Source organism: Desulforhopalus sp. (assembly GCA_030247675.1).
Taxonomy (GTDB): Bacteria; Desulfobacterota; Desulfobulbia; order Desulfobulbales; family Desulfocapsaceae; genus Desulforhopalus_A.
The window spans coordinates 1,095,759-1,153,429 of record JAOTRX010000002.1 but is presented as its reverse complement, the minus strand read 5'-3'; the positions used below and the strand labels follow the sequence as shown (position 1 = coordinate 1,153,429).

The 57,671-nt window shown below is 55.1% G+C and carries 40 protein-coding genes (2 of these 40 cut by a window edge); 1 reads left to right on the top strand and 39 read right to left on the bottom strand.

Features of this window, described 5'->3' with window-relative positions; all coding sequences use genetic code 11:
- The 8 genes from OEL83_05035 to OEL83_05000 form a co-directional block, all read right to left on the bottom strand.
- Positions 1-195: the 5' portion of a hypothetical protein gene (locus tag OEL83_05035; GenBank protein MDK9706395.1), read on the bottom strand. Its footprint begins 1,023 nt before the window's first position; only the first 195 of its 1,218 coding nucleotides appear in the window; its start codon is at positions 193-195; the stop codon falls past the left edge of the window.
- A gap of 101 nt (positions 196-296) precedes the next feature.
- On the bottom strand, positions 297-1,106 hold the full coding sequence (locus OEL83_05030) for a hypothetical protein (protein MDK9706394.1): 810 nt from the start codon (positions 1,104-1,106) through the stop codon (positions 297-299).
- Complete coding sequence (locus OEL83_05025; GenBank protein ID MDK9706393.1) at positions 1,106-2,704, bottom strand: AAA family ATPase; 1,599 nt, start codon at positions 2,702-2,704, stop codon at positions 1,106-1,108. The genes OEL83_05030 and OEL83_05025 overlap by 1 nt, the downstream gene beginning before the upstream one ends.
- 19 nt (positions 2,705-2,723) lie before the next feature.
- Positions 2,724-4,367, bottom strand: coding sequence for a restriction endonuclease subunit S (locus OEL83_05020; GenBank protein MDK9706392.1), 1,644 nt, complete (start codon positions 4,365-4,367; stop codon positions 2,724-2,726).
- Positions 4,367-5,971, bottom strand: a complete 1,605-nt coding sequence (locus OEL83_05015; protein MDK9706391.1) for a type I restriction-modification system subunit M — start codon at positions 5,969-5,971, stop codon at positions 4,367-4,369. The genes OEL83_05020 and OEL83_05015 overlap by 1 nt, the downstream gene beginning before the upstream one ends.
- A 22-nt stretch (positions 5,972-5,993) precedes the next feature.
- Positions 5,994-7,073: a Fic family protein gene (locus tag OEL83_05010; protein MDK9706390.1), complete on the bottom strand. Its 1,080-nt coding sequence runs from the start codon at positions 7,071-7,073 to the stop codon at positions 5,994-5,996.
- A gap of 112 nt (positions 7,074-7,185) precedes the next feature.
- Positions 7,186-10,707, bottom strand: a complete 3,522-nt coding sequence (gene hsdR, locus OEL83_05005; GenBank protein ID MDK9706389.1) for a type I restriction-modification system endonuclease — start codon at positions 10,705-10,707, stop codon at positions 7,186-7,188.
- On the bottom strand, positions 10,704-10,937 hold the full coding sequence (locus OEL83_05000; protein ID MDK9706388.1) for a hypothetical protein: 234 nt from the start codon (positions 10,935-10,937) through the stop codon (positions 10,704-10,706). The genes hsdR and OEL83_05000 overlap by 4 nt, the downstream gene beginning before the upstream one ends.
- Before the next feature lie 291 nt (positions 10,938-11,228).
- On the opposite strand from OEL83_05000, the gene OEL83_04995 reads away from it, so the two are divergent.
- The gene (locus OEL83_04995) at positions 11,229-15,662 is read left to right on the top strand and encodes a DUF3883 domain-containing protein (GenBank protein ID MDK9706387.1); all 4,434 of its coding nucleotides are present in this window, start codon (positions 11,229-11,231) and stop codon (positions 15,660-15,662) included.
- 975 nt (positions 15,663-16,637) lie between these two features.
- On the opposite strand, the gene OEL83_04990 is transcribed toward OEL83_04995, so the two are convergent.
- The 31 genes from OEL83_04990 to OEL83_04840 all read right to left on the bottom strand — a co-directional run.
- Complete coding sequence (locus tag OEL83_04990) at positions 16,638-17,216, bottom strand: hypothetical protein (protein MDK9706386.1); 579 nt, start codon at positions 17,214-17,216, stop codon at positions 16,638-16,640.
- Positions 17,213-19,831: a RepB family DNA primase gene (locus tag OEL83_04985; protein ID MDK9706385.1), complete on the bottom strand. Its 2,619-nt coding sequence runs from the start codon at positions 19,829-19,831 to the stop codon at positions 17,213-17,215. Before OEL83_04985 ends, OEL83_04990 begins: the two co-directional genes overlap by 4 nt.
- 448 nt (positions 19,832-20,279) lie before the next feature.
- Positions 20,280-21,152, bottom strand: coding sequence for a hypothetical protein (locus OEL83_04980; protein ID MDK9706384.1), 873 nt, complete (start codon positions 21,150-21,152; stop codon positions 20,280-20,282).
- Positions 21,136-22,338 (bottom strand): tyrosine-type recombinase/integrase, encoded by a 1,203-nt coding sequence (locus OEL83_04975; protein MDK9706383.1) that lies wholly within the window; start codon positions 22,336-22,338, stop codon positions 21,136-21,138. The genes OEL83_04980 and OEL83_04975 overlap by 17 nt, the downstream gene beginning before the upstream one ends.
- 435 nt (positions 22,339-22,773) lie before the next feature.
- Positions 22,774-23,733 (bottom strand): hypothetical protein, encoded by a 960-nt coding sequence (locus OEL83_04970; protein MDK9706382.1) that lies wholly within the window; start codon positions 23,731-23,733, stop codon positions 22,774-22,776.
- A complete protein-coding gene (locus tag OEL83_04965) occupies positions 23,730-24,707 on the bottom strand; it encodes an ADP-ribosylglycohydrolase family protein (protein MDK9706381.1) in 978 nt (325 codons plus the stop codon). The genes OEL83_04970 and OEL83_04965 overlap by 4 nt, the downstream gene beginning before the upstream one ends.
- Positions 24,691-27,837 carry a DEAD/DEAH box helicase gene (locus OEL83_04960; GenBank protein MDK9706380.1) on the bottom strand — a complete coding sequence of 1,049 codons (3,147 nt, stop codon included), beginning with the start codon at positions 27,835-27,837 and terminating at the stop codon, positions 24,691-24,693. Before OEL83_04960 ends, OEL83_04965 begins: the two co-directional genes overlap by 17 nt.
- Positions 27,827-28,675, bottom strand: a complete 849-nt coding sequence (locus tag OEL83_04955; GenBank protein ID MDK9706379.1) for a DUF1837 domain-containing protein — start codon at positions 28,673-28,675, stop codon at positions 27,827-27,829. The genes OEL83_04960 and OEL83_04955 overlap by 11 nt, the downstream gene beginning before the upstream one ends.
- A gap of 18 nt (positions 28,676-28,693) precedes the next feature.
- Positions 28,694-29,449 (bottom strand): hypothetical protein, encoded by a 756-nt coding sequence (locus OEL83_04950; GenBank protein ID MDK9706378.1) that lies wholly within the window; start codon positions 29,447-29,449, stop codon positions 28,694-28,696.
- Complete coding sequence (gene pglZ / locus OEL83_04945; GenBank protein ID MDK9706377.1) at positions 29,449-31,443, bottom strand: BREX-3 system phosphatase PglZ; 1,995 nt, start codon at positions 31,441-31,443, stop codon at positions 29,449-29,451. The genes OEL83_04950 and pglZ overlap by 1 nt, the downstream gene beginning before the upstream one ends.
- Positions 31,440-34,337 (bottom strand): DEAD/DEAH box helicase, encoded by a 2,898-nt coding sequence (locus OEL83_04940; GenBank protein MDK9706376.1) that lies wholly within the window; start codon positions 34,335-34,337, stop codon positions 31,440-31,442. The genes pglZ and OEL83_04940 overlap by 4 nt, the downstream gene beginning before the upstream one ends.
- A gap of 7 nt (positions 34,338-34,344) precedes the next feature.
- Positions 34,345-36,969, bottom strand: a complete 2,625-nt coding sequence (locus OEL83_04935; protein ID MDK9706375.1) for a S8 family peptidase — start codon at positions 36,967-36,969, stop codon at positions 34,345-34,347.
- Positions 36,962-37,969 carry an ATP-binding protein gene (locus OEL83_04930; GenBank protein ID MDK9706374.1) on the bottom strand — a complete coding sequence of 336 codons (1,008 nt, stop codon included), beginning with the start codon at positions 37,967-37,969 and terminating at the stop codon, positions 36,962-36,964. The genes OEL83_04935 and OEL83_04930 overlap by 8 nt, the downstream gene beginning before the upstream one ends.
- Entirely contained in the window at positions 37,969-40,806 is a 2,838-nt protein-coding gene (locus OEL83_04925) for a site-specific DNA-methyltransferase (protein MDK9706373.1), read from the bottom strand. The genes OEL83_04930 and OEL83_04925 overlap by 1 nt, the downstream gene beginning before the upstream one ends.
- A complete protein-coding gene (locus OEL83_04920) occupies positions 40,803-41,192 on the bottom strand; it encodes a four helix bundle protein (GenBank protein ID MDK9706372.1) in 390 nt (129 codons plus the stop codon). Before OEL83_04920 ends, OEL83_04925 begins: the two co-directional genes overlap by 4 nt.
- 4 nt (positions 41,193-41,196) lie before the next feature.
- Positions 41,197-44,946, bottom strand: coding sequence for a DUF6079 family protein (locus tag OEL83_04915; GenBank protein MDK9706371.1), 3,750 nt, complete (start codon positions 44,944-44,946; stop codon positions 41,197-41,199).
- Positions 44,943-45,458, bottom strand: coding sequence for a BREX-3 system P-loop-containing protein BrxF (gene brxF / locus OEL83_04910; protein ID MDK9706370.1), 516 nt, complete (start codon positions 45,456-45,458; stop codon positions 44,943-44,945). The genes OEL83_04915 and brxF overlap by 4 nt, the downstream gene beginning before the upstream one ends.
- Before the next feature lie 9 nt (positions 45,459-45,467).
- On the bottom strand, positions 45,468-45,671 hold the full coding sequence (locus OEL83_04905) for a helix-turn-helix domain-containing protein (protein MDK9706369.1): 204 nt from the start codon (positions 45,669-45,671) through the stop codon (positions 45,468-45,470).
- A 119-nt stretch (positions 45,672-45,790) separates the two neighbouring features.
- On the bottom strand, positions 45,791-46,348 hold the full coding sequence (locus OEL83_04900; GenBank protein ID MDK9706368.1) for a gamma-glutamylcyclotransferase: 558 nt from the start codon (positions 46,346-46,348) through the stop codon (positions 45,791-45,793).
- Positions 46,345-47,142: a glucosamine 6-phosphate synthetase gene (locus OEL83_04895; protein ID MDK9706367.1), complete on the bottom strand. Its 798-nt coding sequence runs from the start codon at positions 47,140-47,142 to the stop codon at positions 46,345-46,347. The genes OEL83_04900 and OEL83_04895 overlap by 4 nt, the downstream gene beginning before the upstream one ends.
- Positions 47,127-47,648: a DUF5049 domain-containing protein gene (locus OEL83_04890; protein MDK9706366.1), complete on the bottom strand. Its 522-nt coding sequence runs from the start codon at positions 47,646-47,648 to the stop codon at positions 47,127-47,129. The genes OEL83_04895 and OEL83_04890 overlap by 16 nt, the downstream gene beginning before the upstream one ends.
- An 11-nt stretch (positions 47,649-47,659) precedes the next feature.
- Positions 47,660-48,616, bottom strand: coding sequence for an amidoligase family protein (locus OEL83_04885; protein MDK9706365.1), 957 nt, complete (start codon positions 48,614-48,616; stop codon positions 47,660-47,662).
- 249 nt (positions 48,617-48,865) lie between these two features.
- Positions 48,866-49,123, bottom strand: coding sequence for a VrlD (locus OEL83_04880; GenBank protein MDK9706364.1), 258 nt, complete (start codon positions 49,121-49,123; stop codon positions 48,866-48,868).
- 12 nt (positions 49,124-49,135) lie between these two features.
- Complete coding sequence (locus OEL83_04875) at positions 49,136-52,684, bottom strand: DUF4815 domain-containing protein (GenBank protein MDK9706363.1); 3,549 nt, start codon at positions 52,682-52,684, stop codon at positions 49,136-49,138.
- 15 nt (positions 52,685-52,699) lie between these two features.
- Positions 52,700-53,233: a hypothetical protein gene (locus OEL83_04870; protein MDK9706362.1), complete on the bottom strand. Its 534-nt coding sequence runs from the start codon at positions 53,231-53,233 to the stop codon at positions 52,700-52,702.
- Between the two features lie 12 nt (positions 53,234-53,245).
- Positions 53,246-53,707, bottom strand: a complete 462-nt coding sequence (locus tag OEL83_04865) for a hypothetical protein (GenBank protein ID MDK9706361.1) — start codon at positions 53,705-53,707, stop codon at positions 53,246-53,248.
- Positions 53,694-53,825, bottom strand: coding sequence for a hypothetical protein (locus tag OEL83_04860; GenBank protein MDK9706360.1), 132 nt, complete (start codon positions 53,823-53,825; stop codon positions 53,694-53,696). Before OEL83_04860 ends, OEL83_04865 begins: the two co-directional genes overlap by 14 nt.
- Before the next feature lie 4 nt (positions 53,826-53,829).
- On the bottom strand, positions 53,830-54,819 hold the full coding sequence (locus OEL83_04855; protein ID MDK9706359.1) for a hypothetical protein: 990 nt from the start codon (positions 54,817-54,819) through the stop codon (positions 53,830-53,832).
- A gap of 10 nt (positions 54,820-54,829) precedes the next feature.
- Positions 54,830-55,423, bottom strand: coding sequence for a hypothetical protein (locus tag OEL83_04850; protein MDK9706358.1), 594 nt, complete (start codon positions 55,421-55,423; stop codon positions 54,830-54,832).
- A 10-nt stretch (positions 55,424-55,433) separates the two neighbouring features.
- Positions 55,434-57,008, bottom strand: coding sequence for a phage tail protein (locus OEL83_04845; GenBank protein MDK9706357.1), 1,575 nt, complete (start codon positions 57,006-57,008; stop codon positions 55,434-55,436).
- Positions 57,008-57,671: the 3' portion of a baseplate J/gp47 family protein gene (locus OEL83_04840; GenBank protein MDK9706356.1), read on the bottom strand. 746 nt of this gene lie beyond the right edge of the window; 664 of the gene's 1,410 nt are visible here — the last part of the coding sequence; the start codon falls outside the window, past its right edge; it ends in the stop codon at positions 57,008-57,010. The genes OEL83_04845 and OEL83_04840 overlap by 1 nt, the downstream gene beginning before the upstream one ends.

The window sequence follows — 57,671 nt, the reverse complement described above, 5'->3', positions numbered from 1 at the left end:
AATGGGCTCGATGATGCTGAAAGAAAGCAGTTGATCGATCACCGTCATCGGGCCAGGATCACCCTCGGAGGCAATGCCTTCAATCAGGTTCCGTAAATCGGCCTCAGTAAAACCCTCGCGGCGGTAGAAGAGATCCAACAGGAGCGGGTAATATCGGGCAGCGAAACGAAAAAAACTCTGGGGATTGGCAGCCATGGGTACCTTACTCCTGCAAGCCTCTATTACGAACCAAGAAAACGAAAATAGCGGTCCTCAATGCTCTGTTTCCCGGTATGGCCGGAAGCCCCCAGTGGCAATCAATCCAAGCTTAAAATTTCTTTTACTTCAGGAAGTTCTCTGTGCGCGCGCAAATAAATGACTGAGGCACGAGAAAGTTTTTCGGTATCCCTGACCATTCTTCGCAATTCCATTTTTGCGTTCTGTACATCATCATTATTTCTGATTTTCTTGACCTGTTTTTCAACTTCAAGTCGAATCTTGTTTCTGGCTCGAACTATACGAGTTTCTTGCAGATGAAATATATCAATTGAATTCTCGACTTTTCGGGTTTGCTCTACATTAGCTTCGGGCTTAGGTATGGGCCTACCGTCATTATCAAACCACAAAAGCTTCTCGTCGTCTGGATTAAACGGATCGAGAAAGCTTGGGCGTTCAAGACGAAGCTTTTCTTCATCTGCTGGTGTAACGGCCCGTAATTCTGGATTTTCCAATGGGAACCGGCACGCCTTACCACCTTGAGTTTCCTCAAAATTTCTGCGGCTATTGCAGAAGGTACAAGCGCAGCGATAGTTTTCCCAATCGAAAGCAAGCCACCAATAGCCGTCGTGTTCAGGTGCTTCTTCTACCTTGTTCTTAGGGCGGAAGTGATCAACAGGCATGTCAGCACGAATATCTTCAGCTTCGCAATACCAGCATTTCTTTTTAAGTGCTTCCGGTAAAAGTTTATAAAAATCCCGCCAAACGTCAGATGATGCAATTCTCTTCAATATCGCTTTTCTGGCTTCTTGATCGGGTGCGGCAATGAGTTCAGCTTTGGCTTGGGCCGCCGTTTCACGCCAGGCCTGCGTTAAGCACTGTTCAATATCGTCTTTACAAATCCAGCGCATCAAATACCCTCCTTTTGCATTTGGTGGTATTTTTTGCGTAGGAAATCGAAATAATCCGGATCATCGGTAGCAAGATTAAAACCGAGTTTGTCCAACTCGCTATTCAGTCTTGTTAGATATTCCTCGTCATCCTCAGGCGGAAATCCTTCTTCACGGACAATCTTATCTTTTGATAGCACTTCTTTCGCGGCAAGTCCATTGCGTGCCGAGAGTTTTTGGTTGGTATCATCGTCAAGCGTTGTTTTGAGCCCGAACATGTCACTGCGCAGAATAAGATTAATGCCCATCCCTCGGGGGTTTTCTTCCGGTTCATGCGCATGAACATGGTGTTTCTCATCCGGCCACATAACCTGTACCTGTTGTTTTTGCAGTTCGGCTATGGCGAGTGGGTGGTGGGTGACCATCAGCAAATGGCTGGTTTCGTGGTTGGGAACAAAGTCACGCAGGAATTTAAGGTATTTTACCGCCCATGCCGGGTTGAGGTGGGTGTCAGGTTCATCCAGCAGAAACAGTGAATCTTTGCCGCCGGTGAATTTAAGCAAGCCGAGAACGGTCAGGAGTTGCTGTTCACCTTCGCTTAGTTCGCGGAAAGTAAGCGGGTCATTGCTACTAACCACTTTTACGCGGATGCTAACTTCCGAAATAATTTCTGAAAGCAGGGTACTTTCCAGCATTTTAAAGAGCTCATCAGCACTGAGACCCCTGGCGAAATCGCGCAGAGCTTCTAAATTGGGCAAAAACAGATGGAAGAATTCGTTCCGCACGTTGCTGCCGGTCAGCGAGGTATCTTCCTGGCGGGTGACCTTGACTGGTGACAAGGTGTGTTTGATTAACTCATCCAAAAAACGACGCACCACACCACGCGCACCCCAGAACAGCTCGCCTTTTTGTTTAGCCCAGCCCGGTTGGCGCATTACAAAATGAATGCTGTCTAAGCCTTCTATGCCTAAGTGCTCGCGCAAAAACGCTTTTTCCATGCTGTCTTGTTCAGACAAAAAGAACGCCAGGAGCACAAACTGGCTATGATGAGGCTTTGCATAAAATAGCGGGCGGATATCACCTTTAAGGTCCAGCTCGTCTTTCAATAATCGGCGGTAAAAATCAGCGCGGTGCTTTTTGAAGTAGTTCTCCAATCGGTCGCTTGGGCCGGAATAGTAGGCAAAAACATATTTGGGCAAATAAGGCGCATTACCTGCTTTATCACGTTTTATCTTGGAAAAGGGGACAGGATTTCCAATGGGCTTTTCACCCGACAAATTCGTAGGCTGTGGTTGTAATAAATCCAGTACGCTCACTTGGTACTGCTTCGCTAGATTGCCTCTCTCTGGATCGGCATCAATGGTGATTTCAAGCCAGGAACCACTTGACTGGTTGGGCTTGGGTTTTTGGCCAAGGCGATAAATCAGATGGTAGGAAAAGGGCGGCGCTTCGCCTAAGTCCAAATTGCGGAATATGGCCACCAAGGCTTCCAGCACATTAGATTTTCCCGAACCGTTGCAGCCTATTACTACCGTCATCAGGTGGTCTTCATCAAAATCGACGGACACGTTTGCCAGGTTTTTAAAACGCGAGCGAATATGGAGTTTGTCGACCTTCATTAGCCTTCCTTAGTTACTGTTATACGGCATCGGCCACGGCAAACCAATCCTGGCCATCGTCGCTGCGTTCCAGTTTCACAATATTTTTGTCCAGCATAAGAGCATCACGAATATCCAAAAAGAACTGTTCTAACTGGTCGGTGCTGCTGTCGCTGGGATAACCGGCTGCGGCTAATAATTGTTGGCCACTCAACGGTTCTCCCGCTTGTTTTAACGCTTCAATCACTTTAATTATTTGCTCACTCATGTTTCTACCTGTCTTTTTTATTGTGCCGGTGCGTTTGGGTTTAGGCCGCTTATTCAATGTCTCTCGCTTAGCTTTAATCTTTGCCAGTAACGCCTCGGCGCTGTTGTCGCCACTGATTAAACCCGGGTTGGCGGCACGCCAATCGGCGGTGAGTTCCCCGCGAAAGGCTTTGGCGGGGATGGATTGGGCAAGACTATTCACTCGCGCTAAGGCGGCCTTGGTTTTTTGTTCGATGCAGTCGGTAAATGAGAAGAGTTCTTTGATGCGGCGAACGATTTCTGCTTGCTCTTCTGTTGGTGGCAATGCGAACGGTATATCATTTAGAATTGTCAAACTTAAAAATGGTTGAGCTCCCCCTCGGGTTTGCTCATTAAAAATCCTTTGCTTTTGCGCATCAAAAAAATATTTCAGGTATTCAGCAGCTACAAAACTTGGCTTCTTAATTATTGCTATATTCTTAAAACTGAACTCAAAATCAACATCGATTAGCACATTGTTTCCTGTTCCAGCACCAATGTTAACCACAAGTAAGTCGCCCACTTCTGGTAAACATTTTAGAAACAATTCTCTATGCTCCTTTTCAGAAATATATCTTTTCGCCGAAAAATCTAAATGACCACCTGTTAAATCCATTGCCATTAGGTATGGGTAACCCTGTGGCAAAACGCTTGGTGTATTGTGTGCTCCATCTGTGATTTTTAAAGCTATGTGACCAAGTCGAGTCCATTGCCAACTGCTAGGAATAGCAAAAGGTTCGTTTTCAATTTGTTTTTGTTTGTTGTGTTTTGTTTCGCGAATACCTTTAAGCCTTCTTTCTTCTTTAGCTAGAACAGAATAGTTTACTGAAATTGGTCTATATATTTCCCTCCACTTTTTCGTCAAATTGCCACTCACAGCGGCGGCGAGGACGGATTGGCGGAAGCGTTTGAGTATCTCTGGGATGCGTTCGAGGTGGGATTTGGTGCTTTCCACCTGTGCCAGCAAGGTGTCGAGTTTATCGGCGATAACTTTTTGTTCGGCTAGGGAGGGGAGTATTACTTCCTGTTTGTATGCATCATCTCTGTTTAATCCTGGAATTGCAGTAGATCTGTTTAATTCTGTCAACGGTAAGCTTTTAACTTGATAGAACCAGTATTTAATGGGTTGGCCGTAAAGCTCATCAACAAAGTACGTTGTGTCAATTGGGAAAAAAGGTTTTTCCGAAAGCTGAACTTCCCCATAAGAACCTTTCCGCCCAATAATCAACCCTCCCTTTTCAACAAGAGGCTTGGAATGCGCACCGACTATGCCATTCGACCCGTATACTGGGTATCCGTCACCGTCTCTAGTTTTGGCCGGAAGAGATTTGCCATATTTGAGCTCAATTATTGATCCTAATTGCGTCTTTAGCCACCCCTCAGGAATCCCTTCACTCATTACTCCGCCCCCTCAAGCGTCGCCAACAATCCATCCAACTCCGCCAAGGCCGCTTCCAGTTCTTCCTTTGCGTCCCTTGCTAATACCTCCGGCTCCGGCAGACCGGCGGCATTGATGCTGTCTTTGTCTTGGAGCCAGCTGATATCGAGCGAATCCCCTTTGGTTTGAGCAATCCATTCACGACTGAAGCAACGCCAGCGGCTACGAGCGAGATTGTCATCGACACCTTGATTTTCTTCAGCAGCGTTTTTGTCCACCTCAATTTCTTCGGCATTAAAGCTGTATTCGCCTTCGGCTCTATAGCTGGTGCCGTCTGGCTTGTTACCGAATACTCTTTCAAACGGTTCCAGATGGCTTTCGGTAAAGGGGGTGCGTTTGCCGAAGCTGGGCATATTGGTGCGCAGGTCATAGAACCAGACTTTTTCAGTGCAGTTCTCTTCCTGATACTTATCGGTCACGCTGCCCTTTGTGAAAAAGAGCACATTGGTCTTTACCCCCTGAGCGTAAAAGATGCCGGTAGGCAGGCGCAATATGGTGTGCAGGTTGCACTTGTTCATCAGGTCGCAGCGCACGTCGGTGCCGACACCGGCTTCAAACAGCACGTTATCGGGCAGGACTACAGCGGCGCGGCCACCGGGTTTGAGATTACGATAGATATGCTGCAGAAAGGCTAGCTGTTTGTTGTTGGTTTTGTAGGTGAGGTCGTCACGGGTGTTGCTGGCCTCGCCCCCCTTACCGGTGCCGAAGGGTGGATTGGCGAGGATGATATCGGCGGGTTTCAAGGCTTTGCCCACTTTACCCAGAGCATTGCCCAGATACACTACACCTTCGTTGTCCCCTTCCATGCCGTGGAGTAGGCAGTTCATCAAGGCAAGGCGACGCGTGTTGGGCACCAATTCGATGCCGACAAAGGCCTTGTTTTTCTGAAAGGCGGCGTCTTTGGCAGATAAATCGAGATAGTCATCGCTCTGCCTGCGCATATACTGGTCGGCTGCGACCAGAAAGCCGGCGGTACCGGCAGCAGGGTCCTGAATCACTTCACCGATCTTAGGCTTGATGCAGCGCACCATGCTGTTGATCAATGCTCGTGGGGTAAAGTACTGCCCGGCGCCAGATTTGGTCTCAGAGGCATTTTTCTCCAGCAAGCCTTCGTACAGATCGCCGAGGCCATCTTTGGCGGCGCTGAACCAGTCCTTGATCTCGTCAAAACGATTTATGATCTGTTCCAGATGGCGGGGCTCGCGCAGGCGAGTTTGCGCATCGGCATAAATGGCGCTGATCAGCGGGTCGTTGTGGACCTGAACCTCTGTTGTTTGTCCTGGATTTTTAGGGTCAGCCACAAGCCGCTTACCGGTAGAAAGGGCCAGCAAGATGGCTTTGTAAGCGTTGAGCAGGTTGATGCCGGATTTACTGTTTAAATCGGTCCAGCGACAGCCTACGGGCAGCGGGTGTTTTTTCAAGGTGCCTGCTTCGGTGTTTTCATGCACCATCTTGATAAAAAGCAGCAGCACCAATTCAGTGACATAATCTGAATAGTTGATTCCGTCGTCACGCAGGACGTCGCAGAGGTTCCAGAGTTTTTGGACAATGCCGTTATTGGTCATGGTGTTCTCTATGCTATCCCAGTTAGCCATGTGCCACAAGAAGCACACACAATGGCTCGTTAATGTAATAATTTGCCCGGCCGATTTTCTGCTTTTGCAAAAAGCCGCGTTCGACCAGCTGTTCTAAATATTTCGTGGCGGTAATGCGTGTAACCCCCAGGTCTTCGACCAGAAATTCTATTTTGGTATAAGGATGGTTAAAGAGGTTATTGAGCAAGTCCTGACGATAGATTTTAGGTAATTGCTCGCGCATGCGGTGTTTGACATCGCTCATCAGGACCTTCATCTGCGTGATCAACGAGATGGTGTTTTGGGAGGTATCGATAATGCCGTCGAGCATATACAACAGCCAGGGTTCCCAGTCATTGCTATCCCTTACCTGCTGCAACTGCGCGTAATAATCGATCTTGTGTCGAATAATAAAGCGGCTTAGGTACAAAACCGGCAGGTTGAGCAAATCTTTGGCCACCAGATACAGAATATTGAGGATACGTCCAGTCCGGCCGTTACCGTCGTAAAAGGGGTGAATGCTTTCAAACTGGTGATGAATGAGTGCCATTTTGACTAAGGGGTCAGCATCGCATAGGCTGTCGTCATTGATGTACTGCACCAGATTTTCCATCAGAGTGATGATGTCATCCGGATGCTGGGGCGGCGTGTAGACCACTTCACCGGTACGGGTATTTTTTAGGTCGGTGCCCGGCAGGCGGCGCAAGCCTGCACTGTTATGTTCTAAATACTGTTGCACTGTGAGAATATCACTCAAACGGATCAACTTTGTATGTCGCACCGTGGCAAACGCCTGCTTTAAGGCAAAGGCATAGTCTTGCACTTCTTTGGTGGCAGGGTTGGTGACCGCCTCTTCAAACAGGTTGGCCTTATACAGCTCATCATGGGTTGTGACAATGTTCTCTACCTCTGAGCTATCTTTGGCTTCCTGGAGTGACAGGGTGTTAATCAATATCGCTTCATTGGGAATGCTGGCCGCAACTCCCTTTAGCTCTGCCAGGTAACGGTGCGCTTCGGCAGATTTTTTCAAGACCGCGCGCGTTTCCCATTGTTCAATGTTGGCCAGTGGCAGCATTGGAAGTGAACCAAGCATATAAATATTTGCCCTTTTCTATGTATGTGAGATGTTATATGTATAAAAAAATAAAAAAACTATACATAAGATATTTCCCATGTATAGGGAATGTATTTTTTTATGCATGCCATCAGGCACTTTTCCGCAACCAGATGGTCTCACTGAGTTCATCAAGAACCGTATCCAGCTGATTGCCCAACACTTTATCCAGCTGTTTGGCGCCGCCTTGTTCGGCGAAGCGGCTGTTGACAAACTTGCGGTCGATAATCACTTCATGAACCAGTTGTTTCGCCAGTCGCTCCAGCCATTTGCGCTGGGCCGGTTGCCAGTTGTGGTCTTGGTAAATGCGCTGCATGGCCTGGGCAACCCGCTGTGCAAAGGGAACCAAGGGTTCGCCCAGGGCGGCCCGGCGAATGTGGCCGATGATGCTGGCGGCAATGTCCTGATTGGTTTGATTGCGCACGGCGCTTTGCAGTTTGGCCTCGCTGTAGCCTGCGCCATCCAGTAGCATCCTGACTTCCTTGAGTTGTTCGCGGCTGAGATCGCGTGGTTTAGTGACCACCACAACCAGCGCCGCACTTTGGTTGAGTTGTTCTTTGATGAATCGGTTAAAACTGTCGAGATAATCCTCCGGCTTCTGATGCACGCCATAGCTTTGCGTTCGTTCACGAAGTTCGTCGTGATGCTGGGAGATCAGCGGCTGATATTCGCTACCAAGTAATTGATTCACTTCGCCCAGTTGATTGAGCAGCCCGCTATGCTGTGTTAAAAAAGTGGAGGCCTGTTTAGGACCAAGGGAGCGCAGGTGTGTATGCAGGTTTTTCGGCTCCACTCCCCAACTCTCATGCAGCTCATTCAACTTTTGCTTGAGCGCGGGTTTGTTTTCGGCCTTTTTCCCGGCTTTGCGCAGAATCCGCATCACCTTCTGGCTGAGCTGGCTCAGCACCACATCGGCATGGCTTTGGCCGGGGGTGTCACCGGGCGCATTCAAGGCACGTTCCAGGTGCCCGGGGGCAGTGAGTTCGGCCGCCAGTTGTTCGATGGTGATGTTGGGGTCTTTCACCAGCGGCTTCATGGTGTTGACATCGCTGAGCGCGGCATAGATATCCACCGGGTCGTAAATGCGGAACACGGTCTTGCCGATCTCGTCGCAGCGGCGGGTGGCGCGGCCGATCATCTGTTCGTACAAAATGCGCGATTTGACCCTGCGCATAAACACTAGGTTACAGATTTTCGGCACATCGATACCAGTGGTGAGCAGATCGACGGTGATGGCGATGCTGGGGTAGCGTTCGTTTTTATACTGGCGGATCAATTGTTCGACTTTGTCACTCTGGCCGGTGATCTTGGCTACGGCGGCCTGGTTGTATTCACCGTTGTAGAGATCTTGAAAGGCGTCGTCGAGCAGGCGCTTGACCATATCGGCGTGTAGGTCGGTTGCGCAGAAGATCATGGTCTTTTCGTCGCCATAAGGGTCAAGTTCCTGCACCAGTTGACGACAGATGACGCGGTTGAAGTTTTCGTTGATCACCCGGCGGTTAAAGGCATCTACCTCGAAATTGAGCTCATCGTCCAGTTCGGCGCTTACCACTTCACCGGTCTGGGTGTTGATGGCGCTGACTTTTTCACCCTTGGTGAAGTGAATGCCGTTCTGGCTGAGAAGAGTTTCATAGCGAATGGGTGGTTCGTGGTCGATGAGCCAGTCCTCGGCCACGGCCTCGCGGTAGGAGTAGATGTAGACCGGCTTGCCGAAAATCTCGCTGGTATGCTTTGCTGGAGTGGCAGTCATGCCGATTTTAACGGCATCAAAATAATCCAGTACCCGACGGTAACTGGAAAGGTACTGGCTGGCATCGCGGGTTGCGAGTTCCCCTTCGGTCATCTCCTGATCCAGCGTGTAACCGCGGTGGGCCTCATCGACAATAATGCAATCGAACTGATCCACCGGCGGTGGGGTGTCGCTCATAAAGATGCGCTTGACCATAGCCTGCACTGTAGACACCTGGACGCGGGTTTCAGCCTCGGCGGTCATGTCTCCCAGTGCCGCCACGTTGTAGATTTTGGACAGAGTATGGTTCTGCTCCAGCGGCGCTTCGTTAAAAGTATCGATCGCCTGCTGGCCCAGTGCGGTGCGATCCACCAGGAACAGAATACGCTTGAACCGTTCCACCTTGAGAAATCGGTACATCAGCCCAATGATGGTGTGGGTTTTACCCGTGCCCGTGGCCATGGCCAGTAACGCCGTGCGACTCTCTTTAGCCAAGATGTTTTCAACGGCAATAATTGCTTTCTGCTGATAATCGCGCAGTTTTAAATACCCGAACGGTTCGGATTTAAGTTTATCCAGCGCGGCTTGTTTACTCCGTTTTAACTGATCAAGTAAGCCTTCCGGAGTGTGAAAGCTAGGAAGTACCCGCTTGGTATTGGCGGGATGACGCACATCACGAAACCAGGTGCCTGATTGTTCGGCCAGTTGCGGTACATATGGACGGCCATTGCAGGAATAAACAAAAGGCACTTTGTAATACCCGTCTTTTTCATCGGGCCAGGCATTGGTCCGGCCTGCCAGATCCCATGTTCCTTGCAGTGGCGGGGTGACGGTTAGTCCGCGGCTGTATCGCTCTGCCTGCGGGATCTTACCGGCCACATTGGTGTTTTCTTTTTTTGCTTCGACAACCGCAATGGGGGTGAGTCCGGTAAAGAGGATATAGTCGGCGCGGCCCTTTTCACCACTGTACTCGGTCGGCCATTCGGCAATGGCAATATTTTTGCCCTTTTCCGGGCGGGTACCATTTTTAAAAGTGAGCGCTTCGCTATCGGCCTGCCAGCCCGCTTCGATCAGCTGCAGATCGATCAGAATACGGGTGAGAGCTTCGTCCAACACAATATGCTGTGTGGCTGCCTTCGTATTGTGGTTCAATTGCTGGCGGTGTGCTTTTTGGGCCTGGTCATCCTGTGTGGCAAGCTGAGCCTGCAGGGTTGTGATCCTGGTTTCGTAATCCTGCTGCTGTTTGCTCAGTGCCGTTTCGTGCGCGGCGGCTTGCTGGGACAGAGCTCGGGCTTCCGAGTCCATGGTCAGCGCCAGTACCTGGTACTCATCTTTCTCTTGAGCAATTAGCTCGTTGAGCTGCTGGCTGGAATCCAGATCAATATTGGCTTTTTGAAGATCGTTCCTGAGTTTGGCGATTTCTGCCTGCAAGTTGCGCAGTTGCTCACTGGGATCAGGCGGTGGCAAAAAAGGCCCGGTCTTAAAGCTGGTGCCCGCTTTGCCAAAAGATTGATGAAACCAGATGGCAAGCTTGCGAGCTACCAGCAGGCCGCTGACGGCTTCCTTGTGTCGGGTTTTAAATAGGTGAATGGCCTTGTTGCCTTCAATTCGAAGGGTATGGAACAGTTCGCGCACCACAGGCTCTAACTTGAGTTCGCGACTGATTTTGTACAACAGGTCGGCCTGCGAGGTCTGCTCGTCAAAATCCACCCCGGCCAACACCGCAATATGCTGCGCCAGTGCTTCGCCCAGTTGGCGCAACTTGATTAGCGTGGTATTGGGGTCGCCGGCAAAGGCTCGCTCAGCTGCTGTTGCCAACTCGACAAACAGCGAATCATGCTCTGCGAGAAAGCCAAAATTCGTAGATGGGGAATGTGATGTCATGGATTCGAGGCTCCATGTTCCGGCTCATTTGCGGCAATATCTACCAGTCGCTCCAGCAGGTCGCCCAACTCACAAAGAAACAGCGCGCTGAGCGCGTCTCTCGCTTCCAGATCCACCTTTTCTTTATGCATTAGAGTGACGGTATGCGACTCAGGCCGGGTTTCGCGAATCACGTCGCATATGCTCATTTTGTTCTTGCCTATAAGCAGGGCCAGGTGGCAGCAGATCATCTTGTCTCTCCGTTGTTGGGGACCACCCCAATTGCATACCCCTTTTTAAAGACAATACCCTACCACGACTTCTATTTATGGCAAATCATTTTAGTTAATGGATTCTGGAGGAGTTTTTCAAGACTTGAAAATAACGAATATGCTCATAATCACAGTTACAAAATCGTGCAGGAAGAATAAGGTGAGTCCAAAAATTGTTATCAGCCGAGACTGATTCAGTATCCACATTTGGCTTCGACTGAATCGCCCCGGAACCTCTAATCACCATTTTGATAACTTACCTATCATCATATGACAGTTCTCAATAAATCTTGGCACATCACAGAGCATCTCGACTCCGAAAGAGGTGAGGAGGCCGCGCGTCTAATCTGGGAAGACGAGCCGGCGGCTAAAACGATCATTGATCCGCGTACGCATGCTTTTGCGCGTGCCATGATCAATGCCTCTGTCGGGATACTGAAATCATCAAAGGGTCTTATTAAGAAGATGATGCGCAGAGCTGCGGCGGGCGCAGAGGATCTGGCGGTTGCGCAGTTTCAAGGGATCATCGAGATTATCCAGAATGCGGATGACGTACGTGCCACCGAAGTACGCTTCTCCTTAAGGAATATACCGGATGGGCGGCAGTTGCTCATCGTGCATAACGGAGAGCCGGTGACGTGCCACAATGTGCTTGGGATGGCGCTTCCCTATCTAACAACCAAGACTGAGCGCACAGATCAGCGCGGGCGCTTCGGCATCGGATTGAAGACTCTTAACCGCATTGCGGATTCAATTGCTATTCATTCTGCGCCTTATCATTTCTCTGGAGATTTGTTGAACTTTGACTGGATCCAGGCAGAAGCCGCCATGCCCGGATTCTATGATCCCGTGCAAGACACTATGCTAGTTGTACATTTGAACAAAGCGTTCGAGGAAGATGCCCTCCATGCATGGTTCGAAACATGGCACCATGACAACCTATTGTTCCTGGCATCCGTTAGCCGCTTTCGATGGTGCGAGCCGGACGGGAAAACGCGCAGTGAACGCGCTTTGTCTTTTTCGTCGTGGATAGATGCCGAATACACACGACATAATCCTGCAATTATCAATCTGAAATCCCGGCGTGTGGATGGACCTAGCGTCCGCTGGACGATTTGGCAGGCGACGTTCGAAGTGCCATCTCACCTGCATCCGGCACATAAGGCGCGGAGCGAGACAACGGACATCTCAGTCGCATTCGCCGATGGGCAGACGCCGCCAGGTCTCTTCATCGGCTTTCGTACACAGGTGTCAATATCGCTGCCTTTTTCGTTAGACGCACAATTCGATCCAAGCACTTCTCGCGAAGCTCTCATTGAGAATCCCTGGAATGATTGGCTGATCGACCGTTCCTCCGAGGTGGTTGCCAATATTGCCGCTGGCTTACTAGCCTTGGATCCGAAAACTGCGTGGTCGCTGGTGCCACTTAAGGACGATTGTGTTGGTGAGAAAAACGATCCTTGGTTAACCGGACATTTTTCAAATGCTTTTCAAAAAGTGCGTAATTGGTTAGGTGAGTCGGCTGTACTGGCTTTGCCTGGAGCGAAGCCAACACTAAAAGAAGTTGTGTACGAGGATGAGACGCTAAGTGGCCTTTTGAATGATGCGGACATCGAGGGAATGGTGAAGGATAGGTACGCGCTCCATGATGATGCGCGTGACAACAACGGGCGCTGGCGCAAAGTGATGGATGCGCTGGGTGTCTCAACAGTAGTAGGCACGGGAGAACTTCTAGAGTCGCTTGGAAACGGGATGTTCCTCGACAAGCCTGTTAAATGGTGGGGAGAGGCAGGATCGCGTTTAGTTGCCCACCATCCAGCTAATGAGTTGTTTAATAAAGCGTTCCTTCTATCTGATCGCAACATGGCGGTGGCTTGCGAGGCAGCGAACGCTACCGATAGGCCTCTTGTGTATGATGCTGCGCCGTCTGCGTTTGCGGCGCGTTGGAGTCTCTTGGAACGATTGCACTCCGCCTATGGAGAAAGCGATTCTGGCAAGAAAGTCATTGCATGGCTGACGTCCAACGCAGCCTTTAAAATCCATCTCGATGCAGTAACTGAGCTTGCGGCTTTCGCCGAGTATTTCAAAGGTAAAAAATTTGAAATCACCGACGAAGAGTTGCGTGAAATGCGGGATCGATTTGATGATGTACCAGATTCGGAAGCCGGTCGGTTAGGGCCGAAGGTAGGCGCAGTGCTGCTACTCGACGGTTATTTGTACCATTCTGGAAAGCCTTTACGACAGAAGGTGACGCTCTCGGAAAGCTACCTTTGCAAGACGATCGATGGTGAGAATGCAACCTGGTCGGATGCGGCTGGAGTGACTCCCAATATTCCGTGGATTGATGCGAAGTACAAGGCTGTTTTAAAGACAAACGTAGGGCGTTGGGCGAAACGCAAGCGTGTTGATGGTTCGGTGTCGCGCGGTCCCCATCGTTTTCTGACCCTCTTGGGGGCTGAGACAGCGCCTCGCATAATGCACTCGGAAGAACGTGTCCGTGGAGGCAGTCCTACGCGCATGACAGAGCTTCGGCAGCGAAATGCAGAGCAGGTTGAATATGATTTGCTCTCACCGGACTTAAGCCATGTCCTAAGAAGCCTTCAGAAAATTAGCAAACGCGATACGAAAAAACGTAGTCCAGCACTTCTACGGACTCTTTCACGGAACTGGGAGCGAATTTATGCTGGTCTAATGAGTGTCCCGGCGCAGCACGTCGCTATCAAATATATATACAAGCGTGGCGACGTAACTGCGGCTTGGCTCAATGATCTGCGAGATACGAAGTGGATTGCCGTCGGGCGCGGCGAGTTGGTGGAACCGCGCTTTGCAGTTCTGCGGACGCCAGAGACACAGACCATCTATCAAACCTTTGCCTGCGATGTTTTGCGCAAGGATGTTCATGACGGTCTCGTGGCCGCTTTGCATCTGATCACCGACGTGCGCATCGGCGATCTGTTGACGCGACTTGAAGAGCTGCGTGACTGCAACAAAGTTATGGATAGTGCGCAGATTTTTCAGATCTATAGGGCAATTGCTAAGCATTGCCCAAAGGGCGCCACTTTCAGTACGCGCATCGGCGAGATAACAGTTCAGGAACTACGGCTCAGGTTTCTGGATGGCGACGGCCTAATCTATATTGGTGATCGCAATTGGAGGAGACCGGATCAGGTTATGAGAGGCATGGATATATTCCATGGCCGGCGAAAGTTTGTGCCGAGTGGTACGCTCTGCGACAATCTTTGGGTTGTGCTTGATGTGGCCGAGCCAAACATTGACGATTGCATTCAGTTCTGTCGTGATTTGGCGCAAGAGCCATACGGGGCAAATGTCGAAGCGGCCCTGATGGATGTCTATCGCTATATGGAGGGTCTCGTTGATGCAGCGGAGCGCAAGCATCGGAAGAAACTTCGCAACCTGCCTCTTTATTGTAATGGGGAGTGGACTTCCGCACGCCCTGTATTCTGTGTCGAGAATACTGAGTTGCGTGACGAACTGGTGGGGAATGTGTCATCGTTAAGATGCTGGAAGCCACCTTGTGAGGTGCATGATTTTCCAAATCTGATAGGAATGTTGGCGATCGAGATACTCAACCCTGATCTTACGGTCAAGAAGGTCGGAGAAGAAGCGTTCGAGCGGGGCGAACAAATGCGTCTGCGTTTTTGTCATGCCGTTGACCATCTGTCCGCGGAACTTGCTCGTAGCGCGCCCGCCATGCGCGACATGATTTCTGTGGGTTGGGATCAACTCAAGGCCATACCGCTGTTTGTTTATGAAAATAAGATTCCAGTGCGGGCGAATTCGACGGTTTTGCCGCCGGGTGGGGTGTTGCTGTCAGTGAAGGCACTCGTGCGAAAAAGTCCACCCTCGTTCTATTTCCACGAAGATACTATCGGAAGCCGCGACTACGGTGGCAGGGTTCTCGCTTCGTTTTTCCCCCCAGGGGTTCGGCGTCGCATCGACTGTGAATGGGCGTTAGCGTGGCAAAAAAGCTGCGAAACGGCTGCTGAAGAGATACGGCTTGCGAGCGATGAGAAGCGCGCAGAAGCAATGCAGGAAACAGCGACTGCGATCAATGCTGGCCCAAAGAGCAAAATTAATATAACGCCGCCAAAGAGTCGAAATTCAGCGATTAAGATGCGGACGCTGAAAGAATCGGCAGGACCGGTCGTTGGCGCTACAGTGCAACAGGGCAAGACGCAACTAAAAATCCTGACGAAACCAAATGGCGGGAAAAGAGGTTTGAAATCCAGTCCACCGGAGATAGGCAATACAAATGAGTCGGCAAATCCAGTTTCAGCGACGGCTTACACGAATGCCGACCTGGAACAGCGTGGCTGGGAAATTCTCGTGCAAGCGCTGAACACTTCACCGGATCAGCAATTGCTAGATTTTCGGAACCGTCATGGCGTTGGAGCGGATGGTGTCTTTGATTGGGAGCGTTTTGTGGAAATGAAAGCGACTGCGCGTGGTCCGCAAACCCAGGTTGAGCTATCCAATAACGAATTTGAGCGGGCGAAGCAGCGCGGCAGTGATTTTATACTCGCGCTTGTCTCGGGCCTTGAAAACGGTTACATGTACGAGGTGCGCTTAATCTTCGACCCAGCCAACTGCGCCAATGTACGCCCTACTAACGGCGTGAAATTGGTTGCTCTGCAGGATGCACCCGCAGTAATCATTCATTTTGAGGAATCTGACGAGCACTAATGGCAGAAATCCTGCCGATGGTTACCCACTTTTTCAACGAAACGACAAAGAAGCCTTTGGGATTGAGTCCCCTTCATCGCTTCATTGCTAGCGACGGCGGTCACTCAATCTCCGTTTGAGTATGTTAACAGAAACGCCGAAAGGCTCAAATTCCCGTTGAACCAGCACAAAAGGTATAAAGGGCCTGACGGATTTCCTTCTGTTCTTTTGATCACATTTTGCGAAACAGACTATCGTTTGCTCTCAAGCCCCAAACTCTGAAGCATCAAAGCGAAAGCCGCCTGGCTCAGATTATGATGCTCGGAATGAAGCCGCCAATAGGTCTTCCAACGCATCCCCTTTGGCTTGTGGCCAGTGTGATTTAAGATGCCCGCTTGCCACTTCAATCGTTTCCGAATCTTTCCGGCCTTGCCAGCCTTTCGGTCAATCATATTCTCTCTTTGACTCTGATAGACCAAACGATGGCAACACCGGCAGGCAAAGATGGATCCACCATACAGGATAGCCACCCTGCGGCCACAGCCAGCAACCGGACATCGGAACCAGGCTCGCTTGCCGCCATAATTGCAATCCATCCAGTCAATCAACACAAAATATTCCTTGTCCTGTCTCTCCTGACCGGCACTCTGGTATCGGTAAGTCAGGATGATTCGGTCCAATTCAACTCGCACCCCGATTGAAGCTATTATTCCCCTGCGGTATGACCACTGACAGCAAAAGGATAGGCCTGGTGTCAACAACCCTTCCCGCTGAAAACACCGAACATCCAATTGCCGATATTCATCTGTTGTATCCCTGGCGCCAATGTAATGGTGCCGACCGCTACCCTGCCCACCCATTTTTTCTCTCCGATTTTACCGAAATTAATAAGCTATTTGGGGTGTCATATTAAACCTTCATGACCAATAATTCTTTCAGAGGCCTGGGGGATATTGGCTTTCAGGCAATTCCCCTCAACTTGTCTTGATAACATTTTTATCCCCGCTGATCCTTCGATAACAGCTTCACAGGCCACGCCGTTTGCTGCGCCAGTTCGCCATGACAATTTGGGAAGGTAAAAACGATTTCCCCATGGCGTCCAATGCCAGGAATTTTTTCCGGTTGATCAAAAGGCAAAACCCACGCAGCTCCCCAGTCACCAATGGGCCAACGATGACGCCCACGGCCGAATAACTCTCTTCTCGTCCAACCTGCTGCTAAAAGTTTGACGAGGTGTAGTGTTATCCACGGATACCCGGTTTTGAACCTTGTTATCGCTTCAATGGAGGGGGCGCTTGTCCATGAGGGTAGAGATGCCTTATCGCTGATTTTCTCAGGCGGTGGTTGGAAAACCAATGAAACCGATGTAACCGATTTTATCTGCGGGGCTCTACTCTGAGGAGTTAATGATTCCATCCCCCCCAAGGCTGCCAAAATGTCTGCTTTGTTTTTCCTGAGAACTGACAGCCAGGAGGCGACATCCTCTTTTCGTCCGGTAATGTCAATTGCCCCCTCGACTGAGATGGCGATGACTACTCCAGATTCAGCAGCTTTCTTGATGATCGCCTGGATCATAGCCTCACCGTCACGATCTCGGTGTCATCTCTTTCGACATCTTTTTCAGACGGATGGTCGAAAACCGAGGAAACCGATGTAACCGTTTTCACCATCCAGGCTTCGGCCGAACGGCTGGCGGTATCTTTTTCAAATCTGCGGCCATCAACAATCCGGCTGGCGTGCCGACTGATCCATTTGCCCAACCTTTTACGATTGATCTCTCCCCTTTCAGACGCAATATCCATGATGGCTTCACGGAGTTCGACATCGGTGGAAATCGCTGCCTCTCGAACCATAACCGGCCGATCACCGAAGGAAGCCTGCCATGCCTGCAGAAGCTGCCCCAATGCTTCACGATCCGGGTCATGAGCCATCGATTCGAAGATGCTGAAGGCAGGATCAGGGCAGCCGAGCCACAGTAACGGCTGACGACAGAGGGCGGCCCAATCGGTATAGGTGGCCAGGGATTTTACTTTGGTTGTGGGCCGGCCGGCTTCGACCCATGCCCGGACGATTGTCAAGGCAAGGCTGACGAAACGTCCACGATCAGCCCTTACCTGTGCCACAGGGTCGTTAATGAAAGTCCTTGTTGCCGGCGTCTCGCATACCGGATCAAGGGTGATAGTGACCGTCCGCCGCGCCATGTCGCGAATCGGACCGACATTATTCCCACTACTCAAGAATAACGCCCTGGTGCCAACCGTAGCCGTTTTCGACACCCCCAAAATGCGTCCCGTAATATATTCCTCCGATAGGGCGGTACATAAACTGGCGAAAGGAATCAGATCCGAGGTCAGATTATCGAAGCAGATCACGGACGGAGCCGGGAGCAAGGTAGCGAGCAGTAGTTTCCGGCATTCGTCATCGTCTCTGGGAAAGGTAATACCAGAGGTGGACACAGCGGTAACGAAGGCAGCAAAGAGCGCAGTCAGATAGCTCTTGCCCGAGGCAATTTGCGGCGCTGAGACATGAAACATTGGGGCTTGTGATAGGGATGGGCGAATGGCCGCCGTCATTATCGCAGCCAAGGCGGCAGAGCGATCATGTTCGGTCTTGAAACTAAATTCATCGAGCAAGCTATCAATATCCACTAAAGCCTTTTCTGCGTCTTTTTTGGTTGGAGATGGGGGGACATGGAACTCTCGTTCGTCAAACACTCCAAACATACCCGTGGCCTGGTCGTAGCCAGGAGTTGACATCAGGGAACCATCATTTCGCAGATACGGTTGCCGGCTCAATCCTCTCAGAACAGACAGGTGCGGATAGGTTGTCGTGTCGCAAAGAATCTTGCAGTGACGTTCTGGAGGATCACAATCGACCCACCTCTTGAACATTTTGTCAAATTTCTGGAAACACACAATACTTGACAAGGCACGAACAATAGCGGTCATTGCAAGGTTGGCAACCGTAGTCTCCCTGGTGCCGGGGTCAGTGACGATGTGAACGACCAGGCCACCACTCTGATAGTACCTGCCGATGTTGGCCATTTGACGTTCGCACAGATCAACAATCCGAGCCAATTCACCAGGTATCACACGAATGATATCCCTGTGCTTTGCTTCGGTCGTGCTGATGCCGAGGTACTCGCGCAGATCTCGCATATGGCGGTCGGAACAGTGACCATGCATGCATTTAAACCCACCGATTGGGAATGATTCATTCGGCTCAAAATAGGCGGTACCGCCACCTATGCCCCCGGTGTGCTCATGCTGCCACGGGCAATTAATCTCATGCTTGCCGCCACCCTGCGTCTTAATGTAAAGGCCATATTCTTTGAGTGAGGCAATTATAGGGTTTTCATCGGTACGAGAAACAAAGACCTCTTCATCCGAGGTTGATCTCCCAGCCTGTTTCGAAGTTACTGCCCTTTTCCCCTGTGCTTTTTCCGATGTTTGCCTGTAGTCCAACTGCAGTCCGTCGACAATTTGCTGAACAGTATAGCGGCGGTCAGGATGGAATCCGGTAAGGCGGCAGGAGAACCGAGGATCAAACTTGCCATTAACACCGACAGGGAGGCGGGCATATCGGGTTGTCGGACTATCGGAACCGGGATCACAGAGCCCGGCATTAATAATCGTGTTGACGAGACTCTCAGCGATGGCACCATCGGTTACCGGTTCGCTCATGATGTATCCGGCCTGATAGTTACCGGCACTGGTTTCAAGCAGCCATGATGGCGACAGTGTCAACCGGTCAAGTCCTTCGGCTTTGGTCCCAATGTCGTCCAGCATGACCGCATGGAGAGCGGCGAAGTTCCTTTTCTGACGGCGGTATTTTCCCTCTCCGTCAGGACTGAAGCGAGCAAGACTAAAGTAATTATTTGCCTCAGGAGAAAAGTATGTCTTCCCCGAGAACCAAGATTGGCCAAACCAGCGACCGGATGCACCTTTGCCTGGGTGTCCCTGAAAACAACAGGTGACAGGCCGCTGGTCACCAGGCAACAGCCCGAAGATGGCGACCAGAAAATCATTATTGGTAATGGACGAGTAGGTTACATCGCTTTCATCGGTTTCAAGAACCTCCTTTAATAAACATCTCAGTACTCCAGGGTTAGCTAAGCTATCGGTTACATCGTTTTTGTCAGTTTTAGTGGTTGCCGTTGGCAAATGTGGAAAATGTGTTGCGAGATTCATGGCGGCCTCCATCATTTTGCTTTTTTACGGGCTGCTTCGAGAGTAACAACCAAGGCACGAATCTCCTCATCGGTTTCCCCGGCAATACGAGCGACATTGAGAGCGGTCACTTCTATTGATGGCCAGCCAGAGGCTCGTGGCCCTATTTTTACTGGTTTCGAGAATGTCCCTTGTTGGACGCGTAGGTAGAGAGTCGACCTAGAGAGCCCGGTTAACTCTTCCACCTGTCTGCGCCGTAGAATGGTAACTGCTTCTTGATTTGTGTATCCCATAGTAGAACCTTTTTAGTTGAATTAGGTAGTTGCTGAACTATGGGATACAGATACACCAAGCTAAAATCGGCGGCATCGCTGGTTGCAACGATCAACGTTGCAATTGCAATGGTGAAGTGAATTGATCGGAGGGAAGTGAAAATAAAGAGATTGGAGGCAGGTAAGACAGGACCGTATCAGTCTAAATCGTCTTTAATTGCCCTTTTTGCCGCAGCGAATATATCAGCAGTGTTTCTGGGGCTAAGACCCCGAAGATCGTCAAATTTCTCCGCTATGAAGTCCCGCAGTTGGGTTTCGCTCTTAAAACTTTTTCCTTTGAAAGTTCCGGTGGTAATTTCAAGAAAAGCACCGATAATGTTGAGATAGGTTTTTTCTGAATGAGCAATAGGCTCTTTTTCTTTTTCAGCATAATTTTGAGAAAGATAATTTTCTAAATCAATCAATGCTTGCCTGCGAAATACATAATCAACATCTTCTGGCAAATAGTAGGCTGGAATATATCTAAAGCTATCTTCTGCTGATTTCTTATTATTGTAATACATATAAATTTGCCATACTTGACCGTCTATATCTTCAACATAGGTTCCACAGCTCCTTGCCGAATGCCTTAAACGATCTGGTATAGAACCCCCAATCAGCATTTGGTGCTGATATTCTATAAATACACGTTCAGCTCCAATCATAGGTAGATCCCAAATTCCCTGAAGAATTTTTGAGGGTGTCGCACTGATAATTGTTGCTAGCACTTCCTCAAAGAAAGCAGATGGTTCTTCTCCATACACTTGATCATATTCATTTTCTTTCCTTATCCACTCTGAAGCCATTCTTGATTTCAAATCCTCCGAAATCAATTCCCTACGCTCTGCAACAACCGGATTCACAAAATTAACAGATATTTTAAGAAATCCATCCAATACTAACCGTAGTAGTTCTACCTCAGAAATTTCTTCTCCAAGTACTATCGATAGATAATTAGCTGATTCAGGTAACGTCAACCAATCTCTTAACCTTAACAGTTTACTGGGGCGAGGATTACAATCCGTTTTCATCAATATAGCCTTTTTTTAATGCAACAAGAAAATCAGCCCACTCCTGCATCATGCGACGACGTTCAGGTAGATGCTGTGCATGGTTATAGGCAGCCTTCACTTTGCTTCTCTCTGCATGAGCCAGTTGTCTCTCGATCACTTCGTCCGGCCACCCCTGCTCATGCAAGATGGTAGATGCCATCGCCCGGAAACCGTGCCCGGTCATCTCCTCTTTCGGGTACCCCATTCGCCGCAACGCCGCCAACACAGTATTATCGCTCATCGGCCTGCTGCCGGAACGAAGAGAAGGAAAAACATATTGACCCTCGCTGGTCAACGGCTTGATCTCTTCGAGGATTTGAACTGCTTGCGCGGAGAGAGGGACGATGTGGGTGTTCCTCATTTTCATCTTGGCCGCAGGGATTTTCCACTCGGATTTTGCAAGGTCGATTTCCGCCCAATCTGCATGTCTTAATTCCCCTGGCCGGACAAAAACAAGTGGCGCCAACCTCAAGGCACATTTGGTGATGAGTTGCCCTTCATATCCATCAATGGCTCGAAGAAGCTGACCAACTTTATCAAGATCCGTGATAGTGGCCATACTCTGCGGCTTGGTCGGAGGTAGTGCCCCGCGCAGGTCAAAGGATGGATCCCTCTCCGCCCTCCCCGTGGCGATGGCATATCGGAAGACCTGACCGCATATCTGTTTCACCCGGTGGGCTGTTTCCAATGCTCCCCTGCTCTCCATCCGTCTCAGCACTGCCAACAGATCCGGTGACGATATCTCTGCAATCGGCTTCGATCCCAGCCAAGGGAACACGTTGTTCTCGAGTCTGCTGAAGATAGTTCGCGCATGTCCTTCTGTCCAGACATGCTTGTTTTTCACGAACCATTCGAGGGCAATCCCCTGGAAGTTGTTTTCAAGTAGTTCCCGTTGCTTCACCTTTGCGACTTTCTTGTACTGCCCAGGGTCGATTTCGTTCTGTAAAAGTCGATGAGCATCATCCCTCCTCTCCCTCGCCTCCTTGAGGGTCATCTTGGGGTAGACCCCATGGGCCAGGGTCTTTCGTTTTCCTCCGAATCGGTAGTCCTGCCGGAAATATTTTCCAGCCTTGTTTACAAGTAGATGGAGGCCCTTCTCGTCGGCCATCTTATATGGTCGATCTTGCGGCTTTGCGTTGCGTATTGCAGTATCTGTTAGGGGCATGACGGTATCTCCTTGGAGGTATATTTGAAATACCGCCATAAATACCGTCACCGACAACAGGATGTCAATAGATTTTACTGGACACTACAGGAAAAGAAAAACCCCGAATGCCTTGTCAGCACCGGGGTTTTTGGTCTTTACTGGACTTCTTTGTACTCTAATCTGGTGGAGGGAACGCCGACCTACCGCAAAACAGTCTCAAAGCTCGCGCTCCTCGTAACTCCTTGATAATAAACGCCGAAGTCATATCCCACAACCACTTCCCGACAACCCGACCAGAGAAACGAATTTCTCCCCTGATTTCCCGGCACCGGACGAGGGTAACGGGTTTGCAGTAAAACCGGATACCTGGCGCTGAACCGCAACAACTTCGAATCCGGTTTTCGGACGCCGGTTCGGTTCCCAAAACGGGAATCGAATGATGCCCGGATCGGCTTAATGGAGCCCATATTTTTTCTTGAAATCCCCAATCCAGTCTTGGTGTCCGCCCGATTCTTGTATCGCTTCAACAACCATTTGAATGGTCAATCGGCCAACTCGATGCCGTAGGTTCTGCGGGATCGCCTCATATAGAAACGGCCACAACCCGCCGTGCGCCATCCCATCATCCGTTGACCTCAAAAAAGCCGGGTTTCTTGCATCGTGCAGCAATATGAAGGACCCTTGCTTGGCAAAGGCAAACATCGCCTCACGGAAAAATTGGTAGTAGTTTGCAAACGGACATATGGCCCCATTAACAAGAGTCGCCTCCAAAAAGCCAAGCCCATCCAAACGCTGCCAATATTTCCTGCCGATATGGTGCAAGTAACATTCGCCAAGCCGGTCTGGATACGGATTCCGACCCTCGCAATCACCACCGGCAAAAACAGAGCAGCCACCAAATTCTCGTTCCACCAGCTTTGCTTCGATAAAGAGGCTGTTACATGTGCCTGACAGAATAATGTCGATAGACGTCGGTTGGCCGTTGTCCTCGTTAAAGACTGAACGGTCGTCGTGCTCAAAAACCGCCGCGACGTCCCCACCTGGCCAATCGATACCGAGTCTTTCAATCGCAATCTTCAATGGGCCGAGATCGTTGCGCACAATCAGGGGGCCAATAAGATTGAAGGCCATCGCCTGGCTGCTTAGCCCGTGATGCAGGTATTTGTGCAGAGGAAACGAATCCTCGCCGAGATGTCTCTCCTGTTCTTGGCGGATGTAATCCGCGACATCTTCACAGATGAGATTCATGGGCCACAGATCATGACGGGCGAGACAGTACCCCATCCTATGATGGGTTTCGCATCCTCGCTCGCTGAACCATTGTTCCGCAGCCTTACGCAGAGATGCCTCGAAACTCTTGTATCGTGTGTAAGGCCAAGTTCTGGCCAGTTGCCGACTGTTGATGTTTTTCATGGAAGCGCTCCTTGCCTGCCAATCAGCCCTTCAGCCAGTTCCAAAGCATCCACCGGCCAGAAGCACTCTGGTCGCGGGCGGTTGACGCCGGGATGTCCGGCCTTGGGGCGGCAGTTCAGGACCCGGTCGACCCATTGGGCGGGTATGGCGTCCAGGCCGTACACCGCGCCCAGTAGCGCCCCACAAATGGCTGCGTTGGTATCGGTGTCGCCACCCCGCATGACCGTATCGACGACGCCAGCTTCAAGGCTCGGGGCATTGAGCAGTTGCCATAGGGCATTGCGAAACGCGATCAACACCCACCCCTGTTGCTGGACGTAGTCCTCCGGTGGAGCTTCGGCAGCCCCATGGATGGCCTCCATGAGAGCCGGGTCGACTGCCAGGTCGGCAGCCCACTGTTTGATATTCTGGTAGAGCTTCTCGGCTTCGCAGCCAGATGCAATGGCGTGGGCAATCGCCATGGTGAAAAGCGCGTTGGCCTGCAGACACACCGGGTTTGGATGCGTCAGAGCGGCATCCTGCTTGGCCCAGTCGCACACCGTTTCCAATGGGTAGTTGGCTCCGAAGATGCCCAAGGGGCTGATCCGCATCATGGCCCCATTGGCCTGGCTGTCGGGGTTCGGACGGCCCCGCAATCCAGTGGCGATGGTCATACCGCAGTCAAAGGGATCGGAGTCGAGCCAGAATTGATAGGCCTGAAGCGCGGCGTCTGAATAGTAGGACACGCGTTCTGTCAGCATCCGGGCCAGCAGCAGCGCCATTTCCGAGTCATCCGTCGGCTGACCGGCAATGGTGTTCCATGTGCCGCCTTCGGCCAGTTCTCGCACGCCTTCCGGGTAGCTGCGGTGGATCTCCTCCGGCGACTGGAACTCGACCAGGCTGCCGAGGGCGTCTCCGGCAAGCTGGCCAAGTAGGCAGCCTTGGGCGCGAGATAGCCTAGGTCGATGATCTGGATTTCTACTGCAGGAGTTCATTCATCCTCTCCTGGAAATAGATTGGGTATTTCTCCATCACCGCCCTGGCTCCGTCCCGATCTTTTTTCAGCGCCTTCACGAGATCCTTCTTCTGGGTTGCTGCCAGGTTTAGGGATGCGGCAAGATCCTGAGCAATGACGCGGTCCGAAAAGCCAAGCTCGTAAAGGGCTATGGTGGTTTCGGTCGGAAGACCATATTTCAGTCGCTTTTGAAAAAGCTGCAGACGATTGATCAGGTCTCCAGTGCCATCTTGGTCCAGGGTTTCGATGAATTCACACACAGCCCCTACAACGAGCGCTCCGTCATAAGCGAGCGTCCCTTCGCAGACATCGACGACATGATCGATTTTGAACTCTCTCCGACGGGTGCCCCATATCATCTTGGCTTTTCGCTTACGGATGATTTTCAGGAGATCGCTGAAGGGCTTTCCACTGATCCACCCATGCGCGATTTCTTTTAGCACCTCCGGCTTATCGAACTTGGTGAATACGCCACTGTTGATATTCCGGGTAAGCAATGGCCAGGCAAGATCGAGCGCGTCCGTTTCATCAACAATCGAAAGCAGACTGTCGGCGTTGGTATGGACCCACCCCTCGATGGCTTGGGCATCTTGAATACCGTAAAGCGTCCGGCCATAGATTTTACGGCGAGCCGGATCAGTGATGTTTGCAGAGATGTTCCCTGCGAGAAGCTGAAACAACTCGCGGATATGCTCCTTTTTCTGATCATCAGCCAGGAAGAAAGCAAGCGTTTCTTCAGCCAGTCGAATCACATCTTCTTCCGAAAGACCATTTTCTACCTCATCCCAATGAGATAATAGGTAACTCTCAACTGCGCAGATAAGATTGATTCTCCAGGCGATTTGTCGTTCGACACCGTCCTTTGAGAATTTTTTGCTCCTGTGTCGAGCAGCTATGTCGGCTGCCAGTTTGCCAACTTCATCAGGGTCACTGATATAGGCCTTGGCAAAATCCAGGGCCTCCATTGTGATGGTGTACTTCTCGTCATCACTCTTGATTGGTTCGAAGATGGATAGGAGATTGCTTACGCAGGGCTCGGAATTGCGAGGTTCTAATAGTTCTTTAACTTGATTCCATCGCCACTTATCATCGCGGGATTTCCTTTTGTCGAATACCACAGGATCTGCAAATAATACACTGCCTTCGGTATGCATCCCCGCACGACCAGCGCGTCCTATAAGGTTGTGGAAGTCACGAACTTTAATTCGTTCTAGTCCTTGGTAAACGCTGGTTACTATAAGATACCTAATCGGAAGATTAACCCCTTGTGCCAGGGTTGACGTGCATATGACAAATCGAATGCTCTCAAGCCGCATCGCGTGTTCAACTGCCAATCGTATTCCATGAGGCGTATTCCCATGATGGGAGAAAATGCCTATCCGAGCACTAATTGCAGATGGACTTTCTGATCCAAGATTCGTGTTGATAAGGTAAATCAGTCTTGAAATTTCGTCCTGGTCAGAAAAGTCCGAAGGAGCAGCCAGAGGCAGCTTTCGCGAGAAGCGTTCTGCAGCCAGCTCACAAAGACCAGATGCAGTGTCCTTTCTTCCACAAAAGATCGCTACTGCCCCTTTTGAAACAAGTTTCAGCCCAAGAAATATTGCTATTTCTCTCCCCTCCGTGGGATTAGGGAAGTATTTTGGTTTGGTTAGCGACTCGCCTTTTTTCCTTTCGAGCTTAATCTTATCAATTACTTGTGGAACAAAATATTCAAGATCTTCAGGACTTTCAGGATTTACATATTTCATCCATCCGGTTCTAATTGCGGCCCCCTTCAGGTCAATGAAGCTGGCAAACGCAACACTGCGATGTGTTGGCAGTAAATTTTGTCCATCAACAGTTTTGGATTTCCCGTTGAGCCATTCTCCAACAGCCTCGGCGTTGCTGATGACCGCTGAGATCAGCACCTTCTGAGTTCCTGCGGGAATCATGGAGCGCAGCGACGTCAGGAGCAGCTCGTATGTGATGCCTCGGGTGCCGCTGTCGAACTGGTGGCCTTCATCAAAAACCAGCAGGCCAATGTGGGCAGCCAGTTCCGGAGCGTGCCGAAGGACGTAGAGCAGCTTTTCGGGGGTTACGACCAGGATTTGTTGGTGCCCCAGGAGTTCGGCAATCTCGAAGTCGGTCTGTAGGGCATCGGACAATTCATCCACCTTGGTGGGTTCGTTGTGGAATGCCTCGACAAGGCTGTTCTTGATCTCATGGCACAGCGCCCTGAACGGGGCGATAATGATGGCCAGTGACACGCGCTCGGCCAGAAACGCGCTTCGAAGGATCAGTTCAGTTGCCTTCGTTTTGCCAGCGCTGGTGGGCATTTGAACGATGGCAGACTCACCTTTGAGAACATCCGCCTTACCCAAAAGGTGTTGCGCAGGCCAGAGTTCCTTGATGAACGAATCCTTTTGCAGCGCATGGAGCCATTTGTCGCGGGGCAACCCGGAATATGACGGCAAAGCCTTCCAGGCAGAATTCTCCAGCTTTTTCCTCAGAACGGCCGCGATCACATCACCAAATAGAAGCTGCCTTGGTGTGCCGAACTCATAGACGGCGTCCCTCAGCTTCGTGGCCAAATCGAGAAGATTATCTTCACCATTCCCATTCTTGAAAAACTGGAGAATCCACTTTGAAATCCCGTCGATGAATTCGCCGAATGGTCCCTCGACTCCATCAAAATAGGTGCCCAGATCGGCCTGCAGCAACCAAAGCAACAGGTCTTCCAAAGCATCGCCATCCAGATCCGGACAGTCACCATCGATGCGCTTCGCCAATACCGAAGCGCTCCCAGGCAGATCGCACAGGTAATAGGAGGCGGAGCCCAGAAGCACGAGGTAGGGATCAAGTGTCTCGTTCAGCTTTGACTGGAGGTAGGAGTCGAAAAAGCGGGCGGAAAATAGCAGATTGGTTTTCAGCTCTGCGAGAGAATCGGGATCTGGCTCCTCCCGGTTGATGGCGGCGGCGAGGTCACCAAGCAGGCCTATCGAGAGGGTGAAGAGCTTTGCCGGATCTTGAGTGATTTTGATGTGGTGCTCTTCCGGAACACCGTACTCGAGCATCTTGGCTTTTGATCTGGTAACACCGAGCAGGAGTTGGGATTTCTTTTCAGGCCTCATCCGCAGCCCTCCTGTAGAGCTCGTGGACAAGGTCCATCATGCCGGGTCCCTTGATAACCAAGAGAACCAGACAGTCTCCGTTTGGGTGAGGAATATGCTCCTTTGATTTTGGAGCCTTCGGAATCTTCCCGCAGTTGGAAGATACTATGGCATTCGTATCGAAATGTTCATCTGAGATGATTGCTGCGGCACCAAAGGACTCCTTGTAAGGAACGTCTACTGGATTCTGAAATCGATCAATTAGCTCAGCTTGTTTTCTATTTCCTTTATCGAACAGCTTTTGCTTAATGAAGTGGAGTGATTCACCTATGCGGAGGTGATCTTTTGCTGAATCATTAATGGCATCTTGTAGCCGGTTTTTTCCAGAACCGGAGAACTTAGTTTTTGCCTCGAATACAATCAACACATCCTTTGGAGACGACGAACAGTCCTTTTTGTGGAAGCGAAATCCAATGACATCGCTTCCTTTTGGTGACTCGTCACGAATGACCTTGGCGCCCCAGCGTACCCTCGGAACCCAGAAGCCGAGGAGCCACTGGAGGTAGTCAGCAACGAGAATTTCACCAAAATCACCGGCTCGTATTCCCGGGCCAAGCTTCGTAGAACAGCAAGGGAATTTAAGTGTATTGAGATAGTCTTTACGAGTTTGCTTTCCCCGCAGGAAATCGATTTCAGCATCCAGGCAATAATGATTCCGGAAGTGTTTCGCCCATGCGGAGAGCACTGCCTCGTCTTTCTCATGACGGAACTCCCAGACTTCGACTTCCTTGCCGTCGGCAGTCTTCAGTCGTTCGCCGGTGTCGATGAGCCATTTAGTGTGTTCCGAAGTCCAAGGCATTCACGTCCCATCCCTGATTTAGTTGCCCTTCAATTTCAACAGCTCATCGTCCAGCCCATAGCGAACCACGTCGATCCGGTCGCTGCGCTGGGAAACAAAATCTCCTGTCATCACAGGGAGCTGGAATGGGAAGAATGCCGGGTTGTTCAGTAGCAGCCCCAATGCGCCCTTGGCCTCCGGGGTGGCCAGGAGTGCGGACTCGAACATCAGGATGGCCAGGTTTGGCTCGGCAATGCTCACAGGAGCGGCTTTCTCATAGCAGCCTTTAGCCTCGGAATCTTTCAGGGCTCCCCAGGCGACAAAGGAGCGGATGACAAATCTCGCATAGCGGCTCACGGTCTGCCGGTCGCCATACTGTTCCTTAAGGCGATTAATGATCTGCGTCTGGGTCACTTGGTCCTGCAAGGCCAGCAGACGGCCGGTCTGCCGGGCCACATTTAACCAGAAGGGATAGACCGCCGAGATCATCCCCCAGTGGACCGCCAGGGCCATGGACGGGTTTTCCCTCAGAAACGCCAGCGAGGCATCCCGGAATGGAATCAACTCGGGGTCAGGAGAGACCCAGATCTTCATCAGATTGTTGACGACAAAGGTCCGGGTCTGATCACTTCGTTCGCCTTCGGAGCCGTTGCCTTTTCGATCCGCGAGGAACTCATGCAGCTCCTGGCGGATGGTTTTGGCGTCGAGTCCCGCCAGCAGCAGATTGGCTGCTTTCTGCATCCACTCGAAACGAATCGCCTGCTTGATGCCAATGGCTTCGTGTCTTTTGCCCATCACCGTGTCCTTCTTTCAAACTTCACAAGGGGCACGATAACTTCTTCGATGGCTACACCGCCGTGACCTACGATGGCATCTCCCGGGTTCACGAATGCGTCGCGGCCACCGGCCACCAGGGGGAAATAATCTGCTGGCAATCCGACCGGCTGCCACTCGTGGGCAAACGGGAAGGCCCCAGCCACCTGAGCGCGGAGTTCCGGCGTTGGATAAACACGAACCCGCTCGCCGCGAGTTTCGGCAATCACACCTTCAGACGGGCGGCCTTTGCCGTCGCATTGGATGTTGCCGTGATCGGCCGTCAGCCAGACCTCATAGCCGTAATCCAGCAGTTGGCCGACCATCGCGGAAAGAAATCCTGCATGGCACCACTGCTTGATCTGGTTGTGCATCCCGGCCGAGCCGAGTTGCATGCCGTGCATGATCTTGTCCACCTTGTCCACGACCAACCCCACCACCTTGGTCTTTCCGGGGTGGATTGCGGAGTCGAGGACGCCCGCAGCATCGCCGTCGCCAAGACCTCGCTGGTAAGCGACATCCAGCCGGGACAGACCATGGCCTTCCCAGAATTGTTTCCAGAGTTTCTCTTCGCTGTTGGTCGAGTTGATGGATGACGGGAAATAGAGTGGCGGCTTGCCCGAGAAGATCGATTGCCGCGATACCGAGGTCAGCGTCGGAATCCAGGCGAAGGTCGCGGATTCGCGCATGACCAGATTGGCGTCCTGCTTTTGCAGAAGCTGGCGAATGGTTACCCACTGATCCAAGGCCAGGCCGTCAACCACAATCAACGCGGCACGGCTGCTACCGGAGTCCTCGATATCCCGAGCCAGGCGGCGCGGCACATGGTGGAGCATGGCAGGATTGGTCGGCGGCAAGTTGATCAGACTGGAGTAGTGGTCGGCCAGCCAAGCGGCAAAGGTCGCGTTCAGTGCATCGCCGATTTCCCTGAGCCGGGTCTGATACTCGGTGCTGTTGCCGCAATGAACCAGCGAAGAGAGTTCGGCCCATTTCAACGCAAAGGCGGTCCAGTCCGAGTAACGCGCTTCCGCAGTGGGCAGTTCCTTCTCGACAAGGCCAAACAAGCGAGAGATCCGCAGCTCGTCATCGTCCACGCCGGAGGTGGCGATGCCGCTTCGGACCCAGGACCCGGCATCCACTTCAATGCCTTTGGCCTCGACAGGGCTGAGTTTCCCCTCCAGGAACAGGTTGTCGATGTAGACCTTGATGTCCTGATGGTCGAACGGCAGGCGATCAGGGCCGGGATACTTGAGGCCGTATTCCGGCGAATCCTCCCGTACCTGATGAGCGCTGCCGAGCCTGGAAAGAAATAGCGGCCAGCGTTCCTGCAAAAAGGCGAAGAACGCCTCATCGTCCGGAACGATTTCAGAGAGCGGCCAAGCCTTGAATCCATCATGCCCTTTGAGAACCTGGATAAGCCGCTCGGCCAGCATCAGCGGGAGTTGGAGTTTGCCGTAGTGCAGGCGCAGCAAGGCGCGAAGCAGCTCCACCTCGCCCCCAATCAGTTCGGCCGCAATGCCGAACACATGACGGAGAATGAAATCCTTGGTGGCGTTGTCGCCCATGCGATCCGGCGGCGACTTGCGCTGGGCCTCAAAAAGCGAATCCAGCAAGCTCCTGTCGAGCTTTTCAATGACCGGATAGCTCAGGTTGGGAAAGAGATCCCCCAAGTTGAATGAAAGCTTGCGGCCCGCCTGGAGTAGGTCGTAAGGCAAGGATTCCAGCTCCGCATCCTGCAAGCGGAGGACTACCACCAGATCGGTGTGCTCACCCCGGTCCCATATCGAACGGTACTTTGACTCATAGGCGTATCTGAATTCGACCGGATCACTGAACTCGATCAGGTCGAACCCGCGCCCGCGAAGCTCCAATGCCAGCTTCTCCTCGGTCAGCAGACAATCCGGGTCCGCGACCAGGGTCAGCTTGCTGACGTTGGGCACAAAGTCGTTCAGGATGGCGTCTCGCCAACTACTCATTGAGCGCCTCCCTTGATGATCCGCAGCATCAGCAGAGACCGGATTTCCGGTACGATCTGCCGCGCTGATTGCAGTTCATGCCGCCACTCATTTTCCTCAGCAGCGCAGCGGGCCAGACGGTACTGGCGCACTTCGGGCAGCCCAACTCGTTCGATGGCCTTGCGCCGAGAGGTGAAGGCGACCATGCCGCGTTCCTCTTCCCTGTTCACCGAGGCGAGGTGCGCCTGCTGCAGGGCATCGAATAGCTCCTGTCCGGCCTGTTCGGCAGCAATCTGCAAACGCTCATGGGCGGTGATAGAGTCATCCTGCCCGAGGGTGGCTTGCACCTCGGCTTCCGCTGTCTGCAGCGCATCCCAGATATGCCGGGCCGTGGGCAGAAACAGTTTGCCTTCCTCGCTCAAAAACACGCTGACATAGCCACGCCGCACCATGGGGATGCGCAGGAGTTGTGTCTTCTGGTGCATTCCGGCCTGAAGACGGATCTCAAAGAGCCCCCAGAGTCCGGAGATGCTGGCTGGCAGCCCGCTTACGGTTACGCACGGCAATGGCTGACCTGCCGCGACCTGGGGCAGGTTCAGGGCAAGACCACGGACACGGCTGTTTTCGAGATTGAGCAGGGTTGCGTCGGTTAGACGATCCGCTTCCCGAGCGCTGAATACGGCTTTGCGGTGTTCCTGGCCATCCGGCCAATTCAGATCCCACCATGAGCGCTTGCGACTGGCTGCGCCGCCGTGTGAATTGAGGTAGCCCACCGTCATCCGTTCCACCCAGTGGGGCAGCGGATGCGAGCGCAGACGCTCAGCGGTTTGCACATCCGGCTCTTCGGATATGCCGTAGATGGCGGAGGCCTCGCGCACCTGCTGAATCTCATCCCGAATCCTGGCCACCGTGTGATCGACGGAGGTTTCGATGCCGTCAGGATTAAGGATGGCCGAGGCGAACACATCCTCGAACAACTCACCGGCCTGCGCCGAGTCGAGCACGTCGCCGGTCTTGTCGATGCCGAACTCGTCGAAGATCACCGAGAGCTTCTGCTCCAGAACTTCGCGGACCCGGAACTCGACTGAATCCTCAAATACGAAATTGATCGCCTGTACGGTTTTGGGCTGGCCGATACGGTCCACGCGGCCGATACGCTGCTCTAGCCGCATGGGGTTCCAGGGAATGTCGTAGTTGATGATGACATGGGCGAACTGCAGGTTCAGACCCTCACCGCCCGCATCGGTGGAGACCAATACGCGGTGCGATTTGCGGAAGGCATCCTGGGCTGCCCCACGTTCCTCCATGGCCATGGAGCCGTTCAGGGTGACCACCGAGATTCCCCGGGCTTCCAGAAACTCCTTCAGCATCTGCTGGGTCGGCACGAACTCGGTGAAGATCAGCACCTTCAGATCCGGTTCGTTTTCCTCGGCTTGCAGCTTGTAGATCCACTCGATCAGAGCCTCGGCCTTGGCATCCGGACCCGCCTGCTCACAACGGACCGCCGCTTCGAGCAGGGTCTCAACATGGCTTCCTTCGCTCTGCAGAGCCGACACGTGGGATTTCAGCAGCTCATCGAGCAGCTCCTGGCCGTCCATGTCATACAGCTCGGCCATTTCATCGTCTGGGCTTTCCGATCCCTCCGTACCGTTTTCCAGCTCCGCCAGGCGCAGGCTGGCCTGCTGTTCGCCTTCCTTGAGCGCCGCGAGCCGTCGTTCCAGCGTAATGCGGATCGCCCGGGTGCTGGAGACCACCAGACGCTGCATCAGGATCATCAGGAAGCCGATATGGCGCTTTTTCTCGCGCAGGGCCTGGTTGTAGCCCTCGCGCACATAGTCGGTCACCGCTTCGTAAAGGAGCTGCTGCAGGCGATGACGGCTCTCCCAGGCCACCGGGGCCATCTGCGTCCGCCGGGGTTTGAAGAGCGGCTTGCCGTCGGCATCGATGGCCTTGCGCTTCTCGGTACGGATGACATACGGAGCCACCCGGTCGCGGGAGACGCTGTCCATATCCGGAAAGGCATCGTCATCCAGCAGGTTCATCAGCCGATGGAAGGCATCGGTCTTCCCCTGGTGGGGAGTCGCCGAAAGGAGCAGCACATAGGGCGCGGCTTCCGCCAGCCCCTTGCCGAGTTTGTAGCGGGCGACCTGATCGGTGCTGCCACCAAGGCGGTGCGCTTCGTCCACGATCACCAGATCCCAACCGGCGGTAATCAGATCCTCGAACCGGCTGTGGTTGTATTCGGCGACGCGCTCGGCGGTCCAGCCGCGCCGCTTGTCCATGGGTTTGACCGAATCCAGGGAGACGATGACCTGATCAAACATCGACCAGGCTGAGCTCCGGTGATCCGCCCCTGGAGCCAGGCGTTGCAATGTGCCGATGTCGTCGCCCAGCACGAGCTGGAACTGCTCGTTGAAGTGGGTCTGCATTTCCGCCACCCACTGGGTAGCGATTCCCTTCGGCGAGACGACCAATGTCCGACGCACCAGTCCGCGCAGTTTGAGCTCGCGCATGACCAGCCCGGCCTCGATGGTCTTGCCGAGACCCACCTCGTCGGCCAGCAGGTAGCGCACGCGGTCACCGGAGATGGCCCGGGACAAGGCGTGTATCTGGTGCGGCAGCGGAATGACGTTGGACTCCATGGGAGCCAGCAATACATGGCCCTCGGTGGCGCTGGTGGAACCTTCGAGCACCTCGGCCACCTTGGCTGCGGCGGCCACATAGGCAATGCGCCCGGCCTCGATCTCCGGCTGCAGATCGGCACTCAGCGGCCGCAAGGCGGAGCGGGGCACGCGCACTACCGCGTCCTGGTTCGGCAACCAGACACGGCACACCGTCTGCCCCCACAAGGTCTGTTCTTCGATGACCTTGCAGGCGCTGTTATGAACGGTGCTGTATTGCCAAAGCGACTCCATCCGCTAATTACCCTCTACCTTGATCTGTTGCCTGCTGAATCTGAATCGCAGGTGCAATGCGAGTTCTGATTTCGTTGTAAACAGCGATGTCGACGCCCTCGGCTACCTCCAGCGACACGGTCAATCCATACGCGACAGGGTTATGAATTTTCCCTGCGTCTTCCCGGCAGTTCACTTTGATTTCGATAACTTCCCCGTCGATGAACGGCTCCGCTCTCTGGCCTTCAAACACTTCGTGTTGTACTGTTCCCCGCCTTACTGCACGCCAGCCGTCGGTCCCGCTGCAGCTTTCTTTTCTATCTTTAGCAGGCACAACTCCGCCGACCTCGAACCATAGACTTGCTGTTCTATACTTTTGTGTCCCTGCGGATATTGGCGAAAGCCATGCCATGGTAACGGTCAGCCGTCGCCATTCAGGCCGAGCGCCTAAAGAAGGCGGCAACGGCAATCTGAACACATGGGCCTCGCCATCAGAAAGCTGCCCAAAGCCCAATAAGGTGGCTCGCTGCTCAGTACAATCCAGTACGCGGTCTACTTGAGGAACGCCATAGCCCATCCACCTGCTCACAAGTCCGCTTAACTGTCGATTGTTCTCTGGCGTGCGCAGCAGGTCCCCGACTTGAGCGCCAACATCTCCCCATGCACAGCCATGAACGAGCATGGCTTTCAGTAAAGGGGCCTCGTGAATACGAGCATCAACTTCCGTAGCTTGTTCTTCAAAGATTTGTTGAAGTGAGTCGTAACAAATACCAGCGGCACGACTCATCAAAGCAGCGGCATTGCTGGTTCCACAAGAATAGGCAATACCTTCAAGGCTTCCAGATTGCCGAGCAGGGATAGCGGCTTTGTTGCCTGGCGGAGTATTCCGGATCGAGGGTTCGACCGGCTTTATGACGTAGTTATCTCGCCGTGAAGACCTGAGATCTTCCTGGTACAGGACCCTGCCTCCCGGGAAGACAATATCCGGCTTGATCGCTCTGCGATAACCACTGCCGAACGCTGAAACCGGGCTCGGCAAAAACTGCAAAAACGGGTTGAATCTGTTATTGACCGCCCCGAAGTGAGACGAATCGTATTGGACTGAACCAACCGTCAGCCCGTTGATACTCTCAGCTGGTGAGAGAAGCTTGCGATTCCGGGCATCTGAAAAAAGCGCTTTAACAACAGCAGTTTCTTGCTCCTGGGGATCTGAAGATTCGAATTCGGTCCGTGAAATCCCAAGTTGTATAGCGTCTGACTGATTCCCAGCACTTACAATAAAAAGCACACCATAGGTGAGACTGAGCCAATCCAGTAGCCTTGCTACAGGGCTCATGGACTGCAGGAACTGTCTATATGGATCACCAATCGATAAATTGATCACCCTTACAGAAGGGGCCACCGGGCCTTCTGAACCATCGCCTTCAAATAGCCTTTTCACGGATCGGTGAATGAGGTCCACAAGCAGGACGTCATCCGGAATATGTTCACGGCGAGGTGCCCGAAAATCATTTGGAATCGGCTGCATAATCGGACGAACATACACTGGTCGTCCTAATGGCCGCAGCCCATCGTTAAGGTCACCGTGGACGATCAGAGACGCCATCGATGTGCCATGCACGCGCTCATTGGCGTTATAGGTGCTTTCTACATTGTCAGGGTCATCGACGATTAGCCTTCCATTCAAGAGTCGATGATTTGCCAATGGAAGCCCATCAAAAACAGCAATTACCGGCTCTCCATCCGGCAGTGAATGTTCTTCAAGATCAGAATAGACTGCTTCGTCTTCGAGAAGTCCCTCCCCGGCAAGCATCTGTCCGACAGGCCGAAAGAACATGACGCTGTCACATTTCACCAGTTCTGTATTCGGATTATCGACAACGGCCTGGATGGCATTGGCTGGCAACTCGGCCAATATGCCATGATAGGCAATGCCCTCATGCAGTGACTCAGCTAAGACATGCCCGCCGAGTTGCTGGATCAGACTCGCGACAATTGCTGAGCTTTGGCTTCTCTTCTCTTCGCTGTTTCGAAACCAAAGTTCGACTTCAAACCGTATAAGCCTGCCGCCGTCATGCTCCAGATCTTCTCGCCAGGCATCAATCACCCCGGTCTCCAGAAGCCTGTCTTTGACGTCCCACCGGCGAATATCTTTCAAGCGCAGAAATACATCACGAAACTTCGTGAGCCCACCGTCGAATTTCTGTTTTGGGTCCTCCTGGTCCGTATATCGACGCCACATGGAGAGCATCTCATCCAGAGCTCTCTGATTGGTCATGACCATGTATAAGCGGCCACTCAGCTCCTTCTCCGGATGTTTTTCATCGAAGAAGTCCTGATCAGGGCCTATTTCGTCGATCTCAAATTCACCCATCCACTCAAAGCCATCGATACGCTTCACAGCATTGGCGAAATCCTCGACGCTCCCGATGGTTTCCATAACAAGGACCTGTTCAGGGTCTATGCCCGTCACAGCTTGCTGGATCTCAATGTTACGGGCGCGAACAGCTTCTTGTAGCTGAGTAAATTTTGGAGCCAGCCTTTCCCCTTGCCGAAAATGTGTCGGCAGATGCGAACGACCACCTCCGCCGCCAAGATTCGACTTGGAAGTAACCTCAGGCGTCGGAAAAAGGAGTAGTGGGCGTTCAGGCATCCTTCACCTCCGGTCCGTCCTGTTGAGCTACTGTGACTGATCTGGCGGACCAGTGCTGGAGGGTTTTGGACACGATTTCCTTCATGTCGGCGTTCGGTTGTTCGAGCACATACTGCCGGAACACGGTCGTGCCAAACTCTTCGACTTCCGCGAAATTCGATTCCTGGAGACGTTTGGCCAAAGTGCCAGGCGCGTATCCCAAAGGGATATTGATCCGGCGCTCGAATTTTTCGAACCACTCTGTCAGGCGAGCACGGGTCGGGCCGGGCAGTGTCATGCGGACCTGGAAGCGCCGCCATACTGCACGGTCCAGCAGTTCCGCATGATTGGTTGCCCCTATGACCATCACATGGCTCGGCAGGTTGTCGATCTGCATGAGCAGCGAACTCACCACGCGTTTGATCTCACCGGTTTCGTGCAGATCACCGCGTTCCTTGCCGAGGGTTTCAAACTCGTCGAAAAAGAGGACGCATTTCCGAGTGGATGCATACTCAAACAGTTTTTTCAGGCGGACAGCGGTCTCACCCAGGTATGTACCCACGACGCTCTCATAACGAACCACAAGCAGTGGAACCACCAGTGCTTCTGCAATGGCCTCGGCCAACGACGTCTTGCCATTGCCCGGCGGTCCGATGAGGAGCAGGCGGTTGCGGGGCTCCAGGTTGTATGACCTGAGCAGGTCGGTCCTGTGCTGTTCCTGGATCAGGCCCTGGCAAATCTGCTGCACCTCATCCGGCAGGATGAGATCCGAGAGTTTTCGTTGAGGCATGACCTCATGGAACAGGTTGCCCATGCGCTGATCCAACATAGGGCCACCGCCATTGGTAACGGGACGCTCAATCGGTGCGGTATTGAGCATCTCTTCGAGCTTCTCGGCCAGCACCTTGTGCTGCTTGGTTCGTTCTTCGGCGATGATCGCCTCGACGACCTTTCTAAATGTGGCCTTGTCGCCCCGTATGCCGGATTGGACAAGGCGAATTAGTAAATCCGCTCTTGCCATTATTCGCCTCCCATTCGTGTTACTGCCTGGTCGTACCACATGAGCAGTTTAGGATCTTCTTCAAGGACGTTGTTGGGGATCTTGTCGGCCACGGCGACGATGACGGCGTAGTCGCGTTCCTGCCAGGCTTTCTTGAATCCGGCGCGGACAGCTTCCAGGCGGAAGACCTTGAGTTTCTTCTTGACCTCTTTGTATTCCTCGAACTCCTTGAGCAGCGCTTTCTCGCGCAGCTTCTCCAGGTCGCCCGCCTTGTTGGGATCGGGCACATACCAACGGTCACGGGCTTTGGTCACCAGCGCCGGGTCATCCTTGGGCAGGTTGCGCAGCTCTTTCCAGTTGGTGGAGAGGTAGGCGTGGATCTGCTCGGGCACCGGGCCTTTGCCGTCGTAACAGAGAAAGTTCTGGTTCAGCAATTCGCGCAGGTCGAGCTGGGCCTCGTTTTTGCTCCAGCCACCCAGTTGCTGCATGAACTGCGGATTGATGTCGGAGAACGTCTGTGGTTTTTCCTTGATAAGCTGGCGGAGCCACTGGATAGCGGATGCCTCGTCAGAGACGAACATGGACATCTGCTTGAGTTCGCCCGAGGTCATTTTCTTGCGGTCGTATTCGGCCACCTGATCCGGCAGGAAAAACATGCCGTCACGCTCGATGAAACGCTGCGAAAGTCCGACCTGGAACTCCTGGCTGGAGATCGGCACGGGATAGCCCTTGCGGACATAGAATGCGATCATCTGGTCGAACAGGATGCGCGGGTCACGTTCTGGTATGAACAGTAGCAATGCCCCCTGTTGCTTCGTGACCGGCAGATACTTCAAGTGCGTGCGGACAAAATCCCACACGCCTTCTTCGGTTTGCGCCTCTTTCTGAAAGCGTTCTTCAAAACCGCCATTGGGTTTGTAGGCTGAGATTACGAGGTCCTGTTTTACCGAGGTCGTATTGGTGACGGCGTTAAAGCTGCCTTGCTTTTTATCCAGAGCGGATACGTTGGCGACGATGAACCCTGCTTCCACCAAAGCAGTCTGAATGGTGTTCCAAACTGATGCTTTTGTGTTAGAAAATTCAACTGTCACCCATCTTCCAGGCTTCAAGATTCGATTTGCTTCAGCGAAGCAGCCAGTCATTAAACTCCTGTATTCAGATAGGTCTTTTGCCTGATGCTTGCTAACAACCGCCTCATTCGCTTGTTTCGTAAATACACCAAACCATGCTTCCCAAGAAAAATTGAGTTCAGAATAGGCGAGATTGTCTCCGAATGGTGGATCAATGAAAAGGTAGTCAACTGAAGCAGTCTCTATTTGCTTAAGATCGGTTGAACTCTGTGAAGAGACAACTGGGCGTTGATTCTCTTTATGTGACAGGAATGGCAAAATTCTGCGTAAGCACTTGTTTTTGAATTGGTCTAGAAAGTTTGTCTCTTTTGCGAGAGATGCGATATACAAAGTTCCAAGTGTTACATTTGATGGGAATGAAACGTTAAATCGAAAAGTATTCATCAACGAATGGCGCATGCATGTCGCAGTGAAAGCAAATCGTAATGCGGCCAGCAGCTCTGGCTTTTTGATCTGATTTATCCATTTCCAGATATACCCTAGAACAATGCTATTTCTATCGGTGTAAAGCTCGTGAACAAATCTAAAATTTGAGGTTCCCGCTCTCCACTTATCCCCCCACTTCTGAATATCATCATCGGCATTCATCATCCGATTGGTAGGAAACCAGTAGTCATTGACCATGCCTGCCATTGAATCCAGAAATGAAATATCATCAGAGTCTGGTCTCTTAGTAAATTTCTGTCGGCCATTGCTGGCAGCAATAAGGACTGGCACCTGTTTATTGCCGGATCGGGTGATATTTAGCTTACTGTCAAACCGTGTAGTTATGGCATGATCAAGCTTCGCTTTTGAAAGATGGGCTCCACAATTTGGGCAATCAAACTCGGACTTGATTTTGGCTGCATCGTAATCTACTGCTTCATCCCAAAAAACAATTTCCCCAGCGCAGTTGTTGCAGACAAAGACATCTGACCATATTACATAATCGATTTTTGCCTTAGCCCCTGAAGGCAATCTAGTTTCATACAGGTATCCGATATCCTGTGATGCATCCTTTAAGAGCTTCTCGACGGTCTTTTTAAAAAGCTCTGGATCACATCCAGACAACACATTGTATCCATTCGCAATTGAAGTAGCTGCAGGAGAGAGTTCATTGATCACAGCTCGTCGGACGCCCATTTTTGAAAACGGCCGCCAAACCTTTTTGCCATCTTCATTCGTCTCTTCCTGCAAAATGGTGCCGTCCGGCTTCACCTGATACCCAAGAGACATGACCACTTCACAGTCGCCACACATCTGTGCAGCCACACCGGTCATGCCGGTTCCACAGAAGCCGTCGAATACGATATCCCCCGGCTGCGTATAGTGGAGGATGTAACGCATGATGGCCTTGTGCGGCACCTTGGTGTGATAAGAGTGCGCGTTGTAGATGGGGTCGTTTTTACCCTCGCTTACATCGGCCGCAAAGGGTTCCCGGTGATAGTGATAGCCTTCAGGCTGTTCCGGCTTTTGCGCCTCCCACTCGGCGATGAACTCGGCAATCCACGGATTCGGGCAGGCGGTGTAGTAAGGCGGATCGCTCAGGTTCAGGATGTCCTCATCGCTACCGATAGGGAAGCCTTCGATCTTGCGGAACTCCGGGTTGCGCAACCGGTCGCGTAGTAGCTCGGTGAAGTGTTGGCGTCGCGCTTCATCACTTGGGAATTCGATGCCGAGACAGGTGACCGGTTGCGGTTCTGTGTTCTGGGTTCTGTGTTCTGAGTTGAAAAGCTCGTCCTGTTTCATTTGTACTTGGCTCCCTTGAAGTCGCTGTTCTGTAAATACCGCAACAGTCCAGCGATCATCCGCGCCGTTGCTTCGGTTTCCGAATAGAGTTTTTGGAATTGATCTTGGTTTATGTAGCCAGCGTCGAGGGCGACGTAGAGTTGGGCTTGCACTTCGGATGCTGAGCCTTTGGCGGTGGATAAGAACTGGATGAACTCCTTGTTACCGCCTCTGCCGAAACCTTCAGCGATGTTGGACATGATTGAGACCGAAGCGCGGCGAATTTGGTCGCGCAGGCCGAAATCACGAGCAAACTGGCCGTCGTTTGACATGGCGTAAATTGCCTTTGTCAGTTCCCGGGCCTTTTGCCAGGCTTCTATGTCCTCGAATCGCTGAAAGCTGCTCATTGCATTACTCCAGTACGATGCGGACTTTGTTCTGGTCTTTGCCTTTAGTCAGGCTGTCCACGTAGTCACTGACTGCTTGCTTGATTTCATTTGGCGTAGATGGTCCAAGGTCGGTGACGATCTTCAGCAAATCGGCTTTCTTAACCGACACCTTCTGCAAACCAGCGAGGATGGTTTTTAATGTCTGCACAAAATTGCCATCAACCGGTTCGGGCAGTTCCTTTGAATCCATGAACGCCTTAACAATCTGCTTGTCGTCTTCATGCAGCAGCTCATTCACATTGGCCTGCGTCATCGGATCGTCCAGGTTGTTCAGCAGAGTTTTGGTCCACTGCTCGATAATCCGATCCAACTGTTCATCCATCTGATCGAGTTGCTGCGAACCAGAAACTCCGAACCCAGAACCCAGAACTCCAATTTCAGCCGCAGGCCGAAATTGGCAATGCGGGCAGATGGGCGAGGCGTCGAGGTTTTGCTCGGTCAGGGCAAAGCAGCTTTTCAGTCCGGCCAGGCGATTCTGGTAATCGGTGAGCTGCTGCCGGGGCATCAGGTCGATGCCAGCCAGTTTGAGCAGGGTTTGCAGGCGCTGGTCGTTGAGCAGGCCTGCCTTGCGCTTGTCGTCGTTCACCCCCAGCCGGGCTTTGGTGTGCAGGCCGATGTAGGCGACGGTGTAATCCTTCTTCAGCTTTTGCAGCTTGGCCCCGATGGACTGGGACTGGCTGGCCAGCTCGGTCAGGTCGGCCTGCTTGAGGGCATCCAGCACGTCCTGCCGGGTGGTCTTCATGCGATCCACCCAGTCGTGCTCGGCGGGCAGCACCGCCTCGGCGGTGGAGAGCCAGGACGCCGTCGGGCTGTGGTCCATGATGAACTCGCGCAGGGCGTCCAGCTCATCCAGGGCCTTCACGGCCTTTTCGTGGGCCAGCACTTCGGGAGCGCTGTAGCGGAAGTTTTTCAGCTTACCCGGCGAGGAGTAGGCCTGGAGCGATTCAAAGAAGCCCTTGGCCTCGTCCAGCCCGCTGGCCTGGCTGGATAGGTCGGTTCCCGCGAGCAGGTCCAGGCCCCAGAAGGAGAGCCCCTCGCGCAGGGTCTGCTGGGTCATGACGATGCGCTTGACGATCTTGCCCACCGCTTGTTGCAGGTTCTGCACCGGCTCGTCCTTGCCCTGGGTGACGAGCTGGGCCATGCCCGGCGTCATGCCGAGCAGTTCGAACAGCGCTTTGAGCGCGGGCAGGTTCCATTCCTTGGGCTGCTCCAGGTGCTTGAAGCGGACCAGCTCGTCCATGCCGGTCGCGGCAAGCTGCTGTAGTCCGGTGGCGTCAAACTTTTTGCCCGGGATGGCGAGCACGATGTCGCCGGAATAGACCAGCGAAGCCAGGATGACCGCCACCCATTCCGGCTCAAGCCGACCACCGCCCGGGTTCATGTATTCCAGCCCGTGGTCGTCCTGGATGATCTCGCTGCGGTTGACTACCTGGCCGTGCCCCTTGGCCTTGACGGTATCGAGAATGAACTTGGTGTACTTCGACTTGTAGGGGTCGATCTTCTCGCCGGCGAGCAGCTCCAGGGCGTCCAGCACGGCGGTGGCCTGCTTGGTGCGGTTCTGCCCGGCGATGGCTCGCAGGGCGTCCTGCGCGGCCTGGGCGCGGTTGTTGCCGGTGATCAGGACCGAGAAGAACGGGTAGTCCGGGGCCTGGTTCTCGAAGTTCGGTGCCAGGCAGACACCGGCGATGGTGTTCACCAAGTCGCGGAAGTTGATAGTCTCGTGAGGCGACAGGCCCGACAGGTCGCGGATGGATTTGCCCTTGGCCCATTCGGTCATGGACTTGGCACGGCCCTGATAGGTGACCTCGAAGGCATCGCTCATGTGCTTCTGCAGCCACTGGACCAGTTTCTTCAGGAAGCCGTTGGCCTTCGATTCATAGGTGGCCTTGGCATGGCCCGATGAGGTGGCTGCAAGATCCAGTGCGGCCGCATAGCTTTTCAGCGCAGTCTGGAATTCCTCGTCGGTGCCTTTCAGGCGGAAGAAGACCTCGTCGTTGACCTTGTCGTCCTTGAAGCGCGGCGGATCGTTGGGCTGGATGAAGTAGAGGTAAAAGTCCCGCTGCGGCACGGCGGTGGAACGCTCGTTCGGTGCCCCGAAAAAGAGGTAGCCGGAGCGGGCTGCCTTGTGCTCCTGCCAGACCAGTTCGTGCTGCCAGATTTTGTAGCCGGTCACATAGGTGGCGTCCTGGCATTCCATGACCCGCTTGAGCGCCTCGTAATAGAAGCGGTCGAGTTGAGCCTGGCCAAGACTTTCGGCCCGCTTGTCGATCAGGGCGTCGAAGTCGTCGGTCTTCTTCAGGTCGAGATAGAACTGGCGGTTGTCAGCATTAAAGGAGATGAACTGGCCGCTGACTGTCTTGTGGATCTCGCGCAGGACCGTTTCCACATGGGTCTGGAGATCCTTGTCGGGTTCGTCGCTACCCAGCTCGGCGATCAGCGGATCAAACAGGCAGAGACGGTCGCGCAGTTCCTCGGCGGATGCGCCCATGGGGGCATAGATGTCGCCGGTGGTAAGGCGGTGGACGGACAGAGCATGGATCAGGCGTAGCGCCATCGGCTTGTATTGTTTGCGGGTGATGGCGTTCTCGATGCGGGATTCCAGCACCTGGCTGCAATCAATGACTGCCCGGATTTCGGGAATGGCGCGGAACGAAGCGTTCTGCTTGAGGGTACCCCAATAGCTGTCGAAGGCGATCAGGCCGGGTTCGTCCTGCGGCACGTCCTTGCCGAGAATGCCTTTCATGCCCATGGACAGGGTCTTGAGCACCTCGCGCTTTTCCACCACGGTGACCCGCTCGAAGGTGTCGATGTAATCGGGATGCACCGGGAAGAGCCGGACAAACTCGTCCATCCGCTCGTTGAGGCCGCCATAGTATTTGGCAAAAGGCATCAGGTAGTCGCGGATCTTGGCCTGTTGTTCGGTGGTCTTCTTGAGCAGACGCTCGGCCACAACGAATTTGACGTCGCTGCGGGCAATGAGGATCTGCTCGAAGCGGTCCTTCACCCGGCGGATGCTGTCGGCGACAAAAGCGAAGCGCGGGCTGTCGAAAATGGCTTCCTGGACACCGGCCATGAAGCGGAAGCGCAGGTCCTTGCAGACCTCGCCGACCTCGCGGAGGAAGTTGAGGTCGAGGATCAGCTCCTGGTCCTTGCGGGTGCGCAGGTAGTCGAGCAGCTCATCGACCACCAGCAGCAGACCATGCTCGGGGAAGACCTCGCCGAACTTGGCCATCATGTCTTCGAAGGCCCGTTTGTGGCTGGAGATGGTGCCCGCCTCGGGGAAGACATATTCCACGCCGAGTTTTTCGAGATGCTCTTCCAGTTCGGCCACCAGGATGTCGCGCAGGGACATGGTGGTGGCTCCGATCTCGGTACGGATAACCTTGAAACGCCCGGCGATCTGAGAGGCTGCGTCGCGGACACCTTCGCTTTTCAGCCCTTCCAGCAGGGAGGCGTCTGCGGCAAGGCTGGAGACCACCGACATCAAGTGCGACTTACCGGTGCCGTAGTTACCGACGACCAGCAGGCCCTTGTTGTCGACCGGCTGGTCGAACTGCATCTGAGGAATGACAAGCTGGATGAGCCGTTCGGCCATTTCCTCGGAAATGACATAGGTGTTCACGAGGGTGTGTGCGGCGCTCGATTTGTCCGCGTCACGCAACTGAACGACCGACTCAATCGGGTCGAATTGGATAAGGTCTCCGTATTTCATGCTTGTCCTGCCTCTCTATTGTTTTTTGCCGAATCGACAGTGGCCGTGCCATCCATGCCCACAATCAGCGCATCGACCGAGTCATAGCTGCGGTACTCGGGATGGCCGGTTTCGGCGTACAAAAGCCTCCCGGAATTCATGATTCCGTTCCACGAAGCCACCACGGCCCGATTTCTCGAAATGGACTGCAGCAGGCGCAAGGGGTCCTGCTGGAGATCCTTGTCGAAGAGGATCTCGAGATTATCCAGCACCACCGGTGCTTGAGCCTGGTCCGCGATCTGATCGAGGATGCCCGGCAACCGAAGCGACCGCTGCTTTGCCGTCAGCTCAAGCAGTTCGCCTGAAAGCGCCAGATTGACGTTGACGACAGATGAGCCGAATTCCTCGGCAATATCCCGAAGAACGCCGGTCTTGCCGGAACCGGTCTCACCCACCAGCAACACCAGACGGTGATACAAGCCTTCGGCTGCTTGGAGGGATCGTTTTATCTTGTCGTGAATCGGCTCGGCCATGGTCGCTCCTTATTGCTCGGTGTCCGGCTTATCGGATTTGTCAGCCGCACCGCCGGAGCGGACCCATTCGTCCACTTCGTCTTGTTTGAACATCCAGCGACGGCCGACGCGATGACCGGGCATAGCCCGTTGTTCGATCCACTTGTAGACCGTCTCGTTGCTTACATTCAGGTATTTGCAAATGTCATCGACCGTCAGCCATCTCTCATCCATAGCCTTCGTCCTTCGTTCATCATGTTTTCGGTAAAAGCCCGAAGGTCTCCGGGAAACCCGAAATCCGGACACAGTGCCGCAAATTAACCTCCATAAACTACATTGATGGATTGCCAAAATCAAGCGTTTTGTGCCGAATAGAGACGACTTTTCCAAAAAACGGCCTGATTGTCGTTGGTGATACGTTCGCCGTTCTGAGGCGCATACATGGTGTAAGTCCATACAGCACAGGCGATTGAGCCCCTGGCTGCAGGCACCATCACCCGCTGGTACATGCTCTGGCCGCCGGGCCGGAAGCCTTCCAGCCGGTCGATAGGCGGCAGGTTGCGTTGCGGGTCGGTGAAGGTCACCAGTTCCCCATGGATCAGATCCCAATCGCCGGTCGGTCGGCCGAAGCGTGGTGTGCCGATATCCTCCTGCCTGCGGGCGTCGGCCAGTGGATCGGCGGTGCCCTGAGACAGGATCAGCCCTTCCGGCACCTCGAGGGCCGGGAACCCGGCGTGGAGATGGTAGAGCCTGCCCCAGACCACGGCTGGTTCGATGCTGCGGGCCTGGGCGCAGAAGCGTTGATGGTTCCAGTAGCCCCGTTTCAGGGTGCCGTAGACGAAGAGTCGGAGGATGGTCTCGGGACTGTCTTCCGGGTTTGTGTTCAGCTTCGCGGTGTCTCCAATGTTCATGCATTCACTCCTTCGGGCAGTGTCCCTTTGCGCTCCTGGGGTATGAAGCGGAATTCGCTGTTTTCGATAGCCCGCACATCCTCGTGGCGGATGGTGAGCATGGTCATGGGCGGAACCTCCAGCTCGCGCCAGCCCTTCTCGTTGACCACGGCAAAGTCAATAAAGGCGTCGTCCGAGGCGTAGAGCACCACCCGGTGCTGGCGGTGGATGCGCAGGCAGAGTGGCTTGTTGCCCTTGAGCACGGTGATGGTGCCGGGGTCGAGGCGTGAGGTCAGCACGGCGCTCATTTGGCCGCGACAGAGGGCAAGCGCCTTCTTCAGCCCCTCCTGGTCGATGGGGCCTTCTGGCGCGAAGCGGTCGGCCAGACGGAAGATCAGCTCGCTGTCCACCTCTGCGTAGCGCGGCAGCCTAAGGCGGCGGAACAGATAATCGGCGTTGTAGATGGTGCCGTTGTGAGTGCCGATGACGATCCCGGCCCGGATGGGATGGTTGTTGCGGTTGTTGAACTCGTTGCCCCGGGTGCGCCAGCGGGTATGTCCCATGAGGATGGTGGTATCGTTGTCGACCTGTCCGAGCAGCTCCTGGAACGGCTTCTCGTAGACCAGCTCGTGCGCCCGCATCGGCCGCTTGAAGATGCGGTGGCTGCCGTCTGTCTTGAGCCAGGCGAGACCGGAGGCGTGCGGGCCGCGCTCCTCGCTGTGCAGCAGCATGCGGATGAAGAGCTCGCACAGGTAATCCCGCTCGTCGGGCCTCCTGCGCTTGCGGCCGAAGATGATGCCTACTTGTCCGCACATGGAGCCGGGTCCTCCTTGCCGCCGAAGTTCTTGCCGAGCGGTCTCGTCCCCTCGAGGACGAAGGCCGCGTATTCGCGCCGGTGGTCAGCCAGCCACTCGGCCACCTCCGGGTAGCCCATCTCGGCGATCAGCCGGGTCACCTCCGGGTGATCGAGCATGTTGGTGCGCCCGGAGAGCCGCACCGTCTCCAGGGCTTCGAGGAAGCGTTCCGGCCAGGGATCGCTGGCCTTGTCGTCAGGCAGGAACTCGATCAGGCCGTGCCGCGCCAGACGGGTCAGAAACTCGGCGGCCGCAGCGGCGGCATCCTCCGGCAATGGCTGGGTCGGCCCGCCTTCGATGCCTGAGAGCACCTCGGTCATGTAGTCCCGGGGTGCTCGGCTGGCGGTAAATGGCGTCTGGCCGCGCATCAGCTCGACAACTTCGAGGCAGTCGTCGGCTTGCAGGGTTTCCCCGCTGCCTGGGATCGGTTCGCCGTCCAGCGTGGTGGAGCGGATCAGAATCTTCATGGGGCACCTCCTTAAACAGTGAGGCCGGGAACTTGCCCGGCCTCGTTGGTGAGAGTGGTTGTTTCGTCCGGAAGGACGTCCTGCGGTTTGGGGCGTCCGTTCTTGAAGGCTGCGTCGCCGGGCATGTTGGCCATCAGATGCTTGCGGGCGGTCTTGAACTCGTCGCCGATCAGGCCGAGGTGGAGCAGGAAGACCCGGAAGTCGTACTTGGCGCTTTGGGGATCGAAATCCCGCTTGCGGCTGGAGGCTGCCCGACCGTTGAGCGCCTTGGCGGCGACGGCGAGGCAGAATTGCAGGTAGGCTTTGATCCGTCCCGCATGGAGGGTCGCCTCGAACCAGCGGAACTCCACCGTGCCCCGGTACCAGACGTTGTGCAGGTTGACCCCGTGATAGCGGCTGTTGTCGTAGTGCTGGGGCTGGCGGTTGTGGTAGCCGTACCAGATTCGGTTGAGCTGGTCCTTGGTGCGCGGGCGATGCTGTTCGATACGCTGGATCAGTTCATCGCTGACCGGCCGGGTGTAGCGATTGAGCCGGTCGCGGCTGATGTCGAGGGCGTGGAGGATTAGCGGCTCCTGCTTGTAAATGATCTTGGCCAGGTTACCCAGGTGTCTGCCGTCGAAGGGCGCGGCGTCGATATGGATGTGAATGCCGCACTGGCTGTTGATCTTGCCTCCGGCGCGGCGGATGGCCCGGACCGCCTCCTGCAGTTGCGGGATGTCGTCGTAGCCGAGCACCGGGCTGACCACCTCGGCCCGCAGATGGGCCGGGACGCTGGTCAGGGAGGCGTCCCCCACCACCTTCCAGACGCGGCCGCGCAGGTCCTCGACCTCCCAGGGGTCATAGCTGCTGGGGATGCCGACATGGCGGACCGTGCCGCCTACCACCGAGTGGATGGCCCAGGCGATCTGCTCCCGGGTGCGTTTTACGGTCTCGATCTCGATCCCGTAGTGGATCTCTTTCAGGTTCATGCGTGCCTCCGTCGTTCGTGGCGCTTATAAGTCGTTGTCTGGCAAGGCTTTTCAGCCTCCGATTACACCATGAATGAATGCTTCTTTCCGGACACAAATCAAGTAGAAGAACAGCCGAAGACGACATTTAACACGTTTATTTTCAATAACTTGCGAGCTTGGACGGATTGGGCGGCGCACAGGCGGCAGAAACCCCGGAACGGGCTGGCCGTATCCGGGGTTTCTGGGTTGGCGGTGGCAGTGAGCCGGTCAGCCGGAGGCGGTATCGGAGGTGATCAGGCTGGCGTGCAGCTCGAGGTTGCGCGACTCATCGGCCCGCATCCGCGCCAGCAGCGCCGTGAAGGCCTCCGCTTCGTCGGTCGGGATCTTTGATGCCCGTTCCAGCCGCGCCAGGCGCTGGTGCAGATTCTCCAGCAGTCCCAGGGCGTGGTCGCGGATCAGGCCGTCGCGCTTCTCCTGCGGCGTGGGGATGAACTCGGTCAGGCCGCCTTTGCGTCGAACGATCATGGCCGTGCCTCCTTAGCTCAGGGTCGCGCCCAGCGAATGGATGCGCGGGTAGATCAGCGGCGTGCCGGTCATCTCGGCCTTGTAGCGGACCTTGTTGCCGGTGTTGTCCGTGAAGGTTCGCACCAGGGTGTACTCGGTCCAGTTCTCGTCGATGGGCCGGGTGTCCTGGATGGTCATCGCCTCCCAGGTCAGGCCGCCGTCGTTGCTGGCAAACCATTGCAGGGTGGTGCCGCTGGGGATTTGCATCTGCACATAGGCCTTGGTCGATTCCACCCCCTGGGTCAGCTCATTCTCGCGGGTCAGGTAGGCCCCGGTGGTCTTGTTGAGGTAGCCCACCAGGTTGACGTCGCGGAAGTTGATGGCCGGGGTGTCGTTGGAAAGCGAGCTGCTCAGGCGCACGCGGATCTGGACCCGGGTGGCGAGGTTGGGCAGCCGTTCCTCCTCGGCGGGAACCATGGCGTCCCAGGTCACGCCGCCGTCGGTGGAGTATTCCCAATCGAGGGCGGTGCTTTGGGGGATGGCCGAGTATTCGTCGAGGTTGATGTCGGAGAACTGCACGCCGGTGATCGGCTGGAAGCGGATCATCCCCTCGGATTGAAAATTGTAGCCGTAGATCTTCATCGCCAGGTCGGAGCCGTTGAGCGGCGTCCAGGTTTCGGCGTTGGAGCTCTCCAGTAGCACACCTTCCATGTAGGTCTGCCGGGTGATGATGCCCCAGCGGCCCATCTTGCCGAGGGTGGCGGTGCGGACCTTGTAATTGGTGCTGTTGGTCAGCAGCACCACGGAATAGCTGGTGTTGGCCTCGGCGTAGAACGGGTCGTCGAAGCGAATGCGGGTCTCGCCGCTCAGGCTGATCTCGTTCGGGGCCAGCACCTTCTCGGCGAACACCACGCCGTTGGGCAGACCGGTGGTGACGCCGCGAATCTGCACGGTGACCGGGATGCTCGGGTCCCTGGCGGTGAACTGCAGCCCGATGCTGGAGATCACCTGGTTTTGGGTGAAACTGAAGGTCTGGGCCAGCGGATCGCGGGGTACGAAGATGGTCTGAGTGCGCCAGACCACCTGCACCACGGGCACGCGGATGATGCGGTTCTCGATGATGCGCTCGATGCGGGTAATGACCAGCGGATCGTTAATCTGCAGGCTGGCCCGGGCCGAGTAGACGCCGTCGGCCATCTCCACGATGCGGTTGCCGTTGCGGGCGTTGGTCGGAATGGTGAAGGAGGCGCTGACCCGACCGGCCTCGTCGCTGATCAGGTTGCTGGCCATCACCTGGCCGTCGCAGCGCAGCACGATGCCGGACTTGCTCGGGGTGAAGTTGATGCCGGTGACGGCGATGCCGGTCTGGCCGCGCCGCCCGAGGTTGGGCGTGATCTGCAGCATGGCCGGGGGCTTGTCGAACACCGCGTAGGGGTTGATGTTGCGCTCCTCGGACCAGTCGTTCTGCTCCACCAGCACGGTCTCGTTGCCCGGCAGCAGCACCAGGCTGCCGAAGAAGCTGGCGTTGCTGCCCGCCTGATCGACCGAGAGCACGGTGGAGTGCGGAATGCGGTCCGGCGCGACGAAGCGGGCGATCTCGTTCACCCGGGCGTCCCATTCGGCGTGGTAGATGTCCGACTGGGCGGTGTTCGAGAAGTCGTCCGAGTAGATGCCTTTCTTGGTCTGGGCGTCCCGGTTCTGCAGCTCGTTGTTCATCTGGTACTGGGCATCGTTGTACTTCAGATCCTCGACGTCCTGAATGATGTCGTGGATCTGGTCCATGGTGATGCGGGTCAGGCCGAAGTTGCGGATCTCCATGTCGGTGGAGTTGGGCGGGCAGTCGATGCTGCCCAGCCCCAGGGCGTTTTCCGGCACGATGGGCAGCTTCGGGAAATCGGCCGGAGCCCCTTCCAGCCGCTTGATCTCGGTGGTGGTGGCGTAAACGATGTCGCGACGGCCGAGGTAATAGTCGTAGTCCAGGCTGCAGTTGGAACCGTTCACCGGCTGGTCGCCGAGGCTGCCGCGCCCGAAGTTGATCACATTGAGATTGCCCAGCTCGAGCTGCACCGGCGACATGGTGAGTCCGGCCGTGTTGGTGGCGGGAGGCGAAGCGGTGCCGATCTCTTCGACACCGTCGTCGACGTAGGAGATCGCCTCGCTGCCCAGTTCCATCAGTCGCTTGTAGTCGGTGCGTGCGCCGTTGGTGGCGGCCCGGTAGACGCGATAGCCGGTCGCGCCGCTGACCGGTAGCCAGGAGAGCTTGTTCATCTCCCCGGCGGTGGTGGCCCGGGCAATGACCGCAGCGGCGTTGAAGGCCGTCTCGCCGGTGGCGTTGTAGGCGGTCACCAGATAGAAGTAGTTTCCGGCCGCCGGGTGGTTGACCTGTCCGAACCAGCCGCTGTCCACATAGTCGGTGCCCTTGACCATCTGCTTGGTGTAGGTCCAGCGCACCGTGTAGGTGGTGCCGATGGCCGGTTCGTTACCGGAGCCGAGCCAGTCGACATGGTTGCCCGACTGCTGCCAGTCCACGCCCTCCTGGAAGATGGTCGCTCCCTGGCTGACCTCGAGGATGTCCACTACCGGATTGGGGTCGAGCAGGTCTTCGCCACCGCCCACCGAGCCGCGAGTGACGTTGCGGGTGATCTCGACGATGGCCTCCACCTGGGTCGTCTCCTTGAGCGGCGTGGAGTTGACTGGATAGCGGCGCTTGTTGATGTCGAAGGTCTTCTGCTCGCCGCGCACCGACTTGGTGGCGATGGATTTGGGCACCAGGGTCGAGGTGGGCAGATCGCGCTGATGCCGGAAGCCCTGGATGTAGGCGCGTCCGGCGTTGGTGATCGCCTCCACGCTGTCGTCGTCGACGCCGTCGATAAAGGTGTCAAAGCCACGCACCAGGTAGCTTCCGGCCTGGTCGAAGGTGCGCTCGGCCAGGTTCTGAATCAGTGAGTTGAGACCCTCGGCGGCGGCGAATGAGAGCTGGTCCTCGGTGATCGAGGAGACGGTAATCCGGCTGCCCGGCAGCGTGCCCAGCAGATCCCGCAGGTATAGGTTGGACTTCTCCTGCACCGTCGGCGTGACGTCTCCGCTCTCGCGGTCGAACTTGTAGATCGGGATCACCCGACGCTCGGTCACGTTGTTGGGCAGCGTCTGGCCGCTGGTATCCGTCGCCTTGAGAGAGAGAACCCATTTTTCCCGTTCGGCGGTGGGCTCGCCGGTGGCCGGATTGATCAGGGCCGGGTCCTGGGTGTAGCCGTAGTTGTACTTCAGCAGCTCCACGTAAACGTAATCGGCCCCGCTGGTGGTGGCCGGGTCATAGGTCAGGGTCGCGCCGCTCACCTGTTCCAGATGGCCGTCGATGTAGACCACGCCCGGGGCCAGGGTCAGGACGTTGGCGGTCGCGCTGACCTCGAGGCCCATGATGATGGAGCCTTCCTTGAACAGGATGTCGGCGATCTTGCGCCGCTCCAGGTTGATGATGTCCTGCTGCTCGTTGAGTTCGGAATCCAGCAGGTCGCGATCCTGATGGTAACGGATGCGCTTGTAATTCTTGGTCGGGTCGAATGTCTCGCGTGAGATGCTCATGTTTGAATCCTCCAGTTAGATCTTGATGATCCCGACCAGCTCCACGCGGGTGTCGGAAATCTTGTTGAAGTCGGGAATGTTCTTCACCTCGTACAGGTAGCCCGGGTGCAGCACCTCGCCGGTCGGGTTGGTGTCCTGATGGAACACGCCGCCCATGGCGAGATCCCCGGTGACGCTTTCCACGTACTGCACGTCGCCGCCGAAGAAGCCGTATTCGCGGATGGTGATGCCGTTGGCCTCGGCCTCGTCGAAGCGAAAGAAGATGCCGATGGTGTTGGTCTCCTCGCCGGTTTCCAGGTAGCGCACGCCGTTGACCAGGAGCGCCCCTTCGGCGTCCTCCTTGAGGAAGGTCCGCTTGTAGTAGCGCTTGCGGGCGCGTTCGTTTCTGAGTCCGGTCTGGCCGATGTCCGGCGCGGGCGGATTCTGCGGGTCGGTGAAGCTGGCATCCCCGTCGCCGATGGCGCAGTGGGTGATGCCGTCCACGGCCTGGCCGAGGAGGAGTTTGGCCGTCAGTATCCGGCCGGTTTTGACGATGAGTCCCAGTGCCATTGCTGTTCTCCTTTAGGTCTGAATTTCGTGGTCTTGATCGATGAGCACCGCGAACAGGATCTGGCGCGTGTCGGCCAGCAGCCCGGCCGGGATCGCGATGCGCTGAACGGTGTCGGATCGGCTGATGTGTGCGCCGGATGTCCGGACGCTGGTGTCGATGCTCCGCAGCCAGGGGCGCGTCACCCGCACCGCCGTGTCGGCATCGACGCCCAGACGTCCATGGATGATGAGCCACAGGTCGGTGTTCCGGTTCAGGTGGTTGTTCACGCGAAGCGCGAGGTCGGACCGACGTTCGAGCCGATGGGCGACCCGTACTGCGCTGTCGGCCCGGACCATCACCGTGCGCCTAGCCGGTGCCCCGGAAAACAGCTCGAAGAGCGCTCCGGGTTGCGCCGCGCCGATGGCGAGCAGTTCCGGCCGCCGGATGCCTCTGCGGGTGGTGATGGATGCCAGTTGTCCCTTATGCACGGCCACGGCGAATCCTCCCGCAGAGCTTGAGAGCCTGGCCACGGTTCATGGACAGGAGCGTTTCCGGGCGTCGCTGGCCGGTGATCGTGGTGACGAATTTGAGCTTTCCGCTATGCGTTGCCATGGCGTTACTCCTTCACCGCGCACCAGCCGCCGGTGGTCAGGTTGAACACGCGGTAGCTGTCTGTTCCGATCTGGATGGTGTCTTCAGAGGCGACGTTGCCGCCGCCCACGGCGAAGATCTCGATGAGTTCGCCGCGCAGTTCCTGGTAGGCGGCGGAGCCGGACATCGAGGCGAGCCAGGGAAAGAGGATGGTGGTGCCGTAGCGCATCTCCGGATCGGTTTCGCCCTGGAGCCCGCCATTTGCCGCACCGCAGCGACCCTGCTGACCGGACGCGGAAGTCCAGCCGTCGAACTTGTTCACGGCGTAGAAGGTGCCCGGCGCGTTGTAGTAACTGTTGATGACCGGCTGCGGGTCCTCGCCGATCTTGGCCCCCGAGGCGTAATCCCGAACGAGGGTTTCGACGGTGATGGTGTTTGGCGTGACGGCGGTGTCGATGGCGCTCACTCGTACGCGTTCGATGCCCGCGTCGTCCTTGATCACATAGTCTTGTCCGGGTGTGACTACGGTGGCGTCGTTGACCTGAAGCACCACACCGCTTCCTGCAGTGACCGCCGCCTGTGTGAGCGCGACAGCCCCCGACCAGAACCGTTTCAGCGATCCGCTGTAATGGCCGTAGTAGGTGGAGATGAGCTTGGTCACCACGAAGACGTGGTCGAGATCGGCGAACAGCCAGAAGATGAAGTCGGCGCTGTCCTCCACCCGCAGGTAGGTGTAACTGGTGTGCGACGCCTCGTTGACGCCGGTGTGGGTGGCCGCGTCCCAATACTGGAATGCCGCGACGTGAATCCGCCCGGAGGTGGTGCTGATACGGAACTGCAGATAGACGTCCTCGGCCCCGGATTCCCCGTGCGACTTGAAGACGAAATACGGCTGCGGGTCGGCCGACTGGTCGTCGTGCAGGGTCCAGCCGGTGGTGGTCACCAGGAAGGTCCGCAGTTGATTGAGCAGGTCGAGCCGACCGTGGGCGAGTCCTTGAATGCTGTGGTATGCCATGGCGGCCTCCTTAGAGAATTGGGTTTTCCGTGCCGGTCAGGCGCAGCTTGATGTCGAGTTTGTTTTGCACCGGCGTGCCCGGGAGCACGGTGCAACGCCGCCAGAAAGACAGCGTCTGCTGGAAGGCCTTGTCACCGAGATTGAGCGGTGCGCCCTGAGTGGCGGTGTCGAGTCCGGCCTGGGTCAGGGCCAGCCGGTACCAGACCGCTTCGTCGGTGCCGGTTTCGTCGATGGGATCGAGCACCAGCCCGGTGTAGTCGTAGCCGGAATAGACGGTCGTCCCAGCGTCGTGCGCGGTCGCAGCGGTGTTGGCCACGCCCCGCTGCACGGTGAGATTGGCGGTGCCGCCGCCGCTTTCGACGAGCATCTGCTCGCCGTCGATGATGATGAGTTCGCCGTCGGCAAAGCGCGGTTCGGCCAGGGCGATGGCGGTCTGCGCCGCATCGATGACCGAAGCGAGGCTCGTCTGCTCGTTGGCGACGTAGAGTTGCCGATCCTTGATGTCGCCGTCGGTGCCGTTGTAGCTCTCGGCCTCGGGGCGGCTGAAATCTCCCTCGGAAATCTGCTGGGTCAGCCCTTCGTCAAGATAGAGATGTATCGCCATGGGTTCTCCTTCAGGTGGGCCACTGGGTGGCGCGATAGTTGTTGGTGGCGGTCTCGAACCCGGCCTGCGTCGGCGCGTGCAGATCCTGCTGACGGAACAGCCAGCGGTAGGAAGGCCGCGACCAGCGGAATCCGGCCTGGTTGAGGCGCATGCGGCTGACGCGCATGGGGCGGGTCCGATCCACGGAAAGGCGCAGGCCGGTGGTATTGAGCGGGCTCGCGCCCAGCTTCATGGTCTCGACCCGATGGCGCTGGAGAGAGCCCGTGTCCACGTAGACTTCAAGCGAGGCCCGTTCGCCGGTCAGATTCGCATTGCTCAGATACCGGGTGTTCAGGGTGTTCGCGTTGAGCCGGAACACAGGCCCTCTCCGCCGCCATCGGTCGATCCGGTCGACGGCCAGGGTGACGTCCGCGTCGCAGCCAGCGGTGGAGGCGAGCAGCAGATTGCTGATGCCGCCCTGGTTGGCGGTGAGGTCGAGACCAGCGTTGAGCCTGGCGCGGCCGAGCTGGAAGCAGAGACGGTGTCGAGATTCCAAGGGCAGGCGCAGGTCGTACTTGGCCTCCGCCCGCTCGACCGGTTCCGCCTGCGTGTCGAAAAAGAAATCCTTCTGCCGGAAGCAGTAGCGCAGCGCGGTCTCGCCATGGGTCAGCGGCTTGCGGTTGAGATGGCTCTCGCCCAGCCCCAAGCCGCTTTCCAGCACATCCCCTTCGAAGTCGCGGCCGGTGTAGATGGGCGTGCAGAAGGAAACCCGGTCATCGCCGATGCGGGTGTACGGGAGCCGCCAGTCGTTGAGGGCCTTGTGGTTCAGGCGCATCCGGTTCTGGCGGCCGTGAAAACGGGAGACCTTCACGGCGGCCCGGTCGATCTCCGGAATCATCTCCGTGGTGCTGGTGAGCTGCAGCAGCTCCCAGGCCCTCTGCTTGTTGGTCAGGTGACGACAGGAACCGAGCGAGGAACGTCCGAGGACGAAGGTTTCGTCGAGAAACGCCAGCACGATCCGGCGCACGGCGTTGGCGTGCCCGAAGTCGAGCATCGCGCCGCCATCGATCCATTCCAGGAGGAACTGGAGCCAGAAACAGCGCGTGCCCGCCGGGTGGTGAAACACCAGGGCGTCGCGCAGCCCCTCGGTCTGGTTGAGGCACAGCACGCGAAACACGCCGAGGCTGAACACCAGCCCGGGCAGCTTGGCGCTGCTGAGTTTTGAGCGGGCATTGAGACGCAGAGCCGAGCGGAAGGTCTCCTGCAGTTCCCCCTGCCAACCGAGCGCGTCAAAGTCGCGTTCGATGGCCGGGATAGTGCCCTTGCGGCGATAGATTTCGACCGCCTCCCGCACGCGGCGGCGCTGGCAGTCTGGCGAACAGGTGCCGTCCACTTCGAGGCCGACCAGTCTCGCCAGCAGCGGCAAGAAGCGTTCGTCGCAATGATCGATGTCGAAGATGGTCGGGAAGTCGTCGATGGCCTGCTTGAGCTCGTCGAGCGTTCCGGCGGGAAGGCTCAGAAAGGTGCGCAGGTCACCGGCCTCGTCGTTGTGCTCGTAAAGCGGCGGCAGCAGGCCGAGCAGATTGTCCTTGAACCAATCCGACATCAACCGGCCCTCCGCAGATCGAGGTTGACACTGCCGAGAACCGGGATTTCGCCGTGGCGCAGCTCGATGTCCTGCTGGGGCGCGTAGAGATGCATGTGGCTGACGCCACGCACGCCATCGATCAGCGCCACCAGGTCGGAGAAGTGAATGGTCTGACCGAAGGAGACTAGGTCAAAGGAAAAGAAATCGGTGAGCGCGGTTTCGATGCGGCTGCGCACGTTTTCCAGCGGTTCACCGGGCCAGATGTAGACCTCGGCGTCGATGGAAACGGGCCGATAGATCGGGTCGAACAGGTTGATCTCGACCGTGATGACCTTGCGGCGTTCGAGAAACTCGGCGAGGTCCCGCTTGAGCAGCGCCGAGGGCATTCCGCCGCCGTTGGGGGCGATGGCCAGTTGAACGTTGTAATAGCGGATGTTCTGACAGGCATTGGTGTCGAGCACCTTGGCCTTGGCGACGCCTGGGTAACCTTCGGCGAGCGCCTGGTAATCCTCCAGGGTGACGGCCTTCCAGAGACTGCGCAGCTCCGCCGGTGCCTGTCGGCGGGCGTGTTCGAGGGCTTCCCGCGAAGCGCCGCCGGTGGCGGGTACCGGGTTGGTGGCGGTCAGGGAGACCTGGCCGCCGTTCAGGTAGACCGGGCTCAGCAGTTGGGTGATCCGGTTC

Coding starts and splice junctions, on each gene's coding strand:
- OEL83_04850 (MDK9706358.1), bottom strand. CDS start 55,423: ATGGCGATACATCTCTATCTTGACGAAGGGCTGACCCAGCAGATTTCC.
- OEL83_04905 (MDK9706369.1), bottom strand. CDS start 45,671: ATGGATGAGAGATGGCTGACGGTCGATGACATTTGCAAATACCTGAAT.
- OEL83_05010 (MDK9706390.1), bottom strand. CDS start 7,073: ATGCTTGGTTCACTTCCAATGCTGCCACTGGCCAACATTGAACAATGG.
- OEL83_04895 (MDK9706367.1), bottom strand. CDS start 47,142: ATGTGCGGACAAGTAGGCATCATCTTCGGCCGCAAGCGCAGGAGGCCC.
- OEL83_04980 (MDK9706384.1), bottom strand. CDS start 21,152: ATGAAAACGGATTGTAATCCTCGCCCCAGTAAACTGTTAAGGTTAAGA.
- OEL83_05000 (MDK9706388.1), bottom strand. CDS start 10,937: ATGATCTGCTGCCACCTGGCCCTGCTTATAGGCAAGAACAAAATGAGC.
- OEL83_04990 (MDK9706386.1), bottom strand. CDS start 17,216: ATGATCCAGGCGATCATCAAGAAAGCTGCTGAATCTGGAGTAGTCATC.
- OEL83_04890 (MDK9706366.1), bottom strand. CDS start 47,648: ATGAAGATTCTGATCCGCTCCACCACGCTGGACGGCGAACCGATCCCA.
- OEL83_04995 (MDK9706387.1), top strand. CDS start 11,229: ATGACAGTTCTCAATAAATCTTGGCACATCACAGAGCATCTCGACTCC.
- OEL83_04860 (MDK9706360.1), bottom strand. CDS start 53,825: ATGGCAACGCATAGCGGAAAGCTCAAATTCGTCACCACGATCACCGGC.
- OEL83_05015 (MDK9706391.1), bottom strand. CDS start 5,971: ATGACCAATAACGGCATTGTCCAAAAACTCTGGAACCTCTGCGACGTC.
- OEL83_04885 (MDK9706365.1), bottom strand. CDS start 48,616: ATGAACCTGAAAGAGATCCACTACGGGATCGAGATCGAGACCGTAAAA.
- OEL83_04870 (MDK9706362.1), bottom strand. CDS start 53,233: ATGGCACTGGGACTCATCGTCAAAACCGGCCGGATACTGACGGCCAAA.
- OEL83_05020 (MDK9706392.1), bottom strand. CDS start 4,367: ATGAGTGAAGGGATTCCTGAGGGGTGGCTAAAGACGCAATTAGGATCA.
- pglZ (MDK9706377.1), bottom strand. CDS start 31,443: ATGAGTAGTTGGCGAGACGCCATCCTGAACGACTTTGTGCCCAACGTC.
- OEL83_04985 (MDK9706385.1), bottom strand. CDS start 19,831: ATGAATCTCGCAACACATTTTCCACATTTGCCAACGGCAACCACTAAA.
- OEL83_04935 (MDK9706375.1), bottom strand. CDS start 36,969: ATGCCTGAACGCCCACTACTCCTTTTTCCGACGCCTGAGGTTACTTCC.
- OEL83_05025 (MDK9706393.1), bottom strand. CDS start 2,704: ATGAAGGTCGACAAACTCCATATTCGCTCGCGTTTTAAAAACCTGGCA.
- hsdR (MDK9706389.1), bottom strand. CDS start 10,707: ATGACATCACATTCCCCATCTACGAATTTTGGCTTTCTCGCAGAGCAT.
- brxF (MDK9706370.1), bottom strand. CDS start 45,458: ATGGCCGAGCCGATTCACGACAAGATAAAACGATCCCTCCAAGCAGCC.
- OEL83_04975 (MDK9706383.1), bottom strand. CDS start 22,338: ATGCCCCTAACAGATACTGCAATACGCAACGCAAAGCCGCAAGATCGA.
- OEL83_04930 (MDK9706374.1), bottom strand. CDS start 37,969: ATGGCAAGAGCGGATTTACTAATTCGCCTTGTCCAATCCGGCATACGG.
- OEL83_04875 (MDK9706363.1), bottom strand. CDS start 52,684: ATGAGCATCTCACGCGAGACATTCGACCCGACCAAGAATTACAAGCGC.
- OEL83_04915 (MDK9706371.1), bottom strand. CDS start 44,946: ATGAAATACGGAGACCTTATCCAATTCGACCCGATTGAGTCGGTCGTT.
- OEL83_04845 (MDK9706357.1), bottom strand. CDS start 57,008: ATGTCGGATTGGTTCAAGGACAATCTGCTCGGCCTGCTGCCGCCGCTT.
- OEL83_04955 (MDK9706379.1), bottom strand. CDS start 28,675: ATGCCTTGGACTTCGGAACACACTAAATGGCTCATCGACACCGGCGAA.
- OEL83_04960 (MDK9706380.1), bottom strand. CDS start 27,837: ATGAGGCCTGAAAAGAAATCCCAACTCCTGCTCGGTGTTACCAGATCA.
- OEL83_04950 (MDK9706378.1), bottom strand. CDS start 29,449: ATGGGCAAAAGACACGAAGCCATTGGCATCAAGCAGGCGATTCGTTTC.
- OEL83_04925 (MDK9706373.1), bottom strand. CDS start 40,806: ATGAAACAGGACGAGCTTTTCAACTCAGAACACAGAACCCAGAACACA.
- OEL83_04855 (MDK9706359.1), bottom strand. CDS start 54,819: ATGGCATACCACAGCATTCAAGGACTCGCCCACGGTCGGCTCGACCTG.
- OEL83_04880 (MDK9706364.1), bottom strand. CDS start 49,123: ATGATCGTTCGACGCAAAGGCGGCCTGACCGAGTTCATCCCCACGCCG.
- OEL83_04900 (MDK9706368.1), bottom strand. CDS start 46,348: ATGAACATTGGAGACACCGCGAAGCTGAACACAAACCCGGAAGACAGT.
- OEL83_05030 (MDK9706394.1), bottom strand. CDS start 1,106: ATGCGCTGGATTTGTAAAGACGATATTGAACAGTGCTTAACGCAGGCC.
- OEL83_04970 (MDK9706382.1), bottom strand. CDS start 23,733: ATGAAAAACATCAACAGTCGGCAACTGGCCAGAACTTGGCCTTACACA.
- OEL83_04940 (MDK9706376.1), bottom strand. CDS start 34,337: ATGGAGTCGCTTTGGCAATACAGCACCGTTCATAACAGCGCCTGCAAG.
- OEL83_04965 (MDK9706381.1), bottom strand. CDS start 24,707: ATGAACTCCTGCAGTAGAAATCCAGATCATCGACCTAGGCTATCTCGC.
- OEL83_04920 (MDK9706372.1), bottom strand. CDS start 41,192: ATGAGCAGCTTTCAGCGATTCGAGGACATAGAAGCCTGGCAAAAGGCC.